The sequence below is a fragment of the Methylocaldum sp. genome (assembly GCF_039794385.1).
Taxonomy (GTDB): domain Bacteria; phylum Pseudomonadota; class Gammaproteobacteria; order Methylococcales; family Methylococcaceae; genus Methylocaldum.
On record NZ_JBDIVO010000010.1, the window covers coordinates 1 to 43,237 of the forward strand.

37 protein-coding genes and 4 pseudogenes are annotated in these 43,237 nt (G+C 58.8%); 17 read left to right on the forward strand and 24 right to left on the reverse strand.

Annotated elements, in window-relative coordinates; translation table 11 throughout:
* The 5 genes and pseudogenes from ABJK70_RS01755 to ABJK70_RS01775 form a co-directional block, all read right to left on the reverse strand.
* Window positions 1-208 (reverse strand): annotated as a pseudogene (locus tag ABJK70_RS01755) (exosortase family protein XrtM); the annotation flags it as partial.
* Window positions 209-225: 17 nt separating this feature from the next.
* Complete coding sequence (locus ABJK70_RS01760; protein ID WP_156882067.1) at window positions 226-432, reverse strand: hypothetical protein; 207 nt, start codon at window positions 430-432, stop codon at window positions 226-228.
* 217 nt (window positions 433-649) lie between these two features.
* A pseudogene (locus tag ABJK70_RS01765) lies at window positions 650-796 on the reverse strand (IS5/IS1182 family transposase); the annotation flags it as partial.
* Window positions 797-839: 43 nt separating this feature from the next.
* A complete protein-coding gene (locus ABJK70_RS01770) occupies window positions 840-980 on the reverse strand; it encodes a hypothetical protein (protein WP_156882066.1) in 141 nt (46 codons plus the stop codon).
* A gap of 229 nt (window positions 981-1,209) precedes the next feature.
* The gene (locus ABJK70_RS01775) at window positions 1,210-3,408 is read right to left on the reverse strand and encodes an ATP-dependent RecD-like DNA helicase (RefSeq protein ID WP_347257310.1); all 2,199 of its coding nucleotides are present in this window, start codon (window positions 3,406-3,408) and stop codon (window positions 1,210-1,212) included.
* 730 nt (window positions 3,409-4,138) lie between these two features.
* On the opposite strand from ABJK70_RS01775, the gene ABJK70_RS01780 reads away from it, so the two are divergent.
* A complete protein-coding gene (locus ABJK70_RS01780; RefSeq protein WP_210024073.1) occupies window positions 4,139-4,822 on the forward strand; it encodes an SOS response-associated peptidase in 684 nt (227 codons plus the stop codon).
* Window positions 4,823-4,997: 175 nt separating this feature from the next.
* Here the strand turns inward: ABJK70_RS01780 and ABJK70_RS01785 are convergent, their stop codons facing one another.
* The 5 genes from ABJK70_RS01785 to ABJK70_RS01805 form a co-directional block, all read right to left on the reverse strand.
* A complete protein-coding gene (locus ABJK70_RS01785) occupies window positions 4,998-5,564 on the reverse strand; it encodes a Uma2 family endonuclease (protein ID WP_086135694.1) in 567 nt (188 codons plus the stop codon).
* A gap of 146 nt (window positions 5,565-5,710) precedes the next feature.
* Window positions 5,711-6,118 (reverse strand): AP2/ERF family transcription factor, encoded by a 408-nt coding sequence (locus ABJK70_RS01790; protein ID WP_347257311.1) that lies wholly within the window; start codon window positions 6,116-6,118, stop codon window positions 5,711-5,713.
* A 168-nt stretch (window positions 6,119-6,286) separates the two neighbouring features.
* Window positions 6,287-6,766: an HAD domain-containing protein gene (locus ABJK70_RS01795; RefSeq protein ID WP_156881409.1), complete on the reverse strand. Its 480-nt coding sequence runs from the start codon at window positions 6,764-6,766 to the stop codon at window positions 6,287-6,289.
* Entirely contained in the window at window positions 6,763-7,161 is a 399-nt protein-coding gene (locus ABJK70_RS01800; RefSeq protein WP_156881408.1) for a DUF4326 domain-containing protein, read from the reverse strand. The genes ABJK70_RS01795 and ABJK70_RS01800 overlap by 4 nt, the downstream gene beginning before the upstream one ends.
* A complete protein-coding gene (locus tag ABJK70_RS01805; protein WP_210024060.1) occupies window positions 7,158-8,021 on the reverse strand; it encodes a phage Gp37/Gp68 family protein in 864 nt (287 codons plus the stop codon). Before ABJK70_RS01805 ends, ABJK70_RS01800 begins: the two co-directional genes overlap by 4 nt.
* Window positions 8,022-8,082: 61 nt before the next feature.
* Here ABJK70_RS01805 and ABJK70_RS01810 point away from each other — a divergent pair, with 61 nt between their 5' ends.
* Window positions 8,083-8,376 (forward strand): type II toxin-antitoxin system RelE/ParE family toxin, encoded by a 294-nt coding sequence (locus ABJK70_RS01810; RefSeq protein WP_156881407.1) that lies wholly within the window; start codon window positions 8,083-8,085, stop codon window positions 8,374-8,376.
* A gap of 3 nt (window positions 8,377-8,379) precedes the next feature.
* A complete protein-coding gene (locus tag ABJK70_RS01815) occupies window positions 8,380-8,691 on the forward strand; it encodes an addiction module antidote protein (protein WP_086135699.1) in 312 nt (103 codons plus the stop codon).
* A 314-nt stretch (window positions 8,692-9,005) separates the two neighbouring features.
* On the opposite strand, the gene ABJK70_RS01820 is transcribed toward ABJK70_RS01815, so the two are convergent.
* From ABJK70_RS01820 to mobI, 3 genes are read right to left on the reverse strand one after another with little or no spacing between them, the layout of a single operon-like run.
* Window positions 9,006-9,155, reverse strand: a complete 150-nt coding sequence (locus tag ABJK70_RS01820; RefSeq protein ID WP_156881406.1) for a hypothetical protein — start codon at window positions 9,153-9,155, stop codon at window positions 9,006-9,008.
* Window positions 9,140-10,825, reverse strand: coding sequence for a BRO family protein (locus tag ABJK70_RS01825; protein WP_210024061.1), 1,686 nt, complete (start codon window positions 10,823-10,825; stop codon window positions 9,140-9,142). The genes ABJK70_RS01820 and ABJK70_RS01825 overlap by 16 nt, the downstream gene beginning before the upstream one ends.
* A gap of 2 nt (window positions 10,826-10,827) precedes the next feature.
* Window positions 10,828-11,397, reverse strand: a complete 570-nt coding sequence (mobI, locus tag ABJK70_RS01830; protein WP_210024062.1) for a conjugative transfer protein MobI(A/C) — start codon at window positions 11,395-11,397, stop codon at window positions 10,828-10,830.
* A 643-nt stretch (window positions 11,398-12,040) separates the two neighbouring features.
* Here mobI and ABJK70_RS01835 point away from each other — a divergent pair.
* The 5 genes from ABJK70_RS01835 (at window position 12,041) to ABJK70_RS01855 (ending at window position 19,525) form a co-directional block, all read left to right on the forward strand.
* Window positions 12,041-13,033, forward strand: a complete 993-nt coding sequence (locus ABJK70_RS01835) for a PRTRC system protein D (RefSeq protein WP_156881404.1) — start codon at window positions 12,041-12,043, stop codon at window positions 13,031-13,033.
* A complete protein-coding gene (locus ABJK70_RS01840; RefSeq protein ID WP_347257312.1) occupies window positions 13,026-13,268 on the forward strand; it encodes a hypothetical protein in 243 nt (80 codons plus the stop codon). The genes ABJK70_RS01835 and ABJK70_RS01840 overlap by 8 nt, the downstream gene beginning before the upstream one ends.
* A gap of 63 nt (window positions 13,269-13,331) precedes the next feature.
* Window positions 13,332-14,318: a conjugal transfer protein TraF gene (gene traF, locus ABJK70_RS01845; protein WP_156881403.1), complete on the forward strand. Its 987-nt coding sequence runs from the start codon at window positions 13,332-13,334 to the stop codon at window positions 14,316-14,318.
* Window positions 14,315-15,751: a conjugal transfer protein TraH gene (locus ABJK70_RS01850; RefSeq protein ID WP_347257313.1), complete on the forward strand. Its 1,437-nt coding sequence runs from the start codon at window positions 14,315-14,317 to the stop codon at window positions 15,749-15,751. The genes traF and ABJK70_RS01850 overlap by 4 nt, the downstream gene beginning before the upstream one ends.
* 9 nt (window positions 15,752-15,760) lie before the next feature.
* Window positions 15,761-19,525 (forward strand): conjugal transfer protein TraG N-terminal domain-containing protein, encoded by a 3,765-nt coding sequence (locus tag ABJK70_RS01855; protein ID WP_245245619.1) that lies wholly within the window; start codon window positions 15,761-15,763, stop codon window positions 19,523-19,525.
* A gap of 18 nt (window positions 19,526-19,543) precedes the next feature.
* Here ABJK70_RS01855 and ABJK70_RS01860 read toward each other — a convergent pair whose 3' ends face one another.
* Complete coding sequence (locus tag ABJK70_RS01860) at window positions 19,544-20,233, reverse strand: cold shock domain-containing protein (protein WP_156881402.1); 690 nt, start codon at window positions 20,231-20,233, stop codon at window positions 19,544-19,546.
* Window positions 20,234-20,419: 186 nt separating this feature from the next.
* Here ABJK70_RS01860 and ABJK70_RS01865 point away from each other — a divergent pair, with 186 nt between their 5' ends.
* Both ABJK70_RS01865 and ABJK70_RS01870 read left to right on the forward strand, forming a co-directional pair.
* A complete protein-coding gene (locus ABJK70_RS01865; RefSeq protein ID WP_240506754.1) occupies window positions 20,420-20,677 on the forward strand; it encodes a type II toxin-antitoxin system Phd/YefM family antitoxin in 258 nt (85 codons plus the stop codon).
* The gene (locus ABJK70_RS01870; RefSeq protein ID WP_086132927.1) at window positions 20,677-21,099 is read left to right on the forward strand and encodes a type II toxin-antitoxin system VapC family toxin; all 423 of its coding nucleotides are present in this window, start codon (window positions 20,677-20,679) and stop codon (window positions 21,097-21,099) included. The genes ABJK70_RS01865 and ABJK70_RS01870 overlap by 1 nt, the downstream gene beginning before the upstream one ends.
* Window positions 21,100-21,216: 117 nt before the next feature.
* Here the strand turns inward: ABJK70_RS01870 and ABJK70_RS01875 are convergent, their stop codons facing one another.
* From ABJK70_RS01875 to ABJK70_RS01885, 3 genes are read right to left on the reverse strand one after another with little or no spacing between them, the layout of a single operon-like run.
* Window positions 21,217-21,867 (reverse strand): FlhC family transcriptional regulator, encoded by a 651-nt coding sequence (locus tag ABJK70_RS01875; RefSeq protein WP_139840973.1) that lies wholly within the window; start codon window positions 21,865-21,867, stop codon window positions 21,217-21,219.
* Window positions 21,868-21,915: 48 nt separating this feature from the next.
* Entirely contained in the window at window positions 21,916-22,239 is a 324-nt protein-coding gene (locus tag ABJK70_RS01880; protein WP_156881400.1) for a flagellar transcriptional regulator FlhD, read from the reverse strand.
* 21 nt (window positions 22,240-22,260) lie between these two features.
* On the reverse strand, window positions 22,261-22,830 hold the full coding sequence (locus ABJK70_RS01885) for a transglycosylase SLT domain-containing protein (protein ID WP_086132928.1): 570 nt from the start codon (window positions 22,828-22,830) through the stop codon (window positions 22,261-22,263).
* A 313-nt stretch (window positions 22,831-23,143) separates the two neighbouring features.
* Between ABJK70_RS01885 and ABJK70_RS01890 the strand changes: the two genes are divergently transcribed.
* The 3 genes from ABJK70_RS01890 (at window position 23,144) to ABJK70_RS01900 (ending at window position 26,804) form a co-directional block, all read left to right on the forward strand.
* On the forward strand, window positions 23,144-24,073 hold the full coding sequence (locus tag ABJK70_RS01890; RefSeq protein ID WP_139840974.1) for a hypothetical protein: 930 nt from the start codon (window positions 23,144-23,146) through the stop codon (window positions 24,071-24,073).
* A gap of 117 nt (window positions 24,074-24,190) precedes the next feature.
* The gene (locus ABJK70_RS01895; RefSeq protein ID WP_210024063.1) at window positions 24,191-25,105 is read left to right on the forward strand and encodes an ABC transporter substrate binding protein; all 915 of its coding nucleotides are present in this window, start codon (window positions 24,191-24,193) and stop codon (window positions 25,103-25,105) included.
* A gap of 76 nt (window positions 25,106-25,181) precedes the next feature.
* Window positions 25,182-26,804, forward strand: coding sequence for a HAMP domain-containing sensor histidine kinase (locus tag ABJK70_RS01900; protein ID WP_347257314.1), 1,623 nt, complete (start codon window positions 25,182-25,184; stop codon window positions 26,802-26,804).
* Window positions 26,805-26,814: 10 nt separating this feature from the next.
* Here the strand turns inward: ABJK70_RS01900 and ABJK70_RS01905 are convergent.
* Both ABJK70_RS01905 and ABJK70_RS01910 read right to left on the reverse strand, forming a co-directional pair.
* A pseudogene (locus tag ABJK70_RS01905) lies at window positions 26,815-27,957 on the reverse strand (cytochrome P450); the annotation flags it as partial.
* A gap of 43 nt (window positions 27,958-28,000) precedes the next feature.
* A complete protein-coding gene (locus ABJK70_RS01910) occupies window positions 28,001-30,025 on the reverse strand; it encodes a TonB-dependent receptor (RefSeq protein WP_210024065.1) in 2,025 nt (674 codons plus the stop codon).
* 95 nt (window positions 30,026-30,120) lie between these two features.
* Between ABJK70_RS01910 and ABJK70_RS01915 the strand changes: the two genes are divergently transcribed.
* From ABJK70_RS01915 to ABJK70_RS01925, 3 genes are all read left to right on the forward strand, one after another.
* Entirely contained in the window at window positions 30,121-31,074 is a 954-nt protein-coding gene (locus tag ABJK70_RS01915; protein WP_210024066.1) for a response regulator, read from the forward strand.
* A gap of 315 nt (window positions 31,075-31,389) precedes the next feature.
* Window positions 31,390-32,475: a replication protein gene (locus tag ABJK70_RS01920; protein ID WP_210024067.1), complete on the forward strand. Its 1,086-nt coding sequence runs from the start codon at window positions 31,390-31,392 to the stop codon at window positions 32,473-32,475.
* A 703-nt stretch (window positions 32,476-33,178) separates the two neighbouring features.
* The gene (locus tag ABJK70_RS01925; protein ID WP_210024068.1) at window positions 33,179-33,421 is read left to right on the forward strand and encodes a hypothetical protein; all 243 of its coding nucleotides are present in this window, start codon (window positions 33,179-33,181) and stop codon (window positions 33,419-33,421) included.
* A gap of 1,296 nt (window positions 33,422-34,717) precedes the next feature.
* Here the strand turns inward: ABJK70_RS01925 and ABJK70_RS01930 are convergent.
* Window positions 34,718-37,585 carry an adenosylcobalamin-dependent ribonucleoside-diphosphate reductase gene (locus ABJK70_RS01930; protein WP_086132938.1) on the reverse strand — a complete coding sequence of 956 codons (2,868 nt, stop codon included), beginning with the start codon at window positions 37,583-37,585 and terminating at the stop codon, window positions 34,718-34,720.
* Window positions 37,586-38,180: 595 nt separating this feature from the next.
* On the opposite strand from ABJK70_RS01930, the gene ABJK70_RS01935 reads away from it, so the two are divergent.
* The gene (locus ABJK70_RS01935; RefSeq protein WP_156881396.1) at window positions 38,181-38,744 is read left to right on the forward strand and encodes a hypothetical protein; all 564 of its coding nucleotides are present in this window, start codon (window positions 38,181-38,183) and stop codon (window positions 38,742-38,744) included.
* Window positions 38,745-39,416: 672 nt separating this feature from the next.
* On the opposite strand, the gene ABJK70_RS01940 is transcribed toward ABJK70_RS01935, so the two are convergent.
* The 4 genes and pseudogenes from ABJK70_RS01940 to iscB form a co-directional block, all read right to left on the reverse strand.
* The gene (locus ABJK70_RS01940; protein WP_347257315.1) at window positions 39,417-41,171 is read right to left on the reverse strand and encodes a nitric oxide reductase activation protein; all 1,755 of its coding nucleotides are present in this window, start codon (window positions 41,169-41,171) and stop codon (window positions 39,417-39,419) included.
* Between the two features lie 80 nt (window positions 41,172-41,251).
* The gene (locus ABJK70_RS01945) at window positions 41,252-41,479 is read right to left on the reverse strand and encodes a hypothetical protein (protein WP_086132943.1); all 228 of its coding nucleotides are present in this window, start codon (window positions 41,477-41,479) and stop codon (window positions 41,252-41,254) included.
* A 54-nt stretch (window positions 41,480-41,533) separates the two neighbouring features.
* Window positions 41,534-42,013 carry a hypothetical protein gene (locus ABJK70_RS01950; protein WP_347257316.1) on the reverse strand — a complete coding sequence of 160 codons (480 nt, stop codon included), beginning with the start codon at window positions 42,011-42,013 and terminating at the stop codon, window positions 41,534-41,536.
* 31 nt (window positions 42,014-42,044) lie between these two features.
* A pseudogene (iscB, locus tag ABJK70_RS01955) lies at window positions 42,045-42,807 on the reverse strand (RNA-guided endonuclease IscB); the annotation flags it as partial.
* Window positions 42,808-43,237 lie beyond the last annotated feature (430 nt).

Below are 43,237 nucleotides of genomic sequence, written 5' to 3' on the forward strand. Positions count from 1 at the left end.
AACTGTCCCGGTCGTGGCGCAGGGCGTAATAGAGTCCGACGATGCGGGTCTGGTTGAGCGTGTAGATCAGCAGGCTTCCCCCTAACAGCCCCTGGAGTTTGTGTCGGAGGCGGGCTGGAAAAACGAGGAAGGCGGCGACGAGGAGCAGCAGGGTTTCGGTGCCTTCGCAGCCGTTCAGGACGTTCAGCCGGGCCCAGGGCGAGACCAATCGGTGCCCCTCCGCGATCACCCTTTCGCCGGGATCAGCCAATCGATCAGGGCGGCGCTCGGCCGCACCGTGAGCGTATCGATGAGAAGCCGCTCCAGCGCGCCGCCGCGAGCGTCCTGGTACAGCCACTGCAGGCCGCCATAGAGCAATAAAAACCGCAGCGGCAAACTGCGACAGCGGGGCCAGCCGCCGCGGAATGGGCGAATCGGTAGGGCGCGAATCATCGGGAGCATAACGATTGAGTGGAAAGCCAAGATACTGCTGGTTGGCAAGGGCCACGCGATGACGCAGCCAAGGATAGGCATCCCATATGACAGGCCGAAGACAGTCTGATCGGCAGCGTTTATGTCTAAACCTAACTTTAGAGCCTGTAAAATAGCCGGAACGCAGTAATGACGGGAAGCATGCAAACGGCAAAAGAATTCACAACCACCTTCGGGCGCGCACTAACCAGCGCAGGCCATTGAAGATCTCACGCAAATCGTGCCGGCGTTGCGGCGCGTCCGCCTTCATCAAGGTTAAATAAGACGCGACGAAGGTCCATTCGTCGTCCGACACATCGCTAGGATAAGGTTTACGAGTCATCATGCTCGTAATAACCACTTCTCCAGCAGAAAGGTCATAACACGCTCTATTCGTTCGGATTCGCCGCGAGGGCCGGCAAGCGCGGGACGAAGATCCTAATGAGGGCTCCCCCCGGTTCGTAGCCGGCGCAGATCTTGTCGCGGACGTTGCGGGCCGCTTCGAGCTGGCCGGGATCGTCGGTGGTCAAGGCACTGAGGCGGCTCGGTAGGACTCGACCGCCTGGTCCAGATCGTCGATGCCGAGGGATATGTCCCGGCCCGCAGCGCCAATCTCGGCGCGGCACGGCACGGCTGCCCTCGTCGCCGGCACTATCGGAACGCATCGCGGCGGGAGGGAGAAACCGTCTTCGAAACGTTGCCGAAATTCGGCGAAGAACCGACGCACATGGTGTCGATGCCGGTGCGTCCCCATAGGTATCAAGATATTATTGTTTCGAACACGGCCAATCGTTCTGCCAGCCGCGTCACTCGCTTCTTCGCCTTCCAACTCCGTACGGCCATAGCCAACGCTTTCGGTTCCGCAATCACCACTACCAGTTTTTTCCCGCGCGTGACCGCGGTGTACAACAGGTTTCTTTCCAAAAGCATGTAGTGCTGCAGGGCGAGCGGGATGACCACGGCCGGATACTCGGAACCTTGGCTCTTGTGAATGCTGGCCGCGTACGCCAGGGCTATCTCGTCCAGTTCCGAGAGGTCATAAGTGACTGTGCGGCCATCGAAATCCACTGTTAAGGTGCTTTCTTCCTGATCGATTGTAGTGATGCGGCCAATGTCGCCGTTGAAGACGTCCTTGTCATAGTTGTTCACCATCTGAATGACTTTATCGCCCGGCGCGAACGTGGTTCCGAACTTCGTCACTTTGGGCTCGGCCTGACCATTGAGCAATTGTTGGAATTCGATGTTCAACGCGCGCACGCCCAAGCCGCCGCGGTTCATCGGCGTGAGCACCTGAAGATCGTTGACGGGGTGAACACCGAATCGCAGCGGAATGCGTTCGACAACCGCCTGAATGAGCTTCTTCCGGACGTCCTCGGGCGATTCAGCCTCAATGAGGTAGAAGTCGCTGGCTTCGCCCTTGGGCGTGGCGACCGGCAATTCACCTCGGTTAATCCGGTGGGCATTAACGATGATTCTGGACTCTTGCGCTTGGCGGAAGATCTCGGTGAGCCGGACGGTGGGCACAGCCTCCGAAGCAATGAGGTCGGCGAGCACGGCGCCGGGGCCGACGGAGGGCAGTTGGTCCACATCCCCGACGATGAGGAGGCCCGCAGCATCCGGCACCGCCTTGAGAAGCTGATTCATCAGGACCACGTCCACCATCGAGGCTTCGTCGATCACCAGCAGGTCGGTTTCCAGCGGGTTTGCGTCATTCCGCTTGAACCTGAATTCCTTCGGATCGAATTCAAGGAGACGATGCACCGTCTTGGCCTCGAGCTTAGTGGTTTCGGTCATCCGCTTGGCCGCCCGTCCGGTCGGAGCGCACAACAAGACACGGACTTTCTTCGCCCGGAGAATCCGCAACACGCTATTGACCAGGGTGGTCTTGCCGACTCCCGGCCCGCCGGTGATGATGGTCACCTTATTGCCGAGCACCGTCGTGACGGCTGCCCGCTGCGATTCGGACAGGGTTAGCCCGGTCCTCTCCTCGACCCAGGGAATCGCCTTGCCGGCATCAATCTCACCCCAGGGTGACACGCCCTCGAGCAGACGTCGGATGTGGTTCGCACAGCCCGTCTCGGCGCGGTACAGCGGCGCCAGGGACAAGATCTCGCCATCCGGCGTGGTTTCCCCGATGAGATTGTCCGCCTCCAATTCGGCGCCGATAGCTTGCTCGATGATCGCTTCCGGGACTTCCAGGAGTTGGGCGGCCATCGACACCAGCGTCTCCCTCGGTGCCGCACAGTGTCCCTGCTCCGACCAGAGCTGAAGGGCATGGCGTACGCCGGCCTGGGCGCGAATCAGAGAGTCCGATGGGATGCCGAGCTTCTGAGCGATGATGTCCGCGGTCTTGAAGCCGATGCCCCAGATATCCAGCGCCAGCCGATAGGGATTTTCGGTGACCTTGAGAATCGATTCATCGCCATAGGTCTTGTAGATACGCACAGCGCGGGATGTGCCAACCCCGTGCGATTGCAGGAACACCATGATGTCCCGGATGACCTTCTGTTCGGCCCAGGCTTCGACCACTCGCATGCGGCGCTTGCGGCCAATGCCCTCAAGCGTCTCCAACCGCTCGGGCTCCTGCTCGATCACCTCGAACACCGCTTCACCAAACGCCTTCACCAACTTTTTGGCGAAGTGCGGGCCGATCCCCTTGACCAGCCCGGACCCGAGATACTTCTCGATACCTTCCAGCGTAGTGGGCGGGACGACCTTGAGGTGATGAGCCTTGAATTGCAGCCCATGGGTCACATCATTGACCCAGCGCCCTAAACATTCGATGAATTCGCCCGGCGAGACCGAAGCGGCCGAACCGATCACGGAGACCAGGTCGCGCTGCCCCTTGACCTTGACCCGCAGCACGCAGAAACCGGATTCCGCACTGTGGAACGTCACGCGCTCGACCGCGCCGGACAGCCGTTCGTAGGATGGGGGGTCGGTTTCCTGAAATGACATGGAAGTCGTCATGGCTACTTGGACAAGCAAGCGGCTCAAATTTTTATCAGCTTAACACGCTGACGAAGCAGAAACCTGGAACGCGACCAACCGGAATCTGGAGCGTTCAGGCCAAGGAGGATGTCAACTCAGTTTGTCCACGTCGACGTAAAACAGGCCCGCATGGATCAGGTATTCTGGACTCAAATCCCCTGGTCAGGCTCAGACCCACTATTGGCCAGCGGTCAGCAGTCGCCATCCGCTTATCCTGGTGGGGCTTTCCTGCCTACGTGCGGTAACATCCGCAAAAGCTCGTATAGAAGACGATGCAGCGCCGAGCGAGAATATAGTCACGCTGGACACAGGACCTCGCGCCAGCCTAAAGGGAACAAGCCCGAGACAGACGGGTATTCGCTGAGAAGCGAAACGGATTGGAAGAAGGGCCATCGGATGGCCCTTTTTGCTGCTCACTGTTTGGTCTTCTATTCAGTTCAATCATCTACAGTGACTGGAACTGTGAGGGCGTGAGCAGATTGCTGGCGGATAACAAAAGGCCCGGCTGTGGGGTGGAAAGCCGGGCGTGTGCCGCGTTGTCGTAAGTTCAGGCGCAAGCGCATTTTATAAGACAACAGCGCGGTTAATTGAAGGTTAGACCAGCTTCGGTAAGTTGCAAGCCTACGATCATGGCCGCTCTGGTTGAGTGGCCGCATCCTAGGTGACCGCTTTCCCCAGACAGCATACACTCTCCTTCATGTGCGGACGCTTTACCCAATACACCGATCCCAGACGACTGGCCCGGCAGTTCGAGATTTCGGAAACCAAGATCCGGGTTTTCGATATCCGGCCCCGCTATAACGTCGCGCCGACGCAGCCTGTCTTGGCCGTCCGGTTGGATCATGAGGGCGAGCGAGAGCTGGTCCCGCTGACCTGGGGCCTTCTGCCTTTCTGGGCCAAAGAGTCCAAACTGCCCTACTCCACCATCAATGCGCGGGCGGAAACGGTGGCCGACAAACCCGCTTATCGGCAGCCGTTTCGGAAGCGCCGCTGCCTTATACCCGCAGACCTTTTTTATGAATGGAAAGCGGAAGGAACGGGCAAACAACCCTATGCTATCGGACTCGAATCCGGGGAACCATTTTCCTTGGCAGGACTGTGGGACCGCTGGGAAGGCGACGGACAGACGATCGAATCCTGCACGATCATTGTGACGCAGGCCAATGCCCTCATGGCGACGATCCACGACCGCATGCCGGTGATCTTGCCACCGTCCGCCTATGACGTGTGGCTGGATCCTAAAACCCCGTTGGAAACCGCCCAGGCTCTCCTACAACCGTTTACAGCCGAACCCATGCGGCTTTATCCCGTAAGCCGGCGGGTAAACAGCCCGAAGAATGACGATCCCACGCTGGTGGAGCCGCTTGCCCAAGCGATCTGAAGGCAATCGGGCGAGTTCCACCGGCCGTTAGCCCGGTCGTCGAACCGGCGCCAAGCATCGCCTCGTAGGCCTGCAGAGCATGTGCCTGACGCCGCCCAGGGAGCGGCGAATCGTACCGATGCATCCCCAGCGTGGTTATCGGCCAAAACCGTGGATCAATCACACCGTCGTGGACTTATTCAAACAGATGAAACGCTACCGCCTCGAACGGCGGCGCCTGGATCGCCTCGCCCGGCCCGAACCGGCCGATCGGGCGAAAGCTGCCGCCGTCGAGGATCAGCGCTTCGAGCCAGGGCGCGTCAGGCTCGATCATCCAGACGAAGGGGACACTGTGGCGGGCATACAGCGGAAGCTTTTCGTTCAGGTCGTAATCGCGGCTCGTGGGCGACAGCACCTCGCAAATCCAGTCGGGCACAACCCGGAACCGATGATCCTCCGGCATCGAGGGAAGCCGCTCGCGCCGCCAGCCCGCCAAATCCGGCACCGTTACTTCCGCATCGAGGACGAAGTGAACTTCCGGTTCGTCCAGAATCCACCAGCCGCCCGGACCTCCCACACCGTCCTCGAACGGGTCGCCCAACCTTCGGCCAAGCACACTGGCGCTATGAATGTGTTTGCCCCTGGGGCGCGGCAGCGCGTGAAGACGGCCGTTGACGAGTTCCGCCGTGTAGCCGGCCGGCACCGCTTCCAGGTCGGCGTAAGTTGCAGGGCCGGTAGAGACGAAATGGACTCGGGCACTCATTTGGAGTCAACCATTCGAAACGTGGGCGTTAGATATCATTGTATCGAGGATCGGGACTTATTCAGAGTTTCCTGCGGCTTTTTCGGGGCTTCCGCACATCTACGAATACAAACCGGAACTCGCACGTGCAACGTCGATGACACGACTCACCCTGCTTGGTCGATGTTCTTCAACCAGTGCTGCAACCACTCTGGCGGTGGCGGACAGGTTTTTGGCACCGGGTGACCGGTCGCCTGTCGTCGCACCTTGGCAGCCAGGCGGTACGCACCCTCGTAGCCGTACTTCCGAATTGAAAAAGACTGCTTGGCCTGCCGACCATCCCGGATAAATCGCGCGGTCCAGCAAGCTTTCGAGGGACGTTCGCGGCAATCCACAGTCACGGAAAGTCCGACATAGCCGTCCTGATTCCGCCGGTCGCGCGCGTGGTAACCGACTTTCGTGGCCGGTGGTATTCCATAAACCACGACCATTTCGTCGCGAAACCGCTGGGCGGCATTGAGAGCTCTCTCTGGTCCGCCATGGACGCTGTCCGAGAATAACCGTGAAGCGACCATCTTCCCGTCCCAATAAACTCGTACCCACCACCCGCATGTGCTTGTGTCGAGCCGGGTGATGAAGCGCATCGGTTTCGATGATTTTGATCCAGGCCGCCGGGTCCGAGACCTCGCCCTTTCCGGCTCGATCGAGCGTTCTCCTTTCAATTGACTGTCTCGATGCATTGACTATGACCCTGTCCAAGGAGAATGAGTCCACGCTGCAAGGCGGTCCGCCAGCCTCCTCCGGCCGACTTCGTCCAAGGCCTCATTTCTAGAGAGCAAGATGAGCTGCGGGCAACCCGGCACGAACAGTGTTCCGTCGTCATCAATAGCGAGCCAGCGTTCGATGCCAAACGAACGACAATACGCCTCGATCTCCCGTTGTCGAGAATACGGTCCGGGAAGGACCGCTGTCGCCCCGATCAAGCGATCTCGGAATCCCGCCGAGAAATAGTCGAGAAGTTCGTCGAACGGCTCCCCTTCCCGCCAGTTTGATGAAATGACGATGTCGATGTCCGGATAGCCCCGCAGGGTCGCTTCGAACGCCGGCAGGTACCGGAACGTCGCCGATTGGCTGGGATGGAGCACACCGTCGAAATCCAGGAATAGCGCGAAGGGCTCCGGTCTGCGAATGCAGATGGGCAGGAGGCGATGGATCGGGTTCATTGATCGGTCGTCCGGTCCTGCGAATCCGGCCGCTTCTGAGCTTGAGGCGCGAGATCAGACCCGGCAGACCCCGCGATTTCAAGCAGCACGGCGGCATGGCAGTCGTCGGATTCGCCCGGCTTCGGCAGCGGACACCAGCACGCGAGGTTCTTGCCCCAAAGCTCGCGACGCACGTCGGCGGCCGTGAAATCCAGCCGGCCGGCCTCGAGGTCGGCCCGGAAGTCCGCTTGCGCACGCTGGCGCCGCTCGTCAACCGGCCACTCTCGAGGGTAAGCGTCCAGCGGATGCGGGTTGCCCCATCGGGTCGAGCGGTCCACCTTGACGGTATTCGGCGGCATACGCCAACCCTTGGTACGGCGAAGTTGCACGCGGAATGGCGTGGTCGGTTCGTTCATCGGCGCGGCTCCGGGATCTGGTTCCATTCGCGTCCGTCGAGCAGGCGGCCCGCGACTTTCCTGCCCGCCCGGCAGAGGCGTGTGCCGTCGACATCGATCAGCCGTGCCGTGCGCGGATACGGTTCGGCCTCGAATAACGGCGCCCACTCGCCCCATTGCTTGAAAAAGAAAGCGGTCTCTAAAGCGGCGCATTCGTCACGGAGCGCCCGCACCCAATCCGGACGCATCGGCCGGGCGTGTGCGCCGGACTCGCCGCCGACGATGACCCAGTCGAGCCCGCGGCCTTCACTCGCAAAAAGCGGCGTTAAGCCAATCGCTCCAAGCAGCGGCTCGACGCTCAGTCCGCGGACCCGTGCCGGCACGGCCAACAACTTCGGAATGTCGCGGCAGGCCTCGGCCTGATTGCAGACGGTGATCAGCAGCCAGACGTTCGGGTAACCCCGCGGCCCCCAGTCGGGCGGCAGCATCCGAGGGGCATTGCCGATGCGCTTCGTCACGAGTATCCAATCCAGCCAGGGCGTGGACCGAATCAGCGCCCACAGATCGGCGCGCCAGCCGTCTGGTACTTCGTTGTCGAACACGTCCGCCAGCGACGCGCAGAAAACACGCGGTCGGGTGCCCGTCGCCACTGCCTCGCGGTTCCACTTCAAGGGCGTGCTCCAATAAGTCTCGCTGGTTCTCCGGCGTGGCCGGGAGGGTCCCCAGGTTACGAGGCCGCTCCGCTTCGCCCAGGTCTCGGCGTAGCAGTGGTCGCAGGCCAGACTCACCTTCGTGCAACCCACCCAGGAGTTGAAGGTGTGCGTGGTCCACTCGATCTTGCTGTGCTCGCCCATACTCTCGGCCGAAAAATTAAAGACCAAAAGGATTGTCGTTTGTGAACCATGGTTGACACGCGCTTCTGTGTCAACTATAAATCACACTATGGAACTCATCAAGAGCAGTACCTTTGATCACCGGCTACGCGGTTTGAAGGATCGCCGTGCCGTGGCACGCATCCAAGCACGGTTGGACCGTCTTGCAAGCGGAAATCCAGGCGACATTAAGCCGGTCGGCGAAGGTATCTCGGAAATGAGGATCAACTACGGACCCGGATACCGGGTTTACTTTATGCAGCGCGGGCCGGTCGTTGTCGTACTGCTTTGCGGTGGCGACAAGTCCAGCCAGGACCGCGACATTGCCTGCGCCAAAGTCATCGCCGCACAGTGGAAAGATTGAGTTATGAGCAGCGAAACCTTCAGCCGTTACGATACGGCCGATTATCTGGAAACCGAAGCGGATATTGCCGCCTACCTGGAAGCCGTTATTGAAGAGGGCGGCGACGATCCGGCCTTTATTGTCCACGCGCTTGGTGTTGTCGCCCGCGCGCGCAATATGAGCCAACTCGCCCGCGACGTGGGAATGAGTCGCGAAGGCTTGTATAAGGCTCTATCCGGGCAAGGAAACCCCAGCTTTGCCACGGTGGTGAAGGTGGCTCATGCCCTGGGGTTGCGGGTGACGTTCCAGCCTGAGACGCCGGCCGCCTGCAACTAGACATGAACTCTCCCGCCGCTAAACCGCTGGGGCGGTTGTAGCGGGGGTTTCCGGCCTTGCGGCTTTTGCTTCCTGGTTCCGCGTCCTCTGCGTCCGGCCGTTTCCGGCCGGACGGCTTACCGGGGACTCCCCAGGCGTGACTTCGGACCGTTCCGGCCCTAGTTTCCGCTCAGTCTGCCGGCGCAGGGCGCAGCGCGTGCGGCGCGGGGGTTGGTATTCCCCCGACAACAGCAGCCGTACGCCCCGGCGATCTGCTGCCTGAAACTCTTCGCGTCTCGCCCAACGTACAGAAGCACGGCTTCACGCAAGCGAAGCTACCCAAGCATCGTATCCACGGACACTTCTCGCGCTCGTTGAAGCTCGGTTCGTAGCTGGACGACGAATTGCTCCAGGCGCTGGATTTTCTCGATCAGCGCCGTTTCGACGACGGCATTTGCGATTTCACTGTTCAGCCGATCTGCCATGCCCGAATCGCCTCCACCAATTCCTCCAGCGCACTCACGACCTTTGCCTTGGCGTCCACCATCTGCTCGGATGGTTTTTCCCAACGCGGCGCGTATCTTTCGTATGCGGCTTCCAGGAACTCTTCCACACGCCGTTTCAAGCTTTCTATATCCGTCTGCGGATAGGTATTGTTGATGCGCGGCACATCCTCCAATACCTTGGCCAGCTTCGACTTTAACAGGCTGTACTGGATATGCGGTTTCGACACCAACACACGCGTTACTTGGAGACCGAATCTACCCACCATTCTCACGGTATCGCCAACATGTTTGGACGGGACGCTCGCGGAGCACAACATCGTGCCGCCACTCGAAAGTCCAAACAACATTACATAGCCGCCCTGGACGGCGGGTATGTCGAAGATTTTCAGTTGCTGATTGGCCGGAGGGCCGTCGTAGACCCAGAGGTCGAGCAGAGAACACGAAGTGGACGATGCGTCGGACGTCCTGGCTTTACTTCCATCATAACGGCCGGTCCTTCGGATGGCCGGGAGCACTTCACCGGCAAGCCACTTCTGGAACGGGATGGCCTTGGGCTTGTCCGAGCGGGCCAGGAAGAAGTACAAGCCTTGTTCGGAAAGGACGGCCATATCCTGTGCCCCGGAGGGGGTCACAACGGATGTGACCCCACGCCACTCTTCAGGGACATGTGCAATTCTCTGCATTCCGTTCCAGGAATACCCCAACGCCTCCGCCACATCCTTAGCGACCACCCATAGTTCGTCCCCGGTCCGGATCACCCGGATGTCTTTGTCATCGAAGCGGAAAGGGGACGCCGGATTTTGCTGAACATCGAGGCCGCTCGACGCACCGGACTCCGTACTCCCTTCGGCCACGTATTTATCCGCCTCGACGAGGCGTTCGCCAGTGATGCGGCGTTCACAATCGATGAGGTGCCTCCGCACCCTGCGGCCTTGTTCGCTTCGTTCAAATGCCGCGACTTCTTTGGCCATGTCCAGCGTAAGGTGATAATCCTTGCCGCGGCGGTCACCGCCGCGGCCTTTTTGATTCCTCGAATTCGGGGAATCAATCACGATGTAATCGTTATCCTCCTCGAAGCCATACTCGGAAATACGTTCCTTGATCCACGTCGAGAAATCCCGCCCCACGGCCAGAAACCGGTGCAAATCCCGCGCATTACACACCAGGTGCTCGATTCCGCCGATCGTCGCGGTGAACACGGGAATCAGTGGTCCGTTCCAAGGAGATGCCTCCGCGGTTGCTGTCTCCGACTCATGGATTGGATTGCGTTGCTCGCTCGTCCGCCCCGGCACAGCCGGCGACACCGACATCCGTTCGAGCGAGGGCAACAGCTCAGTCGCCACCCATCTACGAAACGGCTGTACGGCTTTCGGATTCCGGCCGGCGCGAATCAGCGCGCGAAGACCGGCCTCGTCGACCACGGTCAGCTCTGTGTGGCCACTTGGTTCGTTCTTCGGGACTACGGTGCTTTTTCGCCTGTCGTCGATCCCGGCCAGCGCCATCGGACAATCGCCAAGGCCGAGCGCGGCGCACACATCCACGGCCACGAACCAATTCCGTCCTTCCCGGCGGATCACCCGCACGTCCAGATTGCCACCAAACGAGAAGGCTATCGCCGTCTCCACCAAGTTGCGTTCGTTTTCACCCATCGTCAAGCCCCCTCCGTTTCGGTTTCTTTCGCCTCCGCCGATACCCGCTGCGCCGCCGCCTGCATCGCCTCCATGGCGGTGAACCGCGCGCCGCGCACCTGTTTGTCGTAAGCCACCAAAGCGTCGCGGATCCCGATCAGGAGGTCCATCTGCTTGCGGATTTCGGCGAAAGCCGTCTCGACTTCGGTCACGAGTTCCGCGACCCACTCCGGCTCGCCGTTCAACATCCGATCCAGGGGATATTGGTAGCTGCGGCCCCGCGCGTAGGTCTTCCGCGCGATCGACCGCCGCTGGCCGTCCAGGCGCATCACCCCCATTTCGTACCATTCGATGGAAAAGGCGCCCGTGTCCCGAGTCTTGAGCCGCACTCCCAGCGAGCCACGAGCGTGCAGCTTCTGGCCGACGCGCCCGTCTTTCAGCCGGGCCCAGTAGTCGTCGACCAGGAACTTCGCTTCCCGGCGCAGCGCGTCGAAGCGTTCCGCAAGCCAGACATAGGCCGGCTCCGTGCCCGTGACGACGGGCGGTTCGGCCGCGGTCCGATTGGTCTCTTGCATAAGGTTGGAATTACTCATGGCGTCACCTAACTGTCCTATCTGGTTGGAACCGACCCATTCGGTTCCAACGGGTTTTCCAGCGTCGCTCCGCTCGTTTTCCGTCGTGGTCCCAATGTTTGGGGACCGACATGGCACTGACAACTTTTGTTGCCTTTTCACCCGCTTCGAGGCGGCTCCCTTACGACCCTAACCCCCAATCGGCCACTTGCAAGGGCGTTCTCAAATCGGCCGTTGACGCATCCTCCTTTCAATACTCAGGTCTATTCGCCCGGTTCCAACGACGTGGATTTTCGGACGGGCGCTCGGCAATCGGTCCTTGCCCCACGGTTCTCACAATGCGTTCCGTTCAAGCTTGCGATCGGCGGAAAGGCGCTGTCCAAAACACGATACCCCACAGGATGAAAAGCGGCGCTGCACAAAAACGCCAAAATCCGAACTTTGTGAAACGCCACTCCGATTTCCCGCCGCTATAGTGAGCGAAATACTGGAAACGCTCTGAAGACGCCTTTCAACACCTTTCGACGTTTTACGACGCTCTTGGTGTTGATTGGCGTCGTTGATACCCAGTAAGCAAGCTTCAGACACGTCGATTCGACGTTGTTGAACGTGTTTCGACACATTTCAACGTGTCGCGACACCAATCAACTTCTCGGAGAAAAAAGTGATTGTTGCCGTCGATATCGGATACGGAAACGTGAAGTATGCCTGGAGGCGCGACGATGGAAGCCTGGCTGCCGGGCATTTCCCTTCGATCGCCGCCTTGTCGGTCGCTCGAGAATTAAACGACGGGGCAACAGACGGGCTAAATGTCGTCCGGATCGAGATCGGGCACGAGTGTTACGTGGTGGGCGAGGACGCTGGGCTTGCCTTGGCTGGCCACGAATCGGGGCGAATTCTGAACCGCGGCTATCACGACTCAAATCCATATCTCGCCCTTTTCCGAGGCGCTCTCACCTACCTTGGAAAACCACGACACGTCGATCTCGTTGTGACTGGGCTCCCCGTCGAATACATCCAAACTAGCCGGGATCGGCTTGAGAAACGGTTGGTTGGCGAGCACCCGTTGCCGGACGGATCAATAACCCATATCAGACGCGCCTGGGTCATTCCTCAGCCGGTCGGCGGTTTTCTGCATCACGCCATTGGCCACGGCGTTTATCAGGACCTTCGTAACAGTCTGTCACTGATCGTCGATTGCGGTTTCTTCACCGTTGACTGGATCGTGGCAAAGGGGCTCAAAGTTGCGTTCGAAAGGTCTGGAAGTACACCAGGCGGGGTTTCCCAGATCCTGGTCAAGTTGACGCAGGCGGTTAGCGAGGAGATCGAGGAACCGTTCAACGACGTCGCTCGGTTGGATGAAGCCGTGCGAAACGGGTATCGCATGGACTTGTACGGCCGCCCGTACGATTTCGGGCATTTGATGCCGCGAGTACGGCCCGTCATGGATCAGGTTTGCCAACGTCTGCTTGATACAGTGGGCACGATGAGCGACATCGGCACCGTTGTCCTTGTTGGCGGCGGCGCTGCGCTTTATCAGGACGCCATACGGAAAATTTGCAAGCGCAATCCTCTCGTCCTGGTCAAGGACCCGATGCATGCGAACGTCAAAGGATTTTACCTCGCCGGCGAGGAACGACTTAAAAACGATGGGTAAGCCTATTCGTTTGAATCTTTTGATTCGTCAGGACACTGACCCTGAGTTGTACCGCTATTTGTCAGCGTTGCCTCCACGCCGGCGTTGCGACCGTTTCCGGCTTCTTGCCGAGAGGGGGTTGACCATGGAAACCACCGGCGCACGTCACCTCGACCCGGCCGGTCAGGTACCGATACATGAGAGCAGCGGCGCCGATACCGGGGACCTCGGCAACGATCTCGCCGAATTGTATTAAAAGTCCGTGTTTTCCCAATTTTTTGCAGCGTCGGCCTCTTTCTTTTTCTGGAGAATTCCCAATATGCGTATGCATCGGAACACCCTCCTCTGGTTGGCGTTATTCCTCGGGGAGCCTTCGGCCCACGCCCTGGATGATTTATTCGGGGATGGGCCGTCCTTTTTTGAGGACCATGCCAGAGGCTGGTTCTGGTACGAGACCCAGCGCGAGCCGGATCTCACCCCCGAGCCGGAGCCCCCGCCTAAGCCGCCTGAACCGCCGCCGGCCTCGGCACCCGTGCCGGCCAAAACCACTCCATCCGAGGAACCCGTGCCGCTATCCGCCGAGTGGTTCCGGAAAAATCTCGACCGCTACCGGGACCGGGCCATCGACCACCCGACGCCGGAAAATGTCGCTGCCTACTATTACCTGCAGCGAGTGATGATGGACAAGGCCCAGCGCTTTACCGAAGTAGCGCGGCACGTTGTCATGTCCGATCCTTACCTGGACGAGACCGTGCGCCGGCCGATTGCTACCTATGCAGTCAACGAGGCCAACCGGCAGTCTGGTCAAGCGGCGGGCGAGCTGCTGAACGAGATCGCCACGCAAGCCGGGATCCTGTTCTTTTTCCGCTCCGACTGCCCCTATTGCCATATCCAGGCTCCCATTCTCGCCATCCTGGAGCGCAATTTCGGTTTCACGGTCTATCCGGTGTCCCTGGACGGGAAACCCATGCCGCACGGGTATTACCCCACATTCAAGCAGGACCGGGGGCAGGCGGCCCGCCTGGGCGTCGTATCGACGCCCGCGATGTTTCTCATGAAGCCACCGCGCGAGATCGTCCTTATCGCGCAAAGTGCTCTGTCTCTCGAAGAATTGACGGGGCGCATCCTTCTCGCCGCAAAAGAGGCTGGCTGGATCGACGACGTACGTTACCAGAACACGCGTGGACTCCGTCCAGCGCCGCTGCTTGTCACCGACTCCGCCGGTATTCCATCCGATGCCCTCGATGATCCTGTTCGCCTGATCGAAGTGCTGCAACTACCAGCAGACGTAAGGAGCTTTCCGTGAAGACCGCCTCTTCGTTTTCAATTTCCGTCGCTCTGATCCTCGCCATGCTGACGCCACTCCCCACCTCGGCGGGTTTGCAGGATGAGCTGGACGGGATGTTCGACACCCTGGTCAACGTGACCGAACCGACCGCCCACTTCGGCCAGCGTCGTGGGGCCATCACCGGCGGTAGCCTGGTGATGCGTAACGGAATCACCAACACCAATTTGGTGAGTTTCGTGCCGCCCTCCTTCAGTGCGGGGTGCGGCGGTATCGATCTGTACGGTGGCTCGTTCTCGTTCATTAACTTCGACCAGTTCGTCCACCTCCTTCGGAATATCGCATCCAATGCGGCTGGTTACGCGTTTCAGCTTGCGCTCGGCGCGATGTGCAAGGACTGCCAGAACGTCATGAACTACCTCCAGCGGCAAATCCAGGAACTCAACCAGATGTTCAGCAACAGCTGCCGGCTCGCGCAGGGAATCGTCAACGACACGGTTCGCGCGTTCGAACTGCAAAAGCACGTCGAACTCTCCGAAGTCTCGTTCACGAAAGGCATCGCGGACGTTTTCTCGGCTTTCACGAACACGAGCACCGCCGGTGATCCGGTCAAACAAGTCAAGGAGAACGCCCCCGATGAAATGACCAAGGTGATCCAGGGCAACCTGGTCTGGCGTGCGCTCAAAAAGCATAACGCTGGCGCCTGGTTCCGCTTCGGTGGTGACGAACTGCTCGAAGCGGTGATGAGTGTAACCGGATCGATCATCGTCTCCGAACCACAAGCATCACCTGACGGCCAGGGCGAGAACACTCCGATCTCGGTCCTCCCCGAGATCCTCTCGATCCGCCATCTTATCAACGGTTCCGGCGATGGTCCGTACCAGAAAGTCAAGGTCTATCGCTGCGACGGCCACAACGAAGACGAGTGCCTCCATCCGGTTCCCCAAGACGTTTCGCTTACAGGGCTCCGCCAACGGGTCGCCGAGATCCTGCTCGGCTCCGGCAACGCCGGAGACGGTCTAATCCAGAAATTCGCCACCGGCGAGGGCGAGCTGACCGATAGCGAGAAGGCTTTTATGGAGACCGTGCCGAGCGCCATCGGCGGCATCCTCCGCAACCTTGCCCGCGAGGATGCCGGAATGGCGAAGCTGTTCGCGGACGAAGCTGGCCCCGTGATTGCCCTCGAACTGGCCCAGATCATCCTGAACGACATGATGGCCGCAGTTCGTGCGGCTGCCGCATTGGAAGACCATGCCTACGCCAAACGGCTCAACGACACCCTGACTCAGGCACGGGAAGCGGCCGCCGCCGAATACGAAGCCCTGTCCGGCCGGTATGGCAATCCGCAGACGCTCATGGCGTTCTACCAAAACCTAATGAACGCAGCCAAGGCCAGGAATTACGCCTCGAACGTCGCCGCCCCGGCGAACTCGCCCGCGTGGCCCGCTAAATGAGGACACGCCATGTTTGAAATCTTTTCCGTCGGGGACTCCGCCTACCTGGAGGCGGTGCTGAATGCCGTCGCCATGATCGCTCAGACCGGCGACTACCGGATGGCCGCTTCGGTGGGCGCGGTCATGGGCGTGATTCTGGTCATGATCCGGTCGCTGGTTCAGTGGGACGGCCGCGGCATCCGCTACCAGGACATGCTGATCGCCGTGGTCTTGTGGATGATCATGTACAGTCCGGCGGTCCGGGTCTCCATCGAGGATGCCTACACCGGCGATGTGCGGGTGGTGGACAACGTGCCGCTCGGCCCGGCCGCGGTCGGCAGCATTCTGTCGAACATGGGGTACCGCACGACCCGGCTGTTCGAGCAGGCCTTCTCGCTGCCCACGATGACCGAACACGGGTTCGCCGACACCCTGACCACGATCACCGCCGTTCGGAAAAACCTCCTCTCCCGAATGCACCTGGGCGGCGCCAATGCGCCGAGCGCCGGGGGCGACGTCGAAAACAGCGTGATCAATTACGTAAAGGAGTGCGCCCTCACCGGCGTGGATCTGAACCGGAAATCCATTGATGAAATCCTGCGGGACCCCGACCCCTTGAACGCCATCCGGTTCGACACGGCGATCTATACCACCGAGATCTATGTCGGCGGGCCGCCGCGCATCCTGACCTGCACCGACGCCTGGACACAATTGTCGGCTTATATCGACGACCGGTTCGTCCCGCTGCTGGAGGACTTGCTCACCGATTTCCTGGGCGTTCCGGCCCCCGCCGATGTTACGCCCAAGGTTCAGGACGCGTTCGATGCCTTGGCTGGCGCCGGCGCGGTCGACGCGCTCCAGTACATGAAGATGGCGGCGATCCTGCCGATGTTCGAGAAGGGCGTGGTCGGACGCCACGAGGATGCCATGCACTGGAACAAGGCGGCCATGGTGGAGCAGGCGATCCAGCAGCGCAACACGCAGTGGGCGGCCGAGGAAACCCTGTTCAACCGCATCGTCCGGCCGATGATGGCGTTCATCGAAGGCCTCAGCTACGCCATCGCGCCGATCATGGCGTTCGTGATCATGCTGGGCGCCTTGGGCGTCCGCATGAATGTCGGTTACTTCTCGATGCTGCTCTGGATCCAGCTGTGGATGCCGATCCTGGCCGTGGTGAACCTGTTTATTCAGATGGCCGCCTCGTCCAAGCTGGCCGCGCTGACCGGCGCGAATTTCAGCCTGCCGTCGATGTACGGCATCTATAAAATGGACCAGGAGCTTCAGAACTGGCTGGCGGTCGGCGGCATGCTGGCGGCCTCGACCCCGGCCATCACCCTGATGCTGATCTACCGGGGCGCGGTCACGGCGACCCACTTCCTTGGTCGGATGGACGGCGGCGACCACGTGAACGAGCGAATCGCCACACCGGACGTGATCGGCCCGGCGCCGGTCATGAACATTCAACCTATGCATCAGCAGGCACCGCTTTCCGGAGTCACACTGCACGGTGCCGAACGCGTACTCCCCACGTTTAACGCCGGGACCGATCTAAACACTGCGGTGTCCTCGGCCTATGCCGCGATGGAGCAGGCTTCTTCCAACTTTATGAGCAGTCTTCAGGAATCGGCGTCGAGAAGTTACAGTTTCAACACAGATGCCGCCGATTTAAACGCGCTTGCGACCAAAATTTCGAATAGTGCAAGCCACACCGATAAATTCCTCCTGTCGGTCGGTGAAGACTTAGCTCAGAAGTACAGCCATTCCCGGATATCCGGTGACCAGGTTGCTGCGGCTCTGGCAGGAGGGATCGGCGGCGACTTCGCACGGCACGGAAACGAATCCAGGGACCAGTGGTTCAAGCGTGTTTTGCCAAAGTTGGCCGGAGAAATCCAGTCGAATTTCAAAGTCGGCGCTGAAACATCAAACGCCATTGCTGCCGACATTCTTTCCAAGTGGGGGGAAGATCACGGTTTCCAAACCGGTCTCGAGCGCAGCCTGGTCACCGACGCGCAGCAGAGTACGCGCGACGTTGCGGCTTTCGGTCTGCAAAGCCAGGAACTTTCGACGCTTCAGCGCAGCGCGACCGACGCGCTGTCGGCCTCGGAAACCTACAACGAGACCGTGACCACGCAACGGCGATTCGGCGCGCAGGCGGCGTTCGGGGCGGCCGAAACCGGGATGAAGATCGCCCGCGACGCGGGCCTCTTCGAACGGCTCAGCCGGACCCTCGACCGCTATGGCCTGGTCGGCGATACCCAGCGCCTGGCGGCCGAATGGCGCGCGATCGGGCTGATCGCCGATCGGGATCAGGCCTATGCCGCCGCCGGCCTATCGCTGCTGACCGGATTCTCGGCGCCGCACTTCCGGTCGCTCGATGCCGAGGAAACCCGCAAGGCAGAGCTCGCCGGCTATCAACTTCTGGGCGACGTCTGGCACGCACCCTCGCCGGGCAACGATCTGAACGCCGGCCGCAACGCGAACCTCCGCGATGCCGCGCCTGCCTTCGGCGAGGTTCAAAGCCAGGTCGAGCAAGTGAATCTTTACGATCCCCGCGGCGATACGGCCGGCATAGAGGATCGTGTTCAAAGCCGAATCCGTCAGGAGCACGGAAGAGTCGCAAGCGGTGAGGCGTCGGTCAATAGCGCATACCACGACAATCTTGATGTCCTGCGACGCGAATCAAACGAAGCCCGTCGCGACATCCATGGTAAAAAGGCCGATCACTTCCGGGCGGAGATCGCCCGCGCGGCCAACGATTCTTCGCTAGCCGAGTTCGCCTATGATTATCTCGGTGGCGCGTTATACAGCATTGGCCAGAGTCTTTCAGCAGTTGGCGCAGGCGGGAAGAACTTGGGCGGACTCGGAGAGGACCTCAAGAGAACATACGAACATGCGTTGGCGGATGGTAAAAACCCGGCAGAAGCTGGCATTGAGGCGTTGGCAGGTCTACCCCAGAGTGCCGCGGCCAGGTTTCGGGCTGGCGTCAATCAATGGGTCGACGAGCGTGTCGCAGAGGTAGCCGATCGGCTGACGCCAGCTCAACAGGACTATTACCGGGCCGCGATATTTGAAACGTTCGCGGGACTTCCGTGGGCAAAAGCCGATCTCGGCACCGATATGATTGTCGGCATAAACCGGTTATTGATCGAATCCATGCCCAGTTCCGAGGTTTTCCGCAACGCCGAACGCGGCCTTCTACAGGAAAACCCGGAAACGGGTGAAGATATCGCCCAACTCCTCCGTCAGGCTGCGACGCAGCACCGCCCCGACCTCATCGATCTCGTCGGCAACTACAATCGAGCGACGGGTTCGGTGGCGAATCCGACATTGAACGCTGTAACCGGATCAAGGGTCCATTCTGTCCCAACGGGAAGCGATCCGGTTTTTATGCCGGAGCATCCAACCCCGCCCGATCTGGCGCCAATCTTCAATGAAATGGAAAGCCGATACGACCTGCCGCCCGGATTGCTCGAACGGATGGCGGGTGTGGAATCGAAATTCAATCCGTCCGCCAAGTCCCCGAAGGGCGCGGTCGGCATCATGCAGCTGATGCCCGCCACCGCCAAGCGTTTCGGCGTTACCGACCGGACCGATCCACGCCAGTCCATTGAGGGTGGCGCCAAGTACGTTCGGTGGCTGTTGGATCATTTCCAGGGCGACCTTGTGCGAACCGTTGCTGCGTACAATGCGGGCGAAGGCGATGTCGAGCGATACAACGGCATCCCCCCGTTCCCTGAAACGCAGGACTACGTGCGCCGCGTTCTTGGGGACCAATGGGTAGCAAGGAGCGATTAACGGGAGGTGATGAGGTCCTTAATAGTCGAGTTCCTGCTGTATACCTAGGAACTCGCTCTTTATCACGTCTTTCATTTTCCAATCAAAGATATAATCGTTCTGCCTTTCAGTTGGCGACACTTTCGCGCTTGCGGTTTCATTTCCGTGCACATAGATCCACTGCTCCGCTGGCCGGGTTGGTTGCGTGCTCTTCTCCACACCCAACAATCGCCATGCTAAAGTCACGATTGACCGGCAGAACGCGCGCACGAGCTTGATCAGAAAATCAGCGACGAAGACAACCCAGAGAATGACCACAATTCCAAAAACGCGATCGTAGTGATTCTCTCGAGCAGTTGCTCCCATATACAACATCACCACCGAGCACAGAATTACACGCAAAAACGACGATCCGATTGCCCCCCGTTCACGCTTAAAATGCGATACTGAAATTTTCCCGTTCGTCCGGTCGATTTCAAACAAAGATGCCGGATCTAGCCTCACATTGACCGCGCGCGGCCCTTTCTGGTGATCCTGTGGATCGAACAGAACGAAAGCGCCGGTTTTCGGCGTGAAGCCTGGCGCAGCGTCGGCGAAGTGGAAGAAGCGGTCCACGCCATCTCTACCGGTGATAAATCCGTAGCCCTTCTTGTTTGAGAACCACTTAATCACACCGTTGCTTGGAAGGGTGTCTAACGTGCCTAACTGAGCGGGATCCGGTTTGTCCATTGCACCAATCCACAGAACTTCGCCGTAACGACAATCAGAGTAAAACCCTTTTGGGAATGAGGGCAAGCCGCCCATCCCCTTTATTTACATAGTACGACGCCGAGGCGGCGTCGAACCACGGGGCCAATTGTGGTCCGCGCCGGCATATAGTAACATATCTACATAAATGATTCCGAACAGCGTTACATGATGACCATCACCACTGTATCCAGTCGAGAGTTCAACCAAGACGTAACCCGTGCCAAGAGGGCCGCCGAACATGGCCCCGTCTTCATCACAGATCGGGGCAAGCCATCACATGTGCTGTTGAGCATCGAGGAATACCGCCGCCTCACCGGTAAGCGCCGGAACATCGTTGAAGCGTTGTCGATGCCAGGACTCGCCGATATCGAAATCGAGTTTCCGCGCTCGCGCGAGCTTCCCCGACCGGCGGACTTTGATTGATGTTTCTGCTCGACACTAATGTCGTTTCCGAACTGCGCAAGGCCGGCGATGGCAAGGCCGATGCCAACGTCACGGCGTGGCTGTCAGGCGTAGACGCGGCGAGCTTATACATCTCCGCCATCACCGCCATGGAGCTTGAGCTAGGCATTCTCCGCGTCGAGCGACGCGACGCCGCTCAGGGTGAGAAACTACGCACGTGGATGCGCACCCGCGTTCTTCCCGAGTTTGTCGAGCGGACGTTGCCGATTGATGCGGCTGTAGCGTTGCGCTGCGCCCGGCTTCACGTACCCGATCCGCGTTCCGAACGGGATGCGTACATCGCGGCTACGGCGCTCGTCCACGGTATGACCGTTGTAACGCGGAACTTGGCCGACTTCGAACCGACTGGCGTTCGCCTTCTCAATCCTTGGAACAAGGCCTGAAGTGCGTGAGCCATAGCAGAGCGCCAAGTACGAGTGACTGCCAAACGCGTTCTTCAATCGAACTAACGGCTTGAGCTGGCAAGACCATTATCGGCCGTCGGTCGCCGATTCCGGACGCTAAGCCGCCATCTCATCATCCGCAGGCGCAACATCGCCTGCGGTCTGAGGAAGCTCGCTATCGAGCACCGGCAACTCCACGACATCGTCGCCCATCGAAAAGCTGGCGCCCCGTCTCTTCGCAAACCCCAACGCGCAGTATTGGCATACCGGCGGAAGTTTGCAATCCTCGATGACCAGATACTCGCCGTGGCAATCCGGACAGTGGCGGAGATGGGCCAGGCCGCAGCGCAATGCTTGAGCGAGCACCCAGGCTTCCGTGATATTGGCGGGTCTGACTTTGCCGAACGGACGGCGGAACCGTAACGCGTTCGGATAGCACTCATGAAACAGATCCCAGGCCGCTATCACCGCCTTGGCATCGACGCTTTGCCGGTTGTCGAGCGCGCTTGCCTTCAGGTACAAGGACGCAAACGCCGACAAATAAACCATGGATGCCCGATTATTCGGGATCGACTGGATCCTGGGGCTCGGTCCCGATGGCGGTCCTTCCCCTTGGTGAATGCATCGGTGCATCTCGCGCAGTTCCTCCACCGTGAGACTCCTGACCGCTTGAAATACGTAAGGAATTCTCAGTCTACGGACAATCAGCTCGCATGCCAGTTTCTGGTCTGCCAGTCTATCAGTGAAGCTGAGTGATTCATCACACATGCGAAAACCTCCCGGAGAACTCGGGGTGCCGTTCAACTGGCAGCTAGTTCATTGGCGGGCGGGAACGCCGTTGCTGCCGCCCCCGACCAACAGAATGAGCCGTCTTGCGCTGTCCTCATCACTGAGCTTACTGCCGCCCATCAAGATTTCCCGCCAGCACCCGGGGGAGAAACGCGGCGCAAAGCACAGCATGTCCCTCTGAGCGATGGTTTGCAGCCGCCGGATAGGAATGGCCGGAAGCAATCGGACGGCATCAGGTGTCAGACCCAGCTTGACCATGGCCTGATGCGGGCGGCCGGACATCACCATTTCCCGGGCTTTGATCAGGTATCCAAGATTCATTTCGTAGATGTCAGTGTTATCGGTTTCCATTTCTTCACCTCCTAAAACAACTTAGAACAGCGTTTTCAGCAACGCCGCAACCGCCAGGACCTTCCGTCCATAGCGAAGCGCGGCATCCACGTTCTCCCAACTGTGGTATCGGCCGATACCCAATACGAGATTGCCTGGCGTGGAACCGATGGCCTCGGCCAGCACGTCGGCTCCGATGCGGATATTGGTCGTGGGATCCAGCAGCTCCTCAGGCTGCGTGACACGATGCCCGTTCCAGCGGACACTGACCTGCATCAGCCCGACGTCGATATTCGAACTACCGTTGGCCAATGCAGTTTTCAAGATGGTGTGAGCTTCCGCCCTGGATTTCGGAAGGATCGAACGCCCCGCTAGGTTGAGCGCCCACGGCCAGGGCTTTGCGAGGGACTGATGGATGCGTTTTGATTCCATCAACGCGACGGCGTAGAGTATGTAGGGATCGAGACAGCGCGATGCGGCGATCTCCCACCAGATGGTCTCTTGAATACGGTGATCGCCAACCTGGCGTATGTCGGAATCCGCCTCCCCGATTTCCCGTATTTGCACCGGATCCTGAGCCCAGTTGGCCAGTGGGAACAGGAGAAAAGCCATTACAGCCGCGCATGCGCGGCTTCTCTTTCCATGGCGCGCGCATGGCAGGCGAAACAGGATCGATCCAAGAATCCAAGCGTGACTCAGAAAACGTTCCCCACCCATCCCATGTCCCCAGTAATCGACTACTTTGTCCGTTTCGGACAATCAGGCATGACTTGCCCTAATTTCCTTCTATAATCAAAAACCGTTAGGCGTGTAAGGTCGGAATTTACCACAATAGAAATTTAATACAATTATTTTTATTTGTGAATTTTTGTATATGACGACATCTCAACCTTCCCGGTCTCAGTCGGATGCCGCTATTCCTGGCTTGAGTGTACTATCCGACGACGGTCGGATCATTACCGGCCGAATGGCGGTCGCGGACTGGATCGCCGTGCTCAACCATCCCCGCCAGCGGGATAGCGATCGCCATGCCCGCGCTCGGCATTGGGCGGAGGCTCGGCACGCCGAGGGCGCCGTCCTCGATCATCTCGGGCATGTGAAAGCCGCTCTGCTGAATGGCGTTCTGTACAAAATCGATGGCCACACGCGAGCGCTGCTGTGGACACGAGGAGAACTGCCAACCCCGACCGAAGTGCACGTGACGGTATATCGTGTCACCTCGCGCGCGGAACTGAATGCGCTCTACGGAACGGTCGACGCCGAATCGGCCGCTGAAAGACAACAAGACAAGATCTCCGGCGCGTACCGGGAAAGCGGACTCGTTCTCACCTCCACCCGTCTGAAATCCGGCATGATCGGGTCCGCGCTCAATATTGCCTTGCGCGGCCTCGTGCGCCGTAATCAGCCACGCGACGCCAAACCCATCGACGTTTATCGGGCCGTTCACCTGTTCCGACAGGAATTGGAGATCCTAGACCGTCTCGATCCTCCGAACGACTTGTTCCAAACGGGTCTGATCGCCGCTGCATTGCTTATGCTGGCGTTGAAGCCGCGCTCCGAAGATTTTTTCCGTGCCGTGGCCACGCGATCCGGCAACATGCGCGGCGGCCGCGCCGATCCGGTTCAGGCGGTCATCGAACTCGTGGCGCCTTTGCTCAGAACCGGACGAGCGCGAAATCAATTGGAGCAGGAAGACCTGTGCGCTCGGTCTCTTCGGGCGGCAAAAATCTGGTTAGGCGGCGAACGCTCGCGCGATTACTGGATGCTGAACAAACCACGCGCGGAAACCATCTTGGACTATTGCCAGAAGGTAAAGGCATTAAAGGGTGTGTCACTCGATGATCCCGATCTCTGATGGGTTCGTGCTCAACGCCAACTCGGCGATGGACGGCGGACCCGCCAAGCTGAAACACCATCAATCCGGGCTGGACCGCGCTGCCAGGCCTCTTTCCAATGGCATGCGGCGTCAACCGTGCGGTGGTTGAAGACCCTGGGTTGCCTATTCCTTTTATGTTTCCTCGCGCGCATCCCGGCCGGTGCCGCCGCGCCACCCATTGCCGTTATCGTCCCGATAGCCGAAGAGCCTGTCGGCCGGTTGTATGAGTCGATTCTGTCCGGCATCCGGACCCGATCGTCAGCCGAGGTGCTTAGGATCAACCCCCGTACCGAAGCGCGGGATGCCCTGACCTGGGTTGCCGGCGTTCATCCAACAGCGATTATTTTGCTGGGCCGGCCGGTCTACGACCAGCTTTATTCTCGATTGGCGGCTGTTTCGACGGTTCCCGTGCTCGTCGGCGGTGTTTTCTTTCGGAGCGGAACGGAGTCACCGGAAGGCATCGATTTAACCATTGAGCCGCTCGCCTTCCTGTCCCGGGTGAAGCAGCTGATGCCCAATCTCAGACGCCTTTATACCGTCAAAACACGCAGTGCTTCGCCGATGCTCGTTGATGCCGCACGTCGTGCGGCCAATACCCACGGGTTGGCGCTTGATATGGTCGACGGGACTACTCCGCAGTCCGAAGGGCTGGCGTATTGGTCCGCGCTCGACCGAGCCAAATCCGGCGAAGACGCGGTATGGATCATGCAAAATACAAGTGTGGTCGAAACGCTGTTTCCGCACCTGATCGAACGCTCGTGGTATCGAAAAATTCCGCTGTTGTCGGTTAGCGGCGAGCATGCCGAGCTCGGAGCCCTCATAGCCGCTTATCCGGATTACGAGGCCATGGGGGCACGCCTAGCTGAGCTCGCCCTCAATAAACTCCATTCACAAGGACCATGGCGTGAAATGGTGAAGGATCTTCGATTTTGGATTAACGACCGGGTGCGTGCACACCTCGGCATTAATCTGCCCCCTGCACTGGCTCCTGAAGTGACACGAATCCGTTAGCTGGAAGGTTGCATCTCTGCAATGGTATGCGAAAAAACCTCACAAACACCCTGAGACCCGCCACCTAAGATCGACCATGCGCAAGCTTCACCGACAGCCACGGCCCATACAACGTGAGTTGATGATTCCAGCACTCGGCGCTGTCCTGGCTACGAGTACGATCTCAGCTGTCCTCTCTCTGATTTTACTCACGGCGCAGCTGCATACGTATTACCTGGACCAGAGCCTCCTTAGCGCAAGATCGCTCGCAGACTCCAGTGCTGCTGTATTCATTTTAGGCTCGCGAGATCTCGCTGAACGCGTCGCTGGCGCCGTCGTAACTAAAACAGATGTTTCCGGAATCGCATTCTTCGGCCCAGACGGTGAACTCCTGTTCGAGCCTTTCGGAGACGTTACGTTACCATCGCCTCTTACAATCGAGCACCGCTCAGATCCATACCTAACATCCGAAACCTCCGCCAACTGGTACCTCATCGTACCCGTCGATGCTCGCCAGTCCGGTCACGCAGCCGATGCTCCCGCAACCGAACGACTCGGTTACCTGGGCATCGCCGTACCCAAACAGCCGCTGCATCAAATGCTACTGCTGGTGACTCTAATCACAGGGGCGGTCTCCATACTCGTGTGCTTTCCAGTGCTTGCCTGGCTGAACCGCCGTATCCGCCGAATGGTATGGGCGATCACGACGCTGTCCGATGCCGTGCAGCGCATCGACCCCGCTCGTCCGTCCACCTCGCTGCCGTCCTGTGACGGCCCCAGGGAACTGGTACTGATCAACCACGCTTTTACCGGACTCCTTAAGGCCATTCAACGCCACCAGGGTTCGCTGGAAGCGTTGGTCGAACTGAGAACTCAGGAGCTGCGGGAAGCGCGCGATGCGGCGCTGCGGACCGCCCAGTTTCGAGCCCAATTCATGGCGATGCTGAGTCATGAGATGAAAACTCCGCTCAACGCCATCTACGGATTCGCGCAATCAATCGCCGATGACCTCGTATTCTCGGACGATGGCCCAGCCGCTACGCGCACCCGAAACATTCTCCTCAACGCCCGCAAGCTAACGGACTTGGTAACACAGATCCTGGAGATCGCGCGCATGGAGGAAGCGAAGACCGAACTCCAGCTCGAAGCGGTCAACGTCACTGAAATCGTCCGGCACGCCACCGATGCTTTGAAACCCTTGGCGGAAGCCAATCGCAATCACGTCTCGATTCGCTGTCCGGAAAAGCTGAACGCGGTGTTGGATCCCCAGAAGTTCGAACGGCTTCTTATGAACCTTGGAACCAATGCCTGCAAGTTCACCGAGTGCGGTCAGATCCGCATTGAGGTAACCCTTGATGATGATCATTTCGAGGTCGCTGTTATCGATTCCGGCATCGGTATCGATCCCGCCGATCAAGAATTGATCTTCGAACCATTTAGACAGGTCGATATGAGCCATAAACGTCGCTATCCCGGCACCGGGCTTGGCTTAGCGATCAGTCGCCACTATTGTGACATCATGGGCGGGCGCCTGACGGTATCAAGTACGCCAGGACAGGGATCGACCTTCACCGTCCGGCTGCCACGGCGGGTCGATCAGATTGCAGCCGCGGCACGATCTGAATCCGGCACCCGCCTTGCGGTCGCAGCAACAATCCAGAACGGGGATTTACCCGATAGTCGCATGGTACATAGAACTCGAAGCGCCGCAGCAGAGTAACAATGCTTTGCAGCAGAATTCGATTGGCTAGATGTAAGCCGAGACACATATGACGTCCGCTGCCGAAAGGCACAAATGAACAGACCCCCGGCGCACGTGCCCCTGGCCCAAAGCGCGCCGGATCGAAACGCTCCGGATCCGGCCAGATATCAGGCAACCGCTGCGTTATATAAGGGCTCATCAGGACCAACGAACCTCTGGGAATCGCGACGTCGCCAATCCTATCGTCGCTGACCGCATACCGGAGCAGAGCGATTGCCGGCGGGTGAAGTCGCAATGACTCCTGTACGATGTCCCATAAGTACGGTAACGCCTCGGCATTAATCTCGTCCTCCCCCCAATTCAGCACGTCCTTCCTGGCTCTCTCTGCAATATCCGGATGCTTGGCCAGTTCATACAACAACCACGTGAGCGCAATAGCCGTTGTCTCCTGCCCGGCGATGTACAGCGCGACGATTTCGTCCCGCAACAATTTTGCATCCATCGAGCAACCCGTGTCGGGGTCGACCGTTTCCCGCAGAAGGGCTATTAGACCCTGTCGCGTGCGACTTGCCTGGGCGATGAGCGGATCCACCACCCGGTCAACGGTTTGGATCGCTCGTTGGAAGCGCCAACTGGACGGCACAGGAAGCCAGGAAAATATCGGCCCCATGAGCGCTCGTCCTAGCGTCTGGACGAGAAACTCCTGGTGCACCACATGAATCGCTTCGATTACCTCCTGCGCAGCCTCAGTTTGACCTGCCTCCTCTCCAAACAAGACCGATGTCATGATGGCCTGTGTGAGGACCGCGCACTCGACTTCGACCGCTAGCCGCTCACCGGCTTTTCGGTCCCAAGCGTCCGCTAAGTCGACGAGTTTCCGGTCGATGAGATCGGCCCATTGTTTAACCGCCGCATTCGTAAAGTGCGGCTTCAACATCCGCCGCTGACTCGCCCACGCCGGACCATCGTTGTTCACCAGGCTGTCACCAAAAACACGCTTGGTTACGCTGGCAAATCGATTATTAATGTAAACGCCAGCCTGCTCGCGCTGATAGACGTGCCGCACGTGCTCCGGGCGTGTTACCAGAAACGCTCTGTAGGGTCCTAACCGAAACAGAGCAGGGCAACCCTGCTCGGCCAACGATTGAAAGAAACCCGGCAAGTCGGTCATGAGCCGATAAGTAGCACGAAAACTGTTCAGCCTGTGAACCTCCCTAGAATCTCACTCGAACCTGCCCCAGAAAACTGCGCCCGGCCAGCGGAATATCTGTTACAAACGGATCCTCAGACAGTGCAGGCTCCCAGATGTCCGCATCGAACGCATTCTCGACCCGAAACAATACATCCAGCCCTCTCAGGACTTCCGTCCGAGTAACCGTGAACCCAACGCTGAGGTAATCCTTGACCGGATTTTTGCTTACACCAGTGGCGCGCGGTCGGTCGGCGACCGCATTCAGGCGGGCGTCAAACTGCCAGTGCGTCATAGGATTCCAGTGCAGGCGAGTATAGACATGATGACGTGGTAGTGAAACCAGACCGCTCGGCAATCGATTATCCACAGGCTGCTGATGGGAGTAGTTCGTGAACCATCCGAGATCGTCCGTCAATCGAAAAGACGCAGCAAACTCAAAACCATAAACCTCGTAATCACCGCTGTTTCGAAAATTTTGTAACGCGGGGGTTGCGACGGGCAATCTCTCATTGACGATGAGGTTCTTCAAATCGGACCAAAATCCGCTTAGCTCTACTCGGTTCGTGCCGAAGCGCTTCTCCACACCGATTTCGACCGTATCAACTGTCTCCGGATCGAGCAATTGCCCTTGGATGAGTTTCGCACTGCCGTTTTCGAGGAAGCTTGGCGGCCTGAACGCGCGTCCATAGCGAAGCGAAGCGGTTATGTCGTGACTCAGGTCGTACATTACGGACAGCCGAGGACTAACGCTCACGCCCACATCGGAATAGCCATCGAAACGGACGCCAGCCGTCACCACCCCATCGTCAAAGGCGCGCCAATCGTCCTGCAACAGCCCGTAGATAATGGTGCGCTCGCGAAAAGCCGAGAGCAGATCGGGGCTGACAGCGGACACGGGCTGAAGGCCGCCCAGCGGCATCAAACCGCCCGTTATCGGATCTGGCGCGAAATTGATCCGGCTACCCACTTTGTCGGTCCATTGGTGCGCAAAACCGATTTCGGAACGCAACGTGTGTCTTGGAAACCCTCGATACAACAAGCTCACCCGAGAACCGACGGTACCGATCTGGGTACTAACCGATTGCCTGACACCGTCGGCAAATGCTCCGAACGCACCTGGCGGAAATATCTGAAAAGAGCCGTCGTTATCCAACCATGTAATATAGGTATTCCAGGTAATCAAGGATGATTTGACCTGGTCTTGGTAGGTCACATCCCCCACATAGAAATTGTTGCGGAGTCGACCGTTGGGATCCAAGGTATCACCGATGCCAACGCCGACTCCCGCATCCCGAAAGCCTTCGTAAATTCCGCGAATCCGCCAGTGATCCGAAATTCCCACATCAAAAGAGGCGACTACCTCGTCGCGACCGACATTGAGCGCTCCAGACGACAAGGATGCCGACGACCCAAACACGGCATCCAACCCGGTTTGAGCATCGGTGGGCACCCGTCGGTTTGGCCCGTTCGTGCTGCGCCCGTAGGCAAAGAACGACGCGTCCACGTCGCTACCCTTGTGCCCTTTGGTCAGCCAGCCTGAATAAGTGTCAAAGCTGCCAACCGTCCCCCCAAGCTCGCCAATCATGGTTTCGTCAGCGTTCTTGGTGACGATATTAATTACGCCGCTGAGCGCATTGCCGCCATGTACCGCTGAGCCAGGCCCGCGGATGACTTCGATCCGAGACATGGCTTGAACCGGCATGTTCCAGATGGAAGTCCGTCCGCCAGTCACCGCGTCTTGTATAGGAACGTTATTGACCATGACAAGGATTTCGGCATTATTTTGCGTCGCGACGCCGCGAACCCCGTATATGGTCCGAAACCCGACCGCATTACTCACGTGGAGGCCAGGCACAGTCTCGAGTACGTCATCGACGGTCTGGGCGCCCATCGCCTCCATTTCCGCCCGGGTAATGACCGTAGCCGCAGATGGCGCATCGGAAAGCGGCTGCATGTAGCCGGAAGCGATCTCAATGGCTCGCGCCGATCCCAATTGCAGGAGAAGGTCATCTTCTTCGTCTTCGGCTGCTACGACGATTGGGATCATGAGCAGTGCAAGTACCGTCCTTAGTGCTCTCATTGTGTGACTATGGTAACGTTCTACTTACAATGTTAGCCGATCAATCAAGGACTGAAGAACTCGTGCGAAAAATAATCGACATCAACAGGCTGAGCCCGCTCCGACGTGAGCGTATCTTGATCTTCGGGAATGAAGACGTCCTTCAGACTATGGCGCTGAAGGCTCTGCACGAGTCTGGTTTCAGACGGACAAAGTGCTGTTCCGGCCTGACGGAAGCCGTAGCGATTCTCTGCAATCATCTGGTACACGCGCTGATTGTGCTGAGCACTGGCGACCAGGTCGATCCGCTGGCGGTGGTCCGGCTCGTACGGAGCGGCTTTTTCGGCCCCGACGATATTCCGATCGTCACCGTAACGGATTCGACCACCTGTATGGTGGTGGCACCACTCATTCCGGATACCGGTGCGGTCGCCCTCGATATCTCGGACACGTGGCGGTTAGCGACAGTCTTGGATGACGCCCTGCGCCAACGAGCGCATCCGACCGTTTTGAGCGTAGATGATGATCCCGAGACGCATGCCACCGTCTCGGATGCTTTGGACGAACTCTACCGCGTGTCTTGCGCGTCAAGCGGTGAGGAAGCGCTAGGTCTGCTGAAAGATCGCTCGTTCGATCTCATGCTATTGGATTTGATGCTCCCCGGGCTCCAAGGCGATGAGATCCTGACTCGCCTGCCCCACCCTGCGCCGCCCGTCATCGTTGTGACCGGCGTGGATTCGGTCGATCGATTCAGGTGTTTGATGACTGACGGCGCCTATCACGTCATCGAGAAGCCGATTGACTATGGCGGATTGCGCCGCACTTGCGCAGCCGCTCTCCGAAGTGGCCGCGTCTCCGTGCTATCAAAAATGACCATCGGATTGGAACGTTCGTTCAACAGTGTGGCAGAACTGCTGATCGGTGCCCACGATGCGCTGGAAACGGGACGAACTGGACGCGCAAAGGCTCTCCTCGCCGAGGCTCAGCAGTTGCTACCTCCACTGGTGCGCTCCGCTTCCTTGGATGATTTCCTTTGATCGCGCCGCGGATCGGACATAGCCGGAAGCCAGACCAGACCAAAAACACCGAGCAATTGACCCGGCGTTGCAAATAATCGCCAAAATTGCAATTTTCTGCAGCGCCGGCTGACTTCGGCGCTGCCATAATCACCGCTGGTCTTTTCTAGGCGGATCCCATGCCCAAAAGCTGGGAATCCCGGTCTTCGTGCCCGAAACTGCAAATTTAAGGATTCCAACTCCGACTCTTGTAAAATCGGCAGGGGAATCCGGTGACACTCCAAATCCTCCGTCTACGGAGAAAAAAAGAATGTGTTACAACGGAGCCTATAATCGATGAACCAATTAACGGACACCAGTCCCGGCGGTGATTTACCGTTTCCCCCGCGCAAGAAACCGATGAACAGTTCCGCGTATAACAACAATCAATTAGATCTTTTCCAGACGTTCCTCTGCAACCCCAACGAACGCGAAAGACTTTCTAATACGATCGATATTTGGGATTCGATCCCGCGGTATTCGATTTCCCGCCAAGAACAAAACAAGCGGCGCGATGCGAACGGCGGATTGCCCATCCTCGCAATTCAATTCGAATATCGTGGCCAACCGTACATAGCCAAGATCCAACCTGCGCGTATCGAAGAGCCCGATGGAGTTACGCGAGATTATTACCCAAGTGCTTCCGAGGAATTGGTCGAAGATGCGCTCCGAAAAATCGCACTCCGCCAAAATCAAGGATTTTTTGAGAAAGAGAAGTACCGGAGCGGCGTCGCATTTTCCCTTTATGAACTACGCGAAGAATTATCGGCTCGCGGGCACGCGCGCTCTTATCAACAGATCATCCAAAGCCTAACTATCTTGCAGAAAAGCCACATCGAACTCCGAGTTGGCGAGGGGCGTGGTGAGGCGTTCCTTGCCGCCAATTACTTGCCCACGCTGTCTGCCGTTTCGAAGAAGCGGCTCCTTGAGGATCCTGGCGCACGATGGATTGCTCAATTTCATCCACTGGTCACACAAAGCATCGATCAAGTAACCTACAGGCAATTCAACTACGAGGTCATGATGTCGTTACCGACTCAACTGGCCCGCTGGCTGCACAAGCAATTGTCGATCAAATTCACCTTCGCCGGCCTCGCGTCAAAACCTTTCGAGATGCGCTACTCAACGATCAAGCGCGACAGCAATTTATTGAACAGGGGCCGCGAAGTCGATAACCGCCGTGACGTCGACGAAGCCTTTGCTGAATTAGTTAAGATGAAGGTACTACGCGAAATTGAAAAGACGAGCATCACGCAAGGAAAAGGCAAGGTCGTCGAGGTAGTTTATCAGCTGTTTCCGTCCCCTGAATTTGTTAAAGAAATGAAGGCGTCGAACAAGAGGGTTCTCAATTCCAAACCGGCCGCTACGGAATCACTACGGTAGTTTTAGGACACAGCAGACCGAAATTCCGGTAGTTTTAGGGCATAGCAATCAGTAGCTATAGGGCACACCAGAAACTTATCCACAGCCTGTCATCCTGGCCTTCGGTAGCTCTAGGACACAGCAACGTGAATTCTCGGTAGCTTTAGGACACGGCAGAGCAATTTTTCAGTAGTTATAGGGCACAGGGTGGTCGATTTCCGGTAGTTTTAAGGCACACCGGAACAAGCTCAGACATGGGATACACCGAAACTCGGTAGTTATAGAACACAGAAAACGGAGGTTCTTCTCGATAAATCATAAACTTGCGACCTCTTATCCTTTTAACCTTTTTTTAATCTTTTTGTATTAACCTCCCTCTTCGTCCCCTCCCCTGTCCCGCAAAATCCCGCCATCCTACCAGTCCACCGAAAATTCAGCGCGGAAGCCGCGTCATTCATGACTGGGAGGAAGCACTGCCACAAAGAGTTTAAGTTCATATTTACGTTGTCTTTGTGATAGACACATCAATGTGAAGACAACACTTCAGATCAAACTGCTGCCGAATGAAAGTCAGCATGCTGAGCTGAAAGATACCATGCGCGTGTTTAACGACGCTTGTAACTACATCGCGGAAGTGGCCTATCGGGATTAGTGTGCATCGAAGTTCAAACTGCGAAAGCTGGACTAGGATGATGTGCGAAAGCAATTTGGTTTATCCTGACAGATGATGATTCGCGCCATCGCCAAGATCGTCAAAGCCCATAAGCGCGACAAAGCCATGCACTGCTTTTTCAAGCCGACGGGCACCGTGGTCTACGATCAGCGCATCATGAGCATCATGGGACTGGACACCGCCAGTTCTCCTGACTGTGCAGAGGCGTTTGTCTATTCCCATGCAGATGGGCACCTACCAGCGCGTGCAGTGGCATCGCACCAGAGGCCAGGCCGATTTGGTGTTGGTCAATAATGTTGTCTATTTGCTGATTATGGTCGAACACCCGAGGAACCGCCAATCGATCCACAAGCCTTCATCCGCGTGGACCTAGGCATTACCCGGATCCCCACAAATTTCAACTGCAAGAACTTCTCGGATCAATCGGTAAAGCACATTCAACGCCGTTACCACAAACTGCGCAAGGCCTTACAGGCTAAAGGGACACAGTCAGCTAAACAACGGCATCTCCGGAAGATTCGGCGCCGGCGATCACGATTCCAGCGGGACGTCAATCATGTCATCGCCAAACGCCTTGTCGAGAACGCTAAAGACACCAGACGCAGCCGGACACCGGTACCGAAGTCCAACAGGGCCAAACATAGCGGGTAATCCTTTATTCCAACTCTAAGCCTTCATCGCCTACAAGGCCGCTATCACGAGAATCCCCGTGGTCTTTGTTGTCCCGTGGTATACCTAGCGCACCTATAGTGTCCGCGGCCATGCAGAGAAAGCCAATCACAAATCCCAATCCCGGTTTCAGTTTATCCCCTGAGCCCATACTGAGAACGCGGATACCAACGCGGCAATGAATATCACTCCTAGAGTCGAAATGTCATGCGGCCGATCGTAGCATGCAATGGTCGGAACGAACGCCCGGAGCATAGTTTCAAGCCCCTTGCTTCAAGGCTTACCTTTACCCACAAATTTGAGGGAAGCTGAGGGATGGGCAGCGAGGGCGCAACACGAGTTTGGCCAAACGGACATCGGCGGCGCTAAAGGGGCTTTACCGATTCATGGAAAATGACCGTATTAAACGTCAGGCGGTATTGAGCCGTCATTACTACGCCACGGCGAAGCGGTGATGTTGGCGGTCCAGGACACGACCGAGGTGGACTATACCCACCATGCTGTGAAACCCCGGGGTTACCCTGCGACGTGTTTCTGGACCTGGAACAGTGGCAGGCCTTGGCGCCTTATAAGCGCCGTACCCGGACCCCACCCACGCGACGCTGTGAATTGCCGAACTGGGAGGTTATCACGGCCGCCATAGCGGGCAACCGCCGGGCGTGACGGTGGTTTGATGTGGCCTGCGGCGGCTTGATAACCTGGTGGACAGGTGGCTCGTTCTCAACCCAAAAAGCCATAGAAAAAGATGTACGTAAAGATAAGGCCTAAAGGCGTGGGAGGATGTCAATCGTCGCTTTCTTACACTGCCAAGACTACAAATATCAGTAGTTTTAGGACACACCACGCAGTAGTTTTAGGACACAGCACACACGATCTCCGCCGGTAAAAACAGCGGCACTCCAATCTGGAGTGCCGCGCTCATCATCCACAGGCCCCGGTCGTGCCACAGGCCGTGCAGAAATCACAGCCATCCTTCCGAATGACAGCGTAATTTCCGCACTCGTCGCAGCGCCTGCCGGGTGCCACCTCCATGGCGCCCGCAGCACGGGTACGAAGGGACACAATATTGTCGGCCTCGTACGTCACGAGCCCCATCTCTTCCACCGGATAGCCATCCTCATCAAGAACACCCAGCATGGCATACCGATGGATCAGCAGCCTTGCCAGGTAAGCCACCGTGGACGGATAACTCGACTTGCGCTTCTGTCCCGGCACCCAGGCGAGGAAATCCCCTCGCGCTTCCGGAAAATCCAGCAACTGGCGCAGCTTCGCCCCGATCCAGGCGGGATCGATCACCCGCATATCGAAAGACAGACTCTTGCAAAGTCCGTCCAAAACGCGGGGGTATTCACCGGACAACCAGACCGAGTACGGCCGACGGCTGCCATTCGGCAACACCAGTTCCTTCACGCCCATCACGAAGTCGTCGCCCGTGCCGGGGTTCAGTACATCGACCGTCCAGCTCAGCGTGCCATCGGTCCCGGTTTTCGGTTCCTTCGGCGACATCAGAGCGTCCAGCACGGGCGTGCCGGCGATCACCATGACGGCTTCCTCGAACACGCCTAGCTCTTTGCACCGGTAGTGCACGAGTTGGGCGAACCCGGCCACCAGACTGGGCACCCGGAGGGGTTCGCCCTCTGGCGGCAGGGCCAATTCGAAGCCATCATCCCCGTGCGCCTTCATCAAGCTGTCCAATTTCGCCTTCACCCAGCCGTGATCGTTGGACCGCATGTCCATCGACAGCGACTTCGCCAAGGCGCCGAGCCCTCGAGGTTGTTCCGCCCCGTTGATCCACACCTCGAACGGGTGCTTTCCCCCGTTTTCGATATGGCCAATGAACAGTGCGAAACTGCCACGTGGATGATCAACCATGTAGCACCAGGCCGGATTGCCTCCCACTGGACGCGGCCGCTTTCGCCACCGCAAAGAAGCCAGCGTGGGTTCCGGCACGGCATCGAGACGCAGCCTTCGGTCCGGATCGGACCGGTCGAAGTCAGGCTTTTGGCCTTCGTCCGTCGCGGCCGCACTGAGCGTGCCGGTGGACGAATCGGCCACCAAAACCTGTCCCACGATCGTATTCGGCCGGTAGGTCGCCAGCCCCTTCAGGCCCGCGTGCCAGGCCTCCAGGTAAAGGTCCTCGAACGCCTCGAACGGATAATCCGCCGGCACGTTGACCGTCTTGGAGATCGACGAGTCGATGAACGGCTGGACCGCTTGGAGCATCCGCATGTGTTCGAGCGCCGAGATCTCCAGGGCGGTTACCCAATGCGAAGGCAGATTGGAAACATCACCACCCGCCTCGCGATAGAGGCGGTAGGCATGATCCTCCACGGCGTATTCCTCGATCGAGCCATCCGACATCCGTTTCTTCCGGGTGTAGGTCCAGGCGAAAGGTGGCTCGATGCCGTTCGAGGCGTTATCGCAAAAGGCCAGCGAGATCGTGCCCGTAGGCGCAATGCTCAGCAGGTGACTGTTGCGAATACCGTGCATCCTTATGCCCTCCCGGAGCGCTTCCGGCAACCGCATGACAAAGCCCGACGCGAGATATCGCTCCGCCTCGAACAGCGGGAAGGCACCTTTTTCCTTGGCCAGCTCGATGGAGGTCTCATACGCGCGGTTGCGTAAACCTTCCGCGATGCAGGCCACTCGTTTTCGAGTATCCTCCCGGTCGTAGCGCAACCCGAGCATGATCAAGGCATCTCCAAGTCCGGTGAACCCGAGTCCGATCCGCCGCTTGGACATCGCTTCCTGACGCTGCTGCTCCAATGGCCAGTACGTCACCGCCAGCACGTTGTCTAGCATGCGGACGGCAGTGCCGACCACCGTACCGAAATCGTCATAATCAAACGACGCTTGGTCGGTGAACGGCTGTTTCACGAACTGCGTCAGATCGATGCTGCCCAAACAGCAGCAGCCATAGGGCGGCAGCGGCTCTTCGGCACAAGGGTTGGTCGCCTCGATGGCCTCGCAGTAATAGAGGTTATTCTCCGCATTCATGCGGTCCAGGAACAGCACCCCCGGCTCGGCATGATCATAGGTGCTGCGCATGATCTCAGCCCACAATTCACGGGCTCGGATCCTACGGTACACCCAAAGACCATCCTCACGACGAACGGCGCCGGCCGCCTTCTGTGCTTCGCTGGGTTCGGCCTTGTGTACCAGTTCCCATTCGAGGTCAGCTTCCACCGCGTGCATGAACGCATCGGTAATGCCCACCGAGATGTTGAAGTTACGGAGTTCACCGGCGGTATCCTTCGCATGCACGAAGTCAAAGATGTCCGGATGATCGCAACGCAAGATTCCCATCTGAGCGCCCCGTCGCGCACCCGCCGATTCCACGGTCTCGCACGAGCGGTCGAAGACCCTCATGTACGAGATCGGCCCCGAGGCGCTGCTGGCCGTGCTCTTGACCGTGGCGCTGTTCGGGCGGATGGCGGAGAAGTCATACCCCACACCACCCCCGCGGCGCATGGTCTCGGCCGCTTCCGACAAGGCCGTGTAAATACCCGGCTTGCCGTCGACCTCTTCCGAGACCGAATCCCCTATGGGTTGTACGAAGCAATTGATCAAGGTGGCTCTGATGTCCGTTCCGGCCGCGGACATGATCCGGCCGGCTGGAATGAATCCCCCTTGTAACGCTTCGAGAAAACGTTTCGACCAGGTTTCTCTGTCGTTTTCCACCGAAGCGAGCGCTTTGGCAACCCGCCGAAAGATCTCATTCTGTGTGGATTCGCCCTGCTTGGCGTATTTCTCCAAGAGAACGTCTTTGGATATAGGCTGTGTTTTCATTGTTATCTCCTTCGTTTCAAGGTTACCCGGCCCACCGGGATTCTCAAAACCTCCCACGCGGAAGGCCTTCAGAATCCCGGCGGGATGGGCATGATGGATGCCCAAAGGAGACATCAATCCCCCACAGGGGAGTAACGCTCCCCTGGGCAGGGTTTTAAAGGGTTGAACGATCGTTAGGGCGCTATTCTTTCCAGCACGATTTCAGCAGCTGCCCGTGCGTCTCGTAGCCTGAGAAAGCGTTTCGAAGTACATCCTCCTTTTCGAGAAGGTGCTTCTCCCCGCCAATAAATACCGTCCAGTGAGAGCCCAAATCCGCGGCCTCTGCACTTGAATACGTACCCGACTTTGACACTGTCCTTGAATAACCAGTAGTCACCGTTCGGTTTTCGCTTCGTAGTGATCATATTCGTAGCTGCAGAATCTCGGGCCGTATCTATGTTACGGATAGTCTCTTTAACCTCGATCACGTTTTTGCTCCTCATGCCGAAATTGATGTGAACGAGGAGCATCCCAAGGGGTATGCTCCCCGAAGATCGCTTGCAAATCCAGGTTTCTCTGTTAAACGTTCGGATGTGACCCCTTGTGGAGAAATTGGATGTTTCAACGAATCCAGTGCCGGTTGGCCGCCCTTCGAATCAAGTCAAGCTTGAACGCCAGGAAACCTCGGGATCCGGATCCGACAATTCATACCGATCCCGATCAGCAAGCGGCCGAGGCACGTCAGACAATCGAGACATGTAATGACTACTTCCGCACGCTCGCGGCGTTGGAGGACGAGTTCGCCGACTTATCGGACCTCGACCTCCAGAATTCCGCCGACCGGCGCCTCCACGCCAACATGACAGCGCTACGGCGTTTGGCGCCCGAGATGGCCCGAAAGAAGGCGCTTGCCGCAGCATACCTCCTGGAGCGCGGTGACACTTCCCAGGAGAGTGCGAGTTCAGCGCCATCCGCCGATCGCGACGGTTGGCAGCTGATCAATGGGGGCCGGGATCACTTCGTCCAGCTCCTGGACGAAGTGATCCATGCCTTGGGACTGCTCGCGCCTTGGGATCCGGAAATGAGCCGGATAGCGGATCTCGCGTCCGCCCGGTGCCGCGTCCTAAAACGCCGCGCATCACTTCAAGTTGTGCCTGCGCGGTCGAACGATCCGCAGTGAACAGATCCATCTGCCCGTTCTCCGATCGGGGCTTTCGAGTTCGCATCTTGATGGCGGCCTTTTCGGCCTTCAATTTCGCGAGCTCGATCTCGCACCGCGCGATTTCGATCTCGAGTTCGAGTTGCGCGAGTCGGCGGGCTCCCGGATCACGGGGACGCCGCGCACGGATGGCGTCCTGGACCTCCCGAGAGAGTTGTTGCCAGTTCCGATCGGGAATCGGCATCCGAAGAATCGGCGCCTCCTCGCGTTGCACCGGTCTTGGCCGGCGTTCAGCCACAACGGTCGCCAGGGTCCAAAGCCCGGTGGCGACCGTTTGGAGCGCGGACATCACGGCTTTTATCGCCAGGATGGCCAGCCCCAGGAAAATCACTCCGAAAAGAAAATTCATAAGCGCACCTCTGACAAAAAAGGAGCGCCATGAACCCCTGGAGGCGATGACGCCCCGGTGGGGTTGATGAATGACTGCGAAGGGCTCGCAGCCGTCGAATAACCAGGCTTAACGCACCCGGTTCGGAGAAGATTGACTTCCCCGCCGCCCGGAGGCGGAACGCCTGCCAAAGGCAGGAGTCAGCGCTCGCCGAAACGAGCGTCTGAACGAATCGGCTTTTCCGCTGACCTCGCCGTCTGCAAGATCAGGGGAAAAGGCGCCGACGCGAAGTCGGCGCACGGATTTTAGGCGGCGATTAGGAGATCCCGCGACAGCTCGAACAACCGGGCTCGAAGCTCATGGAGCTGCATGATCGAGATCGAACATTCAAAGAGGTGGCTAACCTCGATTCCGAGGCCAATCCCCACCACCTCGATCCCGGTCGCGGCACAGCGGGCGAGAATATCCCGCGTGGCTTCCAGGCAGTCGGGCTCGCCGTCGGTCAAAGCCAGAATGACCTTGCGGGGTTCTCGGCAGGCCAGCAATCGGCTCGCGGCATACCAGAGGCCTTGGGCCAGCGGCGTGCCGCCGTCGGTTCCCAAACCGAAATAAGGCGCACGTTGCCGAACCCGTTGCCCGTGGTCCATCACTCGATAGACGCTGTCGGCACGGCCCTCGTATCCCGGAAAGGCCGTGACCGCCGGATTGACGCCGGATAGGCCTTCCAGCGCCAGGGCCAACGCCATGCAGGCGTCCCAGGCCAGGTCGATTCTTTGACCCACGACGGTCTGCTCGTGGCTCACCGTACCTTGCATCGAAGGCGAACGATCCAAAAGCACATGTACGGCGGTGTTCGGCGCCGACTGCGGCGAGCGCCGTTCAAACACCCGCGCATCGCCAGTGGAGAGCCGGTAGAGGCGGTTTCTCGCCACCTTACGGCCCGAGGCCTTCGCCACGGGTCGTTTCAGACGACTGGCTTGCACCAGGCCCTGCAACGTGGCCCGGATTCGGCTCGATTCCCTCACCGTTTTGTCGAGGAGCCCCTGACCCTCTTTCGGTCGGCTCGGCGGCTCATCGGCCGTCGGGAAGTGAATGTTCGCGGCTTGAGACGCCGTGAGTCTCAAGATGTCCCGAGCGCATTCGAAGAGATCCTGACCCACATCGTCGGCTCCAGCAGATAGAACCGCCCGCAGCACGTGGATCGCCTCGTCGGTAGTGCTGTCTGGCGAGTCCGAGGACGGCGATGCAATGGCGCCATCGACCGGTGCATTCGGATCAATCTCTGGCGCAGCGTCGGCACGCCCACTCGGGGTGTCAGTCGTGGCGCTATCGTCCGATTCGGCCGGCCGAGGATTGGGCTGGGCGTTTCCGGTTGGGGCGCCTGGCCCGCTCTGGCCTCCTGAATCGGACGGCTGCTCTTCATTTGCCTTCTCCAGTTCGTCCTGGAGCATGCGCAGGATGCGATCGGTCAGGCTCAGGCACTCCCGCGTTCCGGTCAGAGCCGGAACCTCGGACAACAGCCCGAAAAGCCGGGTCACCGCGCCGGACGGAAAACGGTCCTCGATCAGGCGCTCCGCCGCATCCGCCAGGTCCGCCAGGGCTGTTTGTCCGAGTTCCCATGTCCGAAGGTGGAACAGCAGAAAGTCCTGCAACACCGCCGCCGGATGGGTATCCGGCTGAGGTACCGTGAAACCGCCCTCGGCGATCAGCTTTCCGACCGTCTTCTCGATCGTCAGGCGCGTACCCGGATAGCGTTCGGCGAGCCGCCTTTCAATGCGAACATCCTCAAGGACATTGAGGATGGCCTTCCGAATCGGCACCGAAGCCGCCTGCGCGAAGTAGTCGAACGCCGTATAACGGACATGGCCCGCCTCGTGGGCAAGGTAGCCCCAGGCGACGTCCCGGTAGCCCGGATTGTCGCCGTCGTAGGCCGGGACAGTGATGGTGTCACCGTCCGTCTCGGCGTCCTGGCCGCCCACACGGACCTTGACGCCCAGCTTGTTGCCCAACGCCGCAGCGACGATGGGGAACGCGTTGTTTAGGCTTCGATTCGTTTTCATAAATTCTTTGCCTCCATTAAAAAGGAGGCAAATCCCACCCCGAAGGGCGCGATTTGCCCCTTGGGGGTGATGATCAATGGCTACGCTTCACGGGGCGCCTTAATCGCAATCCGGTTCCCGTTTTGATCGAAGTAATGACTCAGACCAAAGCGAAGCGCCTCTCGAATAGCGGCGGCATGGGTGTTGCCGTCCACGAATCCTTGTGACTTGTGAAAGAGTCCTTCCGGCCCCTGAACACCGAATTCCGTTTGCCAGCCACCCGGAGGCACACCGCAGTGGATGATCCTGACGGTTCTCATGATGCTCATCAATATTGCGCGAGAGACCCCGCTCTTCAGGGCGGGGAGGGATAGCGCCCGCCGTCAGGCGGCCTTGCTCGCTTCCTCCTTAATCTCAAGTGCTATCTTTGGTTGAAGAACATACCCATACCCGTCCGCCCGCTGGATTAGCGTGCAATACCGGGCATGAATCCCTTGTACGATCCCATCGGGCGTTTGAATGTTGAACGATCCGCTGGCGCGGACCGCCACGCGGCCGACATACACTCCGGCTTTTTTCCCAGCCGGCACCACGGCACGGACCTGGTCCCCAGTCTGAAACCCTCGTACCTGCTTCCGGCGCAGGAGATACCCGCGCGGGAAACCGAACCGGTCCAGGCGTGTCCGTTGATAGTCGCCTCGGCCAGTCGCTTTGATACAGAGAACCAGCCGCCGCCAATCTACCAATGCCTCGATCCTTCCGACGCAGGCCGCATCCAGGGCATGCGTCTTGGGGATTCCCAGCCGCGAGCGGTTCCACTTCGTCCGGCCTCCACTCCCAGTCTCGACCGGCAGCCCCGTCATGAAGCGGCGCCTTGGCCTGAGTCAAAATCCGCGTCAGCAAGTCCGGCCGGTCGGCCAGAAACGCCTCCACGGGCCGATTCCCTTTCGCCTCGTTGCACCGCCGGCAGGCAAGCGTCAGGTTCGACACCCGATCCGATCCGCCCCGGCTCTTGGGGTGAATGTGCTCGATCTCGAGCGGCACGTTTTCCTTCCCGCAGTAGGCGCACTGACGCCCCCACTTTTCGAGCAGGTATTCGCGCAGCTCGTAACCGAAGAGCGTCCCATGCTGGTACTCGACGCCCTTGATGTCGGGGGTTTGCAGGGCTTGGGTGTCGAAGCGGACGAGTTCCAGACTGATCCCGGTCACCGGCACCCAGCGCCGGAGCCGAGCCACCCAGGCGGCTATCGTCTCCACCCGATGGCGCAAACTCGGCGGCAGCCAACCTGAGGAACGCCGGCGATTGTCAAAGCGCCTGGCGCGGTAGCGGAGGTTGGCGCTCCGCCGCCGCCGACGGAAGGCGGCGTTGACTCAAGGCATCGCGAATCGCCTGACCGCGATGGTCTAGCTCGCCTAGCCAAAGCACGTGCTGAGTGTCGCCGTCCTCACGGACGAGCGCCAAGCCCGTTGTCCGGCTCCCCGGATCGAGCTTCAGCCGGACCGGCTGGCACCGGCCGCCAATTCGGTCCTTGAGTCGAATGGTAAAGGGATACACCCTAACCACCACGGCCCGACCGCGCCTCAACAAGAGCCGCGCCCGCTTCTCCGAGCACGGCATCAGGGGGTTCTTTCGTTTGTCCAGTACATATACGGCCATACCGTACCTCGTGTTTCAAAAACGCCCTTACGGGCCTAGTGACGCGAACCTTGCGGTTCGTCTCCCCTCGCCAAGGTTACACGGCGGCTCCTGTAAGCGGTCTTACAGCCCGGAGGACCTTCGCGGCTTTACCTTTCCACAGCACGATCCACCGGTTCTAGAGCCCGGAACTGAGGAAGCATTCCGGGGTAGGTGTGATCGACCTCCGTGTAACGTAGCCCCTTTCCACATCCATGCGAGGGGCTAAGGCTGGTCAACCTAGCTTGCTTCACAAGCTCCGCCCTTCAGGGCAGGGTAGTTGACTTAGAACCAGCAGTCATCCGCCGTGGCGGTCGTCACCAAAGGCTCCGGAACGGAATCCAGCGGCTCGGGTTCAATGGAGGACGCGTCCGGTTCCAGCTCTTCCGCGAGATCATCGAACAGACTGAAG

Excerpts from the sequence above, each read along its gene's own strand:
- ABJK70_RS01880 (WP_156881400.1), bottom strand. The coding sequence starts at position 22,239 with ATGGAAACCGATAACACTGACATCTACGAAATGAATCTTGGATACCTG.
- ABJK70_RS01780 (WP_210024073.1), top strand. The coding sequence starts at position 4,139 with ATGTGCGGACGCTTTACCCAATACACCGATCCCAGACGACTGGCCCGG.
- ABJK70_RS01840 (WP_347257312.1), top strand. The coding sequence starts at position 13,026 with ATGGGTAAGCCTATTCGTTTGAATCTTTTGATTCGTCAGGACACTGAC.
- ABJK70_RS01800 (WP_156881408.1), bottom strand. The coding sequence starts at position 7,161 with ATGAACGAACCGACCACGCCATTCCGCGTGCAACTTCGCCGTACCAAG.
- ABJK70_RS01760 (WP_156882067.1), bottom strand. The coding sequence starts at position 432 with ATGATTCGCGCCCTACCGATTCGCCCATTCCGCGGCGGCTGGCCCCGC.
- ABJK70_RS01925 (WP_210024068.1), top strand. The coding sequence starts at position 33,179 with ATGATGATTCGCGCCATCGCCAAGATCGTCAAAGCCCATAAGCGCGAC.
- ABJK70_RS01855 (WP_245245619.1), top strand. The coding sequence starts at position 15,761 with ATGTTTGAAATCTTTTCCGTCGGGGACTCCGCCTACCTGGAGGCGGTG.
- ABJK70_RS01815 (WP_086135699.1), top strand. The coding sequence starts at position 8,380 with ATGAGCAGCGAAACCTTCAGCCGTTACGATACGGCCGATTATCTGGAA.
- ABJK70_RS01920 (WP_210024067.1), top strand. The coding sequence starts at position 31,390 with ATGAACCAATTAACGGACACCAGTCCCGGCGGTGATTTACCGTTTCCC.
- ABJK70_RS01930 (WP_086132938.1), bottom strand. The coding sequence starts at position 37,585 with ATGAAAACACAGCCTATATCCAAAGACGTTCTCTTGGAGAAATACGCC.
- ABJK70_RS01810 (WP_156881407.1), top strand. The coding sequence starts at position 8,083 with ATGGAACTCATCAAGAGCAGTACCTTTGATCACCGGCTACGCGGTTTG.
- ABJK70_RS01885 (WP_086132928.1), bottom strand. The coding sequence starts at position 22,830 with ATGGCTTTTCTCCTGTTCCCACTGGCCAACTGGGCTCAGGATCCGGTG.
- ABJK70_RS01940 (WP_347257315.1), bottom strand. The coding sequence starts at position 41,171 with ATGAAAACGAATCGAAGCCTAAACAACGCGTTCCCCATCGTCGCTGCG.
- ABJK70_RS01935 (WP_156881396.1), top strand. The coding sequence starts at position 38,181 with ATGTTTCAACGAATCCAGTGCCGGTTGGCCGCCCTTCGAATCAAGTCA.
- ABJK70_RS01870 (WP_086132927.1), top strand. The coding sequence starts at position 20,677 with ATGTTTCTGCTCGACACTAATGTCGTTTCCGAACTGCGCAAGGCCGGC.
- ABJK70_RS01775 (WP_347257310.1), bottom strand. The coding sequence starts at position 3,408 with ATGTCATTTCAGGAAACCGACCCCCCATCCTACGAACGGCTGTCCGGC.
- ABJK70_RS01860 (WP_156881402.1), bottom strand. The coding sequence starts at position 20,233 with ATGGACAAACCGGATCCCGCTCAGTTAGGCACGTTAGACACCCTTCCA.
- ABJK70_RS01875 (WP_139840973.1), bottom strand. The coding sequence starts at position 21,867 with ATGTGTGATGAATCACTCAGCTTCACTGATAGACTGGCAGACCAGAAA.
- ABJK70_RS01785 (WP_086135694.1), bottom strand. The coding sequence starts at position 5,564 with ATGAGTGCCCGAGTCCATTTCGTCTCTACCGGCCCTGCAACTTACGCC.
- ABJK70_RS01950 (WP_347257316.1), bottom strand. The coding sequence starts at position 42,013 with ATGACGGGGCTGCCGGTCGAGACTGGGAGTGGAGGCCGGACGAAGTGG.
- ABJK70_RS01825 (WP_210024061.1), bottom strand. The coding sequence starts at position 10,825 with ATGGGTGAAAACGAACGCAACTTGGTGGAGACGGCGATAGCCTTCTCG.
- mobI (WP_210024062.1), bottom strand. The coding sequence starts at position 11,397 with ATGAGTAATTCCAACCTTATGCAAGAGACCAATCGGACCGCGGCCGAA.
- ABJK70_RS01945 (WP_086132943.1), bottom strand. The coding sequence starts at position 41,479 with ATGAGCATCATGAGAACCGTCAGGATCATCCACTGCGGTGTGCCTCCG.
- ABJK70_RS01795 (WP_156881409.1), bottom strand. The coding sequence starts at position 6,766 with ATGAACCCGATCCATCGCCTCCTGCCCATCTGCATTCGCAGACCGGAG.
- traF (WP_156881403.1), top strand. The coding sequence starts at position 13,332 with ATGCGTATGCATCGGAACACCCTCCTCTGGTTGGCGTTATTCCTCGGG.
- ABJK70_RS01790 (WP_347257311.1), bottom strand. The coding sequence starts at position 6,118 with ATGGTCGCTTCACGGTTATTCTCGGACAGCGTCCATGGCGGACCAGAG.
- ABJK70_RS01865 (WP_240506754.1), top strand. The coding sequence starts at position 20,420 with ATGATGACCATCACCACTGTATCCAGTCGAGAGTTCAACCAAGACGTA.
- ABJK70_RS01820 (WP_156881406.1), bottom strand. The coding sequence starts at position 9,155 with ATGGCAGATCGGCTGAACAGTGAAATCGCAAATGCCGTCGTCGAAACG.
- ABJK70_RS01900 (WP_347257314.1), top strand. The coding sequence starts at position 25,182 with ATGCGCAAGCTTCACCGACAGCCACGGCCCATACAACGTGAGTTGATG.
- ABJK70_RS01910 (WP_210024065.1), bottom strand. The coding sequence starts at position 30,025 with ATGATCCCAATCGTCGTAGCAGCCGAAGACGAAGAAGATGACCTTCTC.